This is a genomic window from Draconibacterium orientale, assembly GCF_900111425.1.
GTDB classification, from domain to species: Bacteria; Bacteroidota; Bacteroidia; order Bacteroidales; family Prolixibacteraceae; genus Draconibacterium; species Draconibacterium orientale.
Map to the genome: position 1 here is coordinate 1 of NZ_FOHT01000037.1, position 54,073 is coordinate 54,073.

Here is a 54,073-nt window from a genome sequence, read left to right on the forward strand (position 1 = left end):
ATGATAAATAAAATGAGAACAGTAAACAAATTGGCAAAAGAACTAAACATGGAAGTAGTAAATTGTCAAAATGTAAATTAATTCTGTCATTGGCAAGGAGGAACGACTGAGAAATCTGTTACTTTCTTATTTTGGATGTTACAGATTTCTCGCTGTGCTCGAAATGACAGTGTAATTGTAAAGCTTTGAATTATGAAAATAATTTGCATAGGAAGAAATTACGTGGCTCATGCCAAAGAGTTGGGAAATGACTTACCCGAAGAGCCCATTTTTTTTATGAAGCCCGACACGGCCTTGTTGCGAAATAACGATCCGTTTTACATTCCGGACTGGACCAACGAGGTGCATCACGAAATTGAGTTAGTGATTAAGATAAATCGTATTGGCAAAAATATTGAAAAACGATTTGCGCACCGCTATTACGATGAGGTGGGTTTGGGAATTGATTTTACGGCCCGCGATGTACAGGCGCAACTAAAAGCAAAAGGACTGCCCTGGGAAAAAGCAAAAGCTTTTGATAAGTCAGCGGTTTTAAGTAATACTTTTTTGCCAAAATCAATTTTCCCCGATCAGGAATCAATCAGTTTTCGACTGGATGTAAATGGTGATACCGTTCAGGAATCGCATTCGGGAATGATGATTTTTGATTTTGATGAATTAATTGCCCATATCTCAAAATATGTCACCCTGAAAATTGGTGACTTGATTTACACCGGAACGCCTGCAAATGTTGGTCCGGTGGCCATTGGCGATCGTTTGGAAGGTTACCTGGAAGACAAAAAACTGTTTGACTTTGAAGTCAAATAAGACTTTTAATGATATATTTTGCACCGGCTTTCAAGCCGGTGTTTTATTATAAACTATTGAATCTGGCTTTAGCCTTTAAATCTACATAATGGAAAATCATCACTTTGAATTGGAAATGCAGGTGCGCGACTATGAATGCGACATTCAGGGAATTGTAAACAATGCTGTTTATCAAAATTACCTGGAGCACACACGCCACAAATTTTTAAACCATGTTGGGCTCGATTTTGCACAATTGCACGACGATGGAATTGATGCAGTAGTTATAAAAGCTGAACTCGAATACAAATTTCCGCTGCGCCCCGGCGACGATTTTTTAGTGCGTTTGAAAATTGGAAAACAAGGACGATTACGCATTGTCTTTTTGCAGGAGGTAATTCGTAAAGCCGATGAAAAGCTGATGGTAAAAGGCCGCATTACTTCGGTACTAACAAAAAATGGCCGGCCGCTTTCTCCTGAAATTCTGGAACGTAAATTTGAGGAAGCTGGAATAGTTCTGGAGAAAGTTTAGAACGTCATGCTGAACTTGATTCAGCATCTCCATTTTTTAATTAGTTTGGCTCTAAACATTATAGAAGTTTCTCTTCAATACGAAATTCTTTTGTCTCAATACCATTGGTTTTTAGTGCCGATTTAAATCCTTCGTTCATCATTCGTCCCAGGCGCATGGGCATATCCAAAAGGGCAGGGTAGGTGGTTTTGTCATCGGGGTGCTTGTAAAAGTGAACACAGCTTTTTACATCCGACGAAAGATAAATGCGGCAGGCTATCGGGCGGGCATCGTAAGCCATGCAGGTTTTGTCTTTTAATAAAGGGCAGGGATGTTTGGCATTCATTAGTTCATCGCCTTTTAAGTGTCCGAGTTTGTCTTGTTTTTGTTTTGCCTTTTCTGCTATTCCGGAAATCGTTTCGGCATCAAAAGATTTCTCAATAAACGCCTGCAAATACTCCAGCTCATAATCCAACGCAAAAACCGGTTGGTGGCAACACCAGCTACAGCCCCGTTTGCAGTGGATACTTTGGTTTTGTTGGCGAGCATATACAAACAACGAATCAATGAGTCCGTCGATGGCAGCGTACATTTCTTTTAAAGACTGATGCAATGCTTCCTGCTCCATGTTGGCTTCAATCGCTTTCATGGCCAATTGGTAACCATCATGGAAAAAGGCTTTTTCGAGTTGTTCAAATTGCGGATTAGTGGTCATATCAATATTTTGGTTTAAAATATTGAATTTATGATAGAAAAGCAACAATTAATCAATTTCGGGACTTGAAAACGAAACTTCGCGCGGAATTGATTTGCACTTTTTTATTATTTCGTTTTTTCCAGTTTCAGTCGGGCAAAATAATCTTTCGAGGCGCGTTTTACATGAGGCGAAAGCAGTATGGTTGTAATTACCGTTGGGAAAGCCATTAAAGCAAAAGCAATGTCGATTAAACCAATTATCGTACGCAAATTGGCTACTGCACCCAGCAAAATTACGGCAACAAAAAGGTAGTTGTAAATGTGCTGGTATTTGGTTCCGGCAACAAAACCAAGGCATTTTACACCGTAATACGGAAAGGCAAACATGGTTGACATACTAAAGAAAATGGCACAAATGGATAGGATATATTTTCCGAAAACCGGGATGGCCGAATCGAATGCGTGGGCAGTGAGCGTAATTCCGTCGGCGCTGCTTTCAAGCCAGGTATTGGTAACAATTATGGCCAGGGCAGTCATGGTACAAACAACAATGGTATCGATTATCGGTCCAAGCATGGCCACCAAACCTTCGCGAATGGGTTCGTTGGTTTTTGCGGCTCCGTGTGCCATTGGGGCAGTTCCCAGTCCGGCCTCGTTTGAAAAAGCTGCACGACGCACACCTGTAATTATTATGGCGCCCAGCGATCCGCCTAATACTGCATTGCCGGTAAAAGCATCTTCGAAAATCGTTTTAAAGGCAGGAACAATTGCCGAAGGGTGTGAAAATATTACGTAAAGGACGGTTGCTGTGTAGACAACAACCATGGTGGGCACGAGTCTTCCGGTAACTTTACCGATACGTTTAATGCCGCCAATGACAACCAAACCAACAATTATAGCAATAACAATTCCGGTAACAAGATCGGTGGTAAAGGAGCCACTAACATTATTGGGAACCAAAACCACATCGCGTATCATTTGGGTAAGCTGATTAGCCTGAAATAGCGGTGAAACTCCGATCATTGCCATAATCGAGAAAAAGACAGCTACCGGTCGCCAGTTTTTGCCCAGTCCTTCGGTAATGTAATACATGGGGCCGCCCTGAATTTCGCCTGCATCGTCTTTTCCGCGAAACATAACGGCCAGCGAACAGGTAAAAAACTTGGTGCTTATTCCGAGCAATGCCGAAATCCACATCCAAAATATGGCACCTGGTCCGCCCATGGTAATGGCAACAGCCACGCCGCTTATATTGCCCATGCCAACGGTTCCGGCAAGAGCGGTTGAAAGTGCCTGGTAGTGCCGTAACTGGCCGGCTTCATTCGGATCGTCGTATTTGCCGGTAAGAATTTTAAGGGCATGTCCGATATATCGCAGCGGCGCCAAACGCGAATAAACCAAAAAGTAAAAGCCGCCACCAAGTAGCAAAATTAAAATAGGAGCTCCCCAAATGCTATCGGAGATTTTTATAATGAGCTGACCAATATTTTCAAACATCTTGCTAAGAAATGTAAAACTTGTCAATAATCAAACAGCAGATTGAAAGATAAAAGTTAGGTTTTGTGATAAAATGATCGAAATGGTTCTGAAGATAAAGATGTTGTAAAATAGGTAAAGGATACTTGATTTTTTCAGAAATGTAAAGTATGTTTGTCATATTGAACAGTAAAGTTTACACGAATGAGTATTGAAGAGTACATCTATGTTGGGGCTTTTGTACTTTATCTGGGGTTGTCAAGTTTTTTAGTACGTCGAAAAGCCTTCTCCAGTGATATAATGAGTATTAAACTTAGGTTTTTTCCATACCTATTTAAATGGTTTGGAATAATTTTATGTGTGATAATTCTTGCATTTGGTTTACTTAATTGGAACAAATATGAATACAGTAAAGAATTAACATTTTACTTCCTTAACATAGGATTATTTCTTATTGCTTTCTCAAAAGAAAGAATAGAGGATGAGTTCATTCATCAAATAAGATTAAAGGCCTTAATCGTTAGTTTTATTGGAACGATAGCAGTTTTTGGAAGCCTTTTTCCAATGTATTTATTTTTAATTTTTGATATCCAACCATGGATAGCACGAGTCTCGGGCCTCATAGTTATTACTGTTATTTTGACAGTTTATCTTTTTAATTTCTATTACGCGAAGTACACCTCAAATAAGAATCGTGAATAAAATCTGTAATTATGGAAGCCTACAGCATAATCGTTTTTTGTATTTATATCGGACTATTGGCCTATATAATTCCATCCTCAGCATTAAGTTTTGATTTATATGAGCGGAAATTTCGCTTGTTACCAAATTGGTTTAAAGCAGTGGCATTAATCTTTACGATTGTTGCTTTGTTGGCAATACTAATTTTTCGAAACTCAATAGAGAACAAGAATGAAATGGTAATTTCAGTTTTTAACCTGGCCTTATTCTTAGTGTTCTTTTCGAAACAAAAGACCGAAGATGAATTCTCGGAACAGGTTAGGTTTAAAGCTTTTGCTTATTCGTTTGTAAGTTTTGTTGCTATGTGTTGTGCATTGGGCGCTTCACGAATTAATGATTCCGGGAACAGAGACTGGAGTAATTTTATCATTCAGGCTTTTATGGGAGGTGGACTATTAATTGCCACACTCTACTTTTATTTTACCCTTTATAAACTACGAAAAGAGAATAATTAATTATGAATGCAATAATTGGAACGATCGTTATCATTAGTTATTTGGTGATGCTTGTGCGAATGCTTCCCGCAGGAAAAGGTAAAATGGATGTTTTTGAACGCATTCCATTATTGTTGCCCTATTGGTGGAAGTTTGTTGGGATCGGGTGGCTTCTTTTTGTTTTTGCTTATTCAATCTTCCAGGGAAATATCGATCCTTCAAAAAATACTTTTTTATTGTCAGGAATCTATTTTGGTTTGCTCCAGATCGCTTTTTCAAAGGAAAAGGATGATGATGAATTTGCAGAACAGATACGAATGAAGGCGATGTATATTTCTATAATTTCTTTCTTTATTCTCGCAGGTATTTATTCAGCATATGAAATTATTGAACCGAATTCCTTTTCCGAAAACGCATTTATCTGGTTTATGATGCTATTAAATGCAACCTATATTTTGTATCTAAGCTATTTCTATTTTACTAAATACCGAACCTTAAAAAATCAGAATTAATTATGGAAACAAAGTTGGTTCAACCACTATTATTGGTACTTGTTGTTCTGTCTATTGGACTTGTGTCCTGGCTCTCTAGGGATAAGAATGAAGAAGCTGTTTTTAAGAAGCTAAAGTTATTTCCTCGCTGGTTTAAATTTGTGGGGTTGTTCATCGTTATTTGTGGAGTTTCCGTGCCATGGATTTTTCAGGGTTTGTTAGTTGATGGTGGTAACCATCTGGGGAGTATTTATATCATTTTTGGCTTGTTTCTTATTTGTTTTTCTCGGGATAAAATTGAAGATGAAATGTCGAACATTATACGGTTAAAATCATTCTATCGAAGTTTTGGGGCAGGAGTAGTAGGATTCTTTTTTCTAACTTATATAGAAAATAGTATTTCTGACGATTTTAGTCAACTTTCAGCAGATACATTATTAGCAGTTATTTTGGGATTTTACCTGGTGAGTTATTACGTTACCAAATCAAAAATACGAAGTGCAGAATAGGCTTAAAATAGAACGTGCCATAAAAAAACTCACACAAGACGATTTAGCGAAACTGATTGGTGTTTCGCGCCAAACCATACATTAATTTACAGCTTATTTGTGATGAATAAAACTCAAAATAATTTGCGTTTACTACCCCGAAGATTTAAGAAATTGGCTTATAGTTTATTGGCTTTAAGCATACTTTTTATTACGTTTTCTGTAACTAAAGTAATTGCGATTGATGACGAAATTGCCAAAACAATTTTCCGCTTGGGAGTTTTACTTTCGTTTCTGTTGTTGGCACTTACAAGAGATAAGATTGAAGATGAACTAACTTTGGTAATCCGACTAAAAGCGCTGGCCTCGTCCTTCATTTTCGGAGTGGGATATGTAGTGGTAAGTCCTTTTGTTAGTTGGCTTTTCGATGGTGAATTTATAGTTGAAGATTTGGGAATAGAGGGATTACTTTTAACAATGTTTCTCTTTTATTTTGGAATGTTTGGTTTAATGAAAAGGAATCGATAGTGCAGAATAGGCTAAAAATAGAACGTGCCATTAAAAACCTCACGCAAGACGATTTGGCAAAACTAATTGGTGTTTCGCGCCAAACCATTAATTCCATCGAAAAGGGGAGGTATGTGCCCTCAACTGTTTTGGCCCTGAAAATCTCGAAAATATTTGAAAAGCCGGTGAATGAAATTTTTGAGCTGGAGGATTCGGATTGAAAACATTTCTCGCAGATTACGCCAATTACGCTGAATTTTTTCCTGGACATATCTGCGAAAATCAGCGTAATCTGCGAGAACCATTTTTCTTATTTCAACTGTAGTTGCACAAAAACCGGTAAATGATCAGATGGCGACCGGTTTTCGTAAGTATCGCTGATGGCCGCATATTCCAACACCTTAATTTTGTTGTTCACAAAAATGTAATCGATGCGGTTATCGCCTTCGCTGCCCGGTTTAAAACCGTTGTAAGTTCCAACCGGCCCGTAAGGTGGCTCCTGTGTAACTTCGCGGCTGTCGCTCATGTATTCTTTTATCAGGGCTATGGGTTTTGTTTCCGGAGTGAGGTTAAAATCGCCGGTTAGAATTACAGGCAATCCTGATCCCGCAGTAAACTCTTCCATTTTTTTATGAATCAGTTTTGCCGAATTTTTACGGGCTTCCACACCCACATGGTCGAAATGCGTATTAAAAACGAAGAATTTTTTCCCGGTAACTTTCGATTTAAATTTTCCCCAGGTAACAATACGGTTGCAGGCGGCGTCCCAGCCCAGTCCCGGCTCATTGCAATTTTCAGATAACCAGAAATGGCCTTTTTCTTCCAAAATCAATTTTTTCGGATTGTAGAAGATGGGCATAAATTCGCCGGCTTTATCGCCATCGTCGCGGCCAACGCCAAACCATTTGTATTCGGGCAATCCTTTCTCCAGATCAACTAACTGATTGTATAATACTTCCTGCAAACCAAAAACGTCGGGATCGTAAAAATGAAATAATCCGTTCACCATTTCAATACGGTTTGGCCAGGCATTAACGCCGTCGCTTGCCGTATTCATTCGGATATTAAACGTCATTACATTCATTTGCTGCGCAAATAGCATTGTTGGGAAGATTAAAAGTAGGCTTAAAATTAATCGTTTCATCTTAATAAAATTGTTTTATTCTGAACAGAAATTATAAGTGGTGTATTTATCGGTGTTTTGATTTCCGTCTATAATTGTTTCGCGTTGTTCATCTTTCCTGTCGATGGCAAAATCCTTACAAAATTCGATAATCTCATCGAAATAATCCTTAAGGGGCGAAGAACTTATTTCGTGACCTGCCCCACAGGTAGTGTGTAGCCAGTAGGGGGCGCCCAATTGCTGCATTTTTTCAGCAATGGTGTACGATCCGTGCAATAGCCAGTAGCCTTTGTCATCTTCGTTGCAATAATGATGTGGCGCAGTTCCGTACGGGACCAAATTATCATCGGTGCCGTGGAATAAAAGCGAGGGGATTGCCGATTCATCGTATAAGGCCGTTGTGTCGGGGATGGCTCCGGCCATGCCAATTACTCCGGCAAACGAAACGGGCCCTGAGTCTAAACCATAACAATAAGGCGGCTGATAGGCTGTGTACAAAACGGTTTCAGCACCGGCGCTACTTCCCGACAGTATAATTTGTTGTGGATTTATGGCGTATTGATGGCGGTTTTCGATAAGAAAATGGGTGGCATCCAGTAAATCTTCACTGGCAGCATAAATCGTGTTCAGTTTTTCGGTAGCGGGGCAATTACAGCCAAAACCTTCGGGCTTTCCTTTACGCGTTAAACGGTAGGAGATAGAAGCCGCTACATAGCCATAATTGGCCAGTCGGGTGCAAAATGTTTTAATTTTTTCTCCATCTCTTTGACCTTCACTAAAACCACCGCCATGCACAAAAATTATGGTGGCACGTTCCTGCTCGGAATCGTTTTGCGGAAGGTAAATATCCATATCCAGATTTTCGCCACCCTTGGTCGCATAGGTAACGGTTTCTACTCGTATTTCATCAAACAGGTTAGCTGTATATCTTTCCTGTGCAAATGAGATACCCACCAGGAAGAACAACAGCACAACGAGGCTAAACTTTTTGTACATATAAATTTTTTGTGGTGAATATAAGGATATATCAAACTTCCTGCAAAAGAAAATGGAACCCAAAATTGAGTTCCATTTCTTAAGGTTACTATATCAGTTTCCTTATTTTTTATCTTCCTGATTTCGGATACAAATTAGCAAACTATATACCATAATTCTTAATATGCAAGTATTCAGTGGTATAGCGTTTTTTATTAAGTTTGATTTGTTATTCATTTTGGGACAATGCTCCCGTATTTAGAATAATCTGGTGGTAGAAGACGTGTGTGAAAGTTCGTGTTTCAGTAGCCAGCGTTTGCGTTCCAAACCTCCTGCATAACCGGTAAGTTTACCTGAGCTTCCCACAATACGGTGACAAGGAATAATAATTGGTACGGGGTTTTTACTGTTTGCCAGCCCTACGGCACGCGTGTTTTTCTCCGATCCCGATTGTTTGGCAATATCGAGGTAGCTGGCAGTAGTTCCAAAATCAACATTTTGTACCAGTTGCCAAATCCTTTGCTGAAATTCTGTTCCTTCAGGAGCCAGTTTCAGTTTGAATTCTTTTCGTTTGCCGGCAAAATATTCTTGCAACTGACTTTCGGCTTCTTTCAAAATTGTTGGTTGATCAGTAGAATTATCCGTTTTCTCAGCATCAAAGTACACAGCAGTTAGTGCCGTTTCGGTTGACTGTAGTTTGAGCCAGCCAACGGGAGAATTCATATATCGGGTAAATTGTGCCATAAAAAATCCGGTACCAAAGATACCGGATTTTAATAAAAGTTAGGTTAGGGTTTAATACCTTTCACGTTTTGTATATTTCGTATGCAGCAGATGATGCGAAACTTCTCCCAATGGTTCTTTCAGGAAATCTTTATATAGCTTTTTAATTTCCGGGTTATCGTGCGATTTACGAATTGGCAGTCCTTCATCTTCAGCATAAATTGCTTCGGCACGTTTACGCCTTATTTCGGGGTTGGTAGGAATCGGCTGTCCGCCGCCACCCAGGCACCCGCCCGGGCAGGCCATAAATTCAATAAAATGGTAATCGGCAGTTCCGGCTTTTACTGATTCCATAACCGATTTAGCATTGATTAGCCCGTGTGCCACAGCACATTTTAGTTCAACACCATCGAGGAATGCCCATTCTTCCACCGGATTTTCAATTTTTATGCTTGCTTCGCGAATACCATCGCTACCACGTACCGGAATAATGTTCAGGTTTTCGAACGGAACTTCGCGGCCGGTAACGATTTCGTACGCGGTGCGCAAAGCCGCTTCCATAACGCCACCGGTTGCCCCAAAAATTACTCCTGCCCCGGATGATTCGCCCATTAATCGGTCGTATTTAGCAGGCTCCAGTTTGTTGAAATCCAAGCCGGCTTGTTTAATCAGGATTGCCAGCTCGCGCGTTGTTAAAACATAGTCAACATCGCGGTAGCCACTGTCGTGCATTTCCGGGCGGAAGGCTTCGTATTTTTTTGCTGTACACGGCATTATCGAAACCGAAACAATGTCTTCAGGTTTTATGTTTCGTGCGTTGGCGTAATACGTTTTTGCCAATGCCCCGAACATTTGTTGTGGCGATTTACAAGTAGAAAGGTTATTTAAGTGTTCAGGGAACATGTGTTCAATGTATTTAATCCATCCCGGCGAACATGATGTTGCCATTGGTAAAGCAACCGACTTGTCGTTATCTACCAACGCTTTTTTCAGGCGGGTAAGTAATTCGGTTCCTTCTTCCATAATGGTAAGGTCGGCGGTAAAATCGGTATCCAGAACTGAGTCGAATCCTAAACGTTTTAAAGCGGCAACCATTTTTCCGGTAACACTTTTCCCCGGTTTTAATCCCAGTTCCTCGCCCAGTCCCACACGCACTGCAGGTGCTGTTTGCACCACAACATGTTTATTCGGATTGGCAATGGCTTCCCAAACTTCTTCAATGTAGTTTCTCTCAACCAGCGCTCCGGTAGGGCAGTGGTTAACACATTGGCCGCAGTTGGTACAAACCACGTCGCGCATGGCTTTCTCGAAGAATGTGGTAATCTTCATTTTATCGCCTTTGTGGGCCACAGTAAGCGCGTTAACACCCTGCAATTCTGCGCAGGTTCGTACACAACGCTGGCAGCGGATACATTTGCTGTCGTCTTTAATTATCGACGGCGAATAAGCATCTATCGAGAAGTGCTTTAACGGAACGAGTTCGATAAAATCCTGGGTCATTATTTTATACTCCGATGCAAGCGTTTGCAGTTCGCAGTTTCCGTTGCGGTAACACTTGGTGCAATCGGCATTGTGCTCGGCCAGTAGCAATTCGATAATTTGCTTGCGCGAATTACGAACTTTTAAACTGTTGGTAAGGATTTCCATACCTTCCTCGCACGGTGTGGCACAGGCCGCCGACAAGCGGTTTTGTCCGGCTACCTCAACCACACAAACGCGGCAGTTTCCGGCAACGCACAAATCTTTATGATGACATAGTGTTGGAATGGTAATTCCCTGTTCTTCGGCAGCTTCCAGAATGGTTTTTCCTGTTGCAATCTCAACCGGAAAACCGTTTATGGTGATGTTTACTTTTTTGCTCATAATCTTTCTTTTTCCGGTTTTTTAATAGATCATTTCTTCTCTGAAGTTCTCTACAATCGACGAGAACGAATTGGCCACCGATTGGCCCAAACCACATTTGGCTGTGTATTGCATGGTTTCGGTAAGGCGCAATAATTTATCGAGGTAGGAGGCCGGTTTTTCACCGCGTTTCACCGCTTTAATGCCCAGTAGTAACTGCTGGCAACCAACGCGGCACGGCGTGCACTGGCCGCACGATTCTTCCCGGAAAAATTCGAGGTAATTATCGAGCACATTAAACATCGAGCGCGAACTATTAAAAAGCATCATCGATCCGCCGGTGGGTAACGAAATGCCCGTTAGTTTTCCTTTAAAACCAATGGCGGCATCTTTAAATTTTTTGCGGGGTACAAGAAAACCGGAAGCTCCGCCAACTTGTACGGCTTTGGTATCGCCGTCGCCAAATTCGTACACAAAATCCTGCAAGCTCATTCCCAGCTCCAATTCGTAAATACCCGGTTTGGGTGTATCGCCCGATACCGAGAACAGCTTGGTGCCGCGAGAGTACTGAACGCCCAGATCGTAGAATTTTTTTGCGCCGTATTTAAAAATGGTGAAGGTGTGCACCAACGTTTCCACATTGTTGATAACGGTAGGTTTTCCCATAAAACCGGCTTGCGTAGGAAATGGTGGTTTGTTACGCGGTTCGCCACGTTTTCCTTCCATCGATTCCATTAAGGCGGTTTCTTCGCCACAAATGTAAGCGCCGCTACCCATAAAAATTGATATTTTGAAATCGAGATTAGTTTCTTTGCAGTAGTATTCGAACTCGTCGATGACCTTGTTTAACTCGGGCAACAGAAATTTATATTCGCCCCGCAGATAGATATAACCTTTTTTCGCTCCGGTAATATACCCGCAAATAGCCATTGCCGTTAGTACTTTGTAGGGTACGCGCGATAAAATTTCGCGGTCTTTAAAAGTGCCGGGCTCGCCTTCGTCGGCATTACATATCACATATTTTTCTTTCTCTTTCGATTCTGCTGTAAGTTTCCATTTTAGTCCGGTTGGAAAGCCGGCTCCGCCGCGTCCTTTTAACTCGGAGCTGATGAGTTCGTTAATTAGTTCCTGTGGTTTTCTTTCCAGGGTTGAAGAGAGAATTTTTTCCCAGTCGTTTTCATTTCTGAAAATGAAATCTACACGTTTTAATTGATTTGAAGTTGCCATATTTGCCGGTTTAGTGATTCGCATTTACTTTCATATAACCCGATAATATCTCCCGCACTTTTTCAGGTGTGAGTTCGGTATAAATCTCATCGTTTATCAGCATAGCCGGTGCTTTGTGGCACCAGCCCAGGCAGTTGGTTTCCAGCAGGGTAAATTGTTTGTCGGGGGTGGTTTCCCCTAAACCAATTTTTAGCATGTCTTCTATGGCAAACAAAATCTGGTTTTTGCCCTTCATGGCACAGGTAATGGTTTTGCACACACGAATAATAAATTGTCCGGTAGGTTTGGTTTCAAGGAAGGAATAGAATGTAGCCGTTCCATAAACGTCGGCGGCCGGGATATCAATTTCCCGCGCAATTTCGATCATCGAACGTTCTGAAAGGAATTTTTCCTGTTCAACCACTCCTTGTAAAATGGGTAAAACACTCTCCCGGCTTCGACCATGTTTCTCTGCCAGGTTTTTAACTAAGGTTTGGATTGGATCCATGAGGCAAGTTTTAGTTTTTTTTATTGGTTTTTAGTTGTTATTGTTAAGCAGAGCGCCGGTTAAGGCAGGATCGTTGACTTGTTACTGATCATAATAAAGAAATAATTCTTTATTTGTTATAAACAAATGTACGGAGTAATCACCTAAAAAAACAGTGTATTTGTTTCATAACATTATGTTTTTCAGCAGAAAACAGGTGTTGAAATTCGATCTGTTTCAAAAAATATCGGCGAAGCTAATTTTTGTCATGTATAAATGTGTTCTACAAAGATGAGCGAACACAATGTTGTTTAAACAAGGATTGTTAATTACGGCCGAAATCAGAAATTCATTAACAAATTGTTCAAAGAAAATTAAAGGATGAAGCAACCTTTTTGTGCTCTTTTTTGTCTAATTTTATAGAGCCATATAACAATTTAACAAGTTCATTAAAATGAAAACAGTATTAATCACCCATTTCGCTGTTCTATTATTAATTATTCCGGGCATGAGTTGGGCCCAAATCGTAACCATTACAGGCTATGTTAATAATGGAACCAACGGAAAAGCCATGGAAAACGTAAGTATTTTTGAAAAGAATTCAGGAATAGGAACAATTACCAATCAGAATGGATTTTATAAGCTAATTCTCGATAAGGGCGCTATTGATTTGTCCATTTCAAACGGCGGTTTTAAACCGGTTTTGCACCATGTTGATGCTGTATCGGATACTACCCTGGTGGTAAGTCTTCAGCCGCTGTTGAGCAGTAAAAACCGACAGAAAAAGAACGATCAGGTTCATGCAGAGCTAAAACCGGAGAAAAAGAACGATCGAAAAGGCTTTAAACTATTTTAACAATTCAAAAGGCCGGCGGTTAATCTCATTTTCGTTCCACAATTTCTTTAATAATTTTTCCCTGGCATTTGTCGGGTATCGGCACTGATATTAATTCGGCCAGTGTTGGCACCAGATCAACGGCGTTGTGCGTTGTGCTTATGGTTTGTGCCTTAATTCCTTTTCCCCAAATTACTATCGGAATTCGCGACTGGTCGGTGTAATTGGCGCGTTTGAATTTATACCCGGGTTGCCAGCCTTCTTTTAAGGTGTAGATAAAATCGCCCGAACGGTTTTTGTGGTAGGTATTGTACAGCGGCTCGAACAGCCCGTTTGCCGAGCTTCCCTGTTCCAGCTGAAAAGCCGGCATCGACACCTGAACGCCGGTAAACTGGTTGATGAAGTTTGATGAAACTTCTCGTAACTCATTCAAGCTTACATTATCGTTTTTATTAATAATATCGTGATCAAGGTACAGCTGAAGATCAGAATAATGTTCAATCCATTTCTCTTCGCCATAGGTGATATTCAGATAAGAAGTTAACAGAGCAATAGCACTTTCAACATTAAAATAATCAACCGTAAGGTGAAATTCCTCTTTCAGGTACTCAACCGGGTACGAAGCTGATGTGTTGGCCGTAAGAAAAAACAGCACATTATCTTTCCCGAATTTTTGTTCGGCGGCATCAATCAATTCGCCAATGTACTGGTCGAGATAAAGGTAAGTATCTTCCATTTCGAGCGAAGCCGGCCCAAATGAGCCGTTTTCATAATCCATGCTCGAAAATACAGCCGTAACAAAATCGGTAATGTTATCGGTACCAATTTCTTCGTTTTCCAACAAACGCAGGGTAAAATCCTTAATCATCATATTGGCCGATGGTGTAGTTTTAAAGGGTCGGAAATCGCTGGTGCGGTTAATGTATTTGTTTATGGAGTGCGGGAAAGTATTAAACTCGCCAAAATAGCCACGCTCCAACAGGTAGTCGTCGCGCAGGCTTTCGGTGTATTCGGTTTCAGGGAGTAGTGTTGTCCAGGTGCGGTGGCTATAAATATCGGCGTAATTTTCGCTGTTGAACAAACGCACCCAATCGGGGAAAGTGCTTACGTAAAACGAACTTGATATCATTCGTCCCGATTCAGAGTCGAACCAGTAAGCGCCATCGGCAGCATGGCCGGCAGCAAAAATTGCCGACTCGCGGTTTAAAGCTGCACTAAATATTTTGGCTTTTCCTCCGCTTAATATTTTCAAATTATCGGTAAGTGTTGTCGAAAGCAGGTTTTGCGGCGATGCAGCACCGGCTTTGGTATCGGCACCAACCGTAAAATAATAGTCGTCTTCGGTGCTGTCAATTTCCTTTTTCTTCAGTCGGTCGTACCAATTATTCGAAACAATTCCGTGAATAGAAGGATGAACACCGGTAAACAGTGTTGCTGTTCCGCTGGCGTAGTTTTGTTCGTGCAGCGTAAGTTTCACATTCTGGCAAACGGCTCCCTGCGTGTAGATTTTCTTAAATCCGTTGGGCTGAAACTTTTCCCAATAGCGCTGAATGTAATCGGGCCGCATGTTTTCAACAACAATACCAATTACCACTTTGGGTTTATCGCTATTTAGCGCTTTATTGTTTTGTGCCTGTGCCTGGCCACCCAGAAATAAGAGAATAAAACTTATAACTACAACTACTCCTGACTTCATATTTTAAACTGATTTAAGCAGCCAAAAGTAAACAATTTGAATGCTTTCAACAAAGGAATTTTGTAAAGCGGATAAAAAAATGGTTGTCTCAAAAACTTGTTTGTCAGAAGTTTGAGTTTGTGATTAAAACTAATTCTGAAAAAAAAACACGCAAACGAGTAGGGTAGGTCGGGTCTCGTGCGGATTAGAGTTAGAAGTAATCATTAAAATATAATGTCATGAAAAATAGTATTGGATTTTTAGTTGTTGCCTTGGCAATGTTAATGTTCTCGTGTAATACAAATACTGATGAAAGTATTGATATTCCAGAGATGAGTGACGAATTGACCTTAAAATCGGCCGAAATTGCAGTGGCCGAAGTACAGGCCGAAGCTGCTGTTACCGAATGTAATTACGAAGTGGAATTTTTTGCCAATGCCGAACCGATTCTTACACGTTGGTGGCAAATGGGTAAATTTTTTGGATGGAACAGTAACCTGCGCTATTTCGAAAATCAGTGTCCGGATGTTACCATCGAGCAGAGCGATGATTCCGGTTATCCGCTTACAATTACGCTGAATTATGGCGATAGCACGGTGCTAAACAATGGCAAAGTGTTGAGCGGCGAAATTGTTATGGTAATTTCGGCACCACGAAACAGCCAGGATTATTCGCGGTTGGTAAGCTTCAATGATTTTTCGGTCGATTCGATGCTGATATCCGGTACTTCAGAAGTTGTAGTTGACAAACTGGATAGCACATTCCGTAAATTAGAGTCGGAGATGACCTTTATTTATCCCGACGGAACAATCGTAACAAGAAGTGCCGAACGTGTTTGGCAATGGCTGGCCGGCCTTGATACACCCGAAATTCAGAGTGATGATGTTGTGATTATTACCGGCGAAGTTACCGGCACAATTGTGTGGCCCGATGGAACCGAAGAAACCTACAGTAAAACAATTACCGCTCCGTTAAAACGTCTGGCAATGTGCAGGTACATGGTTGAAGGCGAGGTTGAAGTTCGTGTTGGTGGAAGTACAGTTTCCATACTGGATTATGGTTATAACGAGAGTGGCGAAGATTGCGACCATTATGCACTGCTGACGACCGATGCCGGAGACGAAGTAATCGACCTTTCAGAAAAACATTATAACGGACTGGCAAAACAGAAAATGCAGCAAAATCAGCATCAGTATTCGGGTGAAAACGGAAATCAAAATAATAACCAGAATCAAAATCAGAATGGAAACAATAACCATAACGGCAACGGATAGTGAGTAGTGGAGAGATAGTACCGGGAGGTGTTTTTTGGGTCTCCCGGTATTTCTCAATCCCGCAAATAACTGTAACTTTAACATGCTAACCAATGTTGCTGCGTTTTGACAAAAGAGGAATTCAAAAAGCTTTTTAATGAACATTTTAGCCAGGTTCGTAACTATATGTTCTATCGTTCGGGAGATACCGAACTGGCTACCGATATTGCGCAGGAAACATTTCTGAAGATTTGGGAGAAACAAAATAAAATTGACGAGGCCAGGGTGAAAGGGCTGCTTTTTAAAATTGCCAACAACCTGTTTGTGTCGCACTACCGAAAAGAAAAACGTTCTTTTGAATTTTTTAAGCATTATGAGCCGGATGGAAAATCGCGCTCACCGGAGGAAGACCTGGTTTTCGAGCAGCTGAAGCAAGATTACAGTTACGCGCTGCAAAGAATGCCCGAAAAACAACGAACCGTTTTCCTGATGAGCCGCGTTGATCAACTGACCTACAACGAAATTGCCGAAATGGTTGGAGTAAGTGTTAAGGCGGTTGAAAAGCGTATGAGGCTCGCGCTTACGTTTTTACGAACTAGTTTAAAAACAAATGAATGATAAAAATATACATAGCGATCCGTTAAACGATTTCGAAAAAGATCTTTTCGGAAAGGGAAAGATAAACTGGGAGAAATCGGAGGCTGATGTTTGGAATGAGCTGCAAGGGAAAATGGATAAAAACCCGGCAAAAGAGGTTCATATCCGAAACAATTGGGTTCAGTGGGCAGCGGCGGCGGTAGTTCTGTTAATTTTAGGATTCGGAGCAGTTATTTCGTCGTGGCAGAAAACCATAGAATGTAGGCCCGGCGAACACCTGGTAGCCGCGTTACCCGACGGATCGAGCGTTGATTTGAACGCAGCATCAAAATTGGTTTATAATCCCCTGAAATGGAAATGGGAACGTAAACTTAAATTTGTAGGGGAAGGCTTTTTTAATGTTGAAAAAGGATCAACGTTCACTGTTGAGTCCAATAACGGAACTACGCAGGTGCTCGGAACTTCGTTTAATATTTATGCCCGCGAAGAAAATTACCGCGTAACCTGCCTCACCGGTAAAGTGCAGGTAACATCGCCCGGTAACGAGAAAGTAATTCTTCTGCCCCAAAATCATGTTGAGCTGGAAGCGGGGAAACTGGTGGTTACCAAACTATTTGAATCAGAAAAGGCAATAAGCTGGAAGCAAAATTATTTCTACTTCGCCGGGCGTCCGTTAAAAGAGGTGATTGATGAAATTGAGCGCCAATATGCCGTAACGATAAAACTCGATCCGGAATTAAATAATCGTAACTTTGGAAGTAATTTTTCGAAACAACACAGCGTTGAGGATGTGTTGGATTTTGTTTGCAAACCAATGAATCTGAAGTTTGAAAAACAAGCGAATAATATTTACATAGTGACAGCCGAAAGTTAATGAACCGATTCACTGTTGTGGTTTTGGTAATGCTGTTAACCGCAATGCAGGTGGCGGCACAAAACCAGAAAGAAATAGAAATCAACACACGTAAAACCCCGTTAAATCAGGTTTTAATCGATTTAAAGGAAAAGTATGGCTTGCAGTTTGCCTACGATAGCGATTTACTCTCCGGTTTTTTAGTCAGTGCCAACCACAAATCTTTCAATAGCGATGAAGAAGCACTGCGTTTTCTTATTAAAGATTTTCCGCTCGAAATTGAACGCTCGGGCGATGTGTTGCTGATTATTCCCAAACGGAAAAACAAACCGGAGTTAACTCAAATATCGGGGCAGGTGCTGGAAGCCAACACTTTTGAGCCTTTGCCTTATTCATACATTCTTATTAACCGCCGGCCGGTACAATCCGATATTCAGGGATATTTCAATTTTATTGCTTCGGCCGATACTTCTTACAATCTTCAAATTTCGCACCTGGGCTATTTTGTTTTCGATACGGTTGTTACGCAAAGTCTCAGTCGTAATTTTTTGCTTTATCCGCAAATCGAACGCATTCAGGAGGTGCAGATTTACAGTAATCCCATCGAAAAATCAACACTTATTGGCAACACCGCCGGCCGAATGAAAATTAACCACCAAATTGCACCTATCCTTCCCGGCTATGGCGATAATTCGGTGTTTAACCTTTTGCGATTAATGCCCGGAGTAATGGCTTCAGGCGAACAATCCAACGATCTGCTTATTTGGGGCGCATACGAGAGCCACAGTAAAATTCTGTTTGATGGATTTACCGTTTTCGGATTAAAAAATTTCAACGATAACATTGCCGTTGTCAATCCTTTGGTGGTAAAAAATATTGAAGTAATGAAAGGCGGTTACGAAGCCCGCTATGGCGATCGTGTTGGAGGAATTGTTGATATTCAGGGCAAAGACGGAACCTTATTAAAACCAACGCTTACATTCAGTATCAATTCAATTACGGTAAATACAATGGTGCAGCTGCCGCTTTCAAAAAAATCGTCGTTACTGGCTGCCTACCGCCAAACCTATCATCAGTTGTACAGCCCAACACGAATAAGTATTGTTGCCCGAGAAGAAAATTCAACGTCGGGTGCGGGTGCCGGAGTAGGAACTCCCCACGGAAAAGGTCCTTCTACGAATCGTATTTCCGACGTAAAACCCGATTTTGTTTTTCGCGATGCCAACCTGAAATATACGTTTAAGGGCGATGACGGAAGCCGGTTCTCACTTAGTTTATATGGTGGCGGCGACGATTTTAGCTACGATATGGATGCCCAATTGGCAAGAGTTTTATGGACACGAGAGGAGCAGGAACAGAATAAACAGTTGGGTGGATCGGCACAGTTGAATTATCCCTGGAATAACGGAGATGCTACAAACCTGACTGTTGCCTATTCGGCATTTGGGCGTGAGTTGTACCAAAAGGCGCAAACCGAAAATAACCAAAACGGAAACATTACGACGTTAAATGATTTGGACGCGGAAAATACGGTGGACGAACTAAGTTTTAATGCCGAACATACCTTGAATTTTCGCCGGGGACATCGTTTACTGATTGGTACCGGCGCAATTAATAACAAGGTTGAATTAGCGCGTTTTTCCGATGGCAAACAACAGATTAACATTAATAACCAATCGCCGCGCATTTATTCGTATTTGCAGGATGAATATCCGTTTGGTGAGTTGCTGGAATTAAAAACCGGGGTGCGGGCTATTTATAACACCAAGCCTGGTAAATGGTATGTAGAGCCACGTGTTTCGGCATCGTTTTCTGTTTTTGATGATCTGAAAATAAATGCTTCGTGGGGGCTGTATAATCAGTTTATATCGAAAACAACGGTGCTCGACAGTACCAATAATTACACCGAGTTTTGGACAAACTCCGATGAGGAGCAAGTTCCGGTTTTAAGTGCCGAACATTTTGTGGCCGGATTATCCTATCAGCGAAACGGATTTACAGCCAGTGCTGAAGCTTTTTATAAAACTACCGATGGATTGAGCCGTTACGTAAATGGAAATTTGCTTGTTAGTGAGGGTTTTTACGAAGGAAAGGCACGAAGCAAAGGCCTCGATATTTTTCTGAAAAAAGAATACAAACGTAACATGGCCTGGATTTCGTACACCTTAAGTAATGCGGAAGAGCAGTTCCCGTATTTCCGGATAAATACCTGGCAGCCGGCACCACATCAGCAAAAACACGAGCTAAAATTTGCGGGGGTTTACAATTATAAATCGTTTTATCTGTCGGCAAATTATGTTTATGGTTCCGGTTTCGAGCGCTATGATCTGGAAGTTGATAACGACCTGAATTTCGATAAAGCCTACAGCAGGCTGGATGCGGCTTTGGTTTATAAATTCAGGCCGGGAAAAGTAAAAGCCGAAGCCGGAATTTCAGTCCTGAATATATTTAATACCGGGAACATTAAATACTCGAATATAAGAATTAGCACCATCGACGAGCTTAGTCTTATTGGTGTTTATTCCGATGCGATTTCGTTTACACCGGCCGTGTTTCTGAATATTGAGTTGTAAATGCAGCTAAAGTCTAGTCAGTATAATCGATAATCGAAACAGTTACATCGTAAACATGGTCAGCCAGTCTTTCCAGCCCCGAGAAAATATCTTTGTATAAGGTACCTATTTGGTACGAGTATTTTTCATTTTCTATTTTGGCAACGTGGTCTTTCCGTAGTTTATCTCTGAACCGGTTAATTTGTTTTTCAATAGCCTCGGCCTCTGTTATATCAACTTCGGTATTGTCTTTATTCAGGTTTTCGATCATAATGTTCATCGACTTATCGACCATTTTAATCATTTCCGACACTTTTTCTTTCATTTTCGGAGTCAGCGTTTCCTTCTTATCGCTGATTCGTAGCAAAGCCCGGCCAATGTTAAGGCATGAATCGCCAATACTTTCAATTTCGTCAACAATACGAAGCATCGAGCTGATACTTTTCGACGATTGTTTGCTCAATACACCTTCCGAAACTTTGGTGAGATAACTGGCAATGGAAACTTCCATTTGGTCGCTTTTATCTTCTCCAATTTCCATTTTATTGAACTGTTTTACCAGTTTTCGCTCGTTTTCCTCTTCGAGCATGTTATTAACTCTGGAAAATAGTTTTTTTGTTTGCTGGGCATAAACTATAATTTCCTTTTTGGCCTGAAGTAACGATAATTCGCTGGTGTTCAGCATTCCGAATTTGATGTACCTGAGTTTGAACTCTTCTTCATCTTCTTTCTCCGGTACTAATTTCTGTACCATATTTACCAGGAAGCGAACAAACCATATCTGAAACAGTACATTCAAAATATTAAACGAAGTATGGAAAAACGACAAGGCAATTGGAACGGCCCCGGCGTTGTTAAATGCCGAACTTCCGGTTATTGATTGTGTAATGGTATCTATTCCGCGCAGGAAAAACGGGAATATGGAAAGCACCCATATTACACCTACTACATTGAACAGAAAGTGTATTCGTGCAGCGCGTTTTGCCGATGAGTTGGCCACCGTAGCGGCTATATTAGCGGTTATTGTTGTGCCAATATTTTCGCCAAGCACCATGGCCGCCGCGTGGTCGAATTGTATCCAGCCATTATTACACATTACCAGCGTTAGCGCCATTGTTGCACTCGACGATTGAATAACAACGGTAAGCAGGGTGCCTATAAGTAAAAAGATCAGGCTCGACCCCAATCCCATTCCGGTAAAGTTTTTCAGAAATTCCAGAATTTCAGGGTTATCGCCGATATTAGGTACACTCGCTTTTAAACTTTCCAAACCAATAAAAAGTAAGGCAAAACCAACCAGCACTTCGCCCCACGATTTGTTTCGGGTCTTTTTGGAAAACACCAAGGGGAAACCGATACCAATGATTGGGAAGGCCAGGATGCTCATTTTTACTTTGAAGCCAAGAATGGAGATGATCCAGGCGGTAACGGTTGTGCCAATGTTTGCTCCCATAATTACACCGGCCGATTCGGTAAGTGTAAGAAGCCCTGCATTCACAAAACTAACAATCATTACCGTAGTTGCACTCGACGATTGAATAATGGCGGTGATTGATAGCCCGGTTATTACGCCCATGAACCGATTGGAAGTCATGGCGGCCAAAAAGTTGCGAAGTTTGCCGCCTGCCACTTTTTGCAGCGCTTCGCTCATCAGTTTCATCCCATAAAGGAAAAGTCCCAGTGCCCCGATTAAGGTCAGAAAATCAAGTAAAGAATAGTCCATTCTTGGTGAATTTAAAACGGCGAAAGTAGGGATAATCGAAAAAATATGGGAGAAATTTCTGACTTGATTTACTTGTTGCGATTGTTACACCTGTTATGTGGCTTAAAAACAGGCATTTAAAATTTTGTAAATTATTCAGTTGGTTCTACATAAATTAAGGAGATAAGAAATTGCTGCAATTTCGGGAGCAGGGAAATTGCAGGCACACTATTAAAATGCTATTTGATTGCGCTGAAAGCGCTGATTCCAGGAAATTCAATTTGTGCGAAAATTTGTACAATCTGCCTGAAACGTTTTTATCCGATTTTTACCGATGTCATTGCTAATGATCCTCCAACCGGTTCATCATTAAAAATACTTATATCATCTTTTTTGTCTTGTAATGCCAGTGCATAAAGCAAAGGCAAATAGTGCTCGGGTGTTGGTATTGATAACTGGAAAGCCTTGCCCAGTTTTGAATAATTGATTAATTCCTGGTGATTGCCACTCAGTATCAATTCTTTCATTTTTTCGTTGGCTTCGTTGGCCCAGTCGAAACCAAAATTCTCGTTCAGTTTGCCCCAATGTACCATCCGTAAATTGTGCACATTATTGCCACTGCCCACAATCAAAATCCCTTTATCACGCAGTTTTTTCAGCTCTTGTGCAAGTGTATAATGTTGCTGTGGCGTTTTTCTGTAACCCAAACTCAGCTGAATTACCGGAACATCGGCATCGGGGTACATGTGCCTGATTACCGACCAGGCACCATGATCGAGGCCCCATTTATCGTCGAGATGAACCGGGGTTTGTTGTACCATGTTTTTTACTTCCTGCGCCAACAGTGGCATTCCCGGTGCAGGGTATTGTACATTATAAAGTTCCTGAGGGAAACCGCCAAAATCGTGAATGGTACCTGGTTGTTCCATTGCGGTAACGCGTGTTCCCTGCGTTTCCCAGTGTGCCGACACAACAATGATTGCTTTTGGCTTTTCAATTTCGGAAGAAACCTTTCTGAAACTCCGCACAAATTCGTTTTCGGTGATGGCATTCATCGGGCTTCCGTGGCCAAGAAACAACACCGGCATTTTTGGAGTATTCTCCAACGATTCTGTTATTTTATTTAATGCATTAAGTTTCATTCCTGCAACTGTTAGCGGCACTGCTGCCATTACTGTTTTTAAAAATTGTTTTCGTTTCATGTAAAAACGGATTTTCTTTTTTAACCAACCGTTTTCCGGCTTTTCCATTTTATCTATACAACCAATTTAGTGGCATATTGTTGTAAAGGCATGAACACGTATATTGCCATTTTGCGCGGGATAAATGTTAGCGGAAAAAATAAAATAAAGATGGATGCACTGAAATCCTCTTTTACGAATTTGGGATTTGAAAAAGTACAAACCTATATTCAAAGCGGGAATGTTGTTTTTCGTTACCAGCTAACAAGTTCCGGTAATTTGGAAGAATTGATCAACAGTCAAATACAGAAAGACTTTGGATTTGATGTGCCGGTGTTGGTTTTAGATGAAGTAGAATTGGCGAACATCATTAAAAGCAATCCATTTGCTGGCGATGAAAACAAAGAGGCCAAATTTCTGCATGTTACTTTTTTAAAAGAGACTCCGGCAAAAGAGAATAACGAAAAAATCAATTCCTCTGTAAAAGCCGGAGAGGAATTTGTGGTTTTCGGGGGTGCGGTTTATTTATACTGTCCGCACGGCTATGGAAAAACCAAACTCAACAATAACTTTTTCGAAAGCCAGTTGAAAGTGAGTGCAACCACACGCAATTGGAAAACCACGTTAACGTTGTTGGAAATGGCAAAAGAAACAGAAGTTTAATCTTTATCACATTCGCACCGAATGTCATTCTTCGATTTGCGCCCACTAAATTTTTTTTTGTGCATCGCCGAGTTTTGCCAGTTCTCGAAAATACGCAAGGAAAAAGCTTCGCTGCTTTCAATAAAACATTGTTCGCCAAGCGCATGAACTTGCTTCCTTAAAAGCCATCGGCGGTTGTATAAATAACGCATCAGCTTTTTGCGTGAATCCTTATCCGAAATTTGAATGTTTTTGCTTTTTATGGCCTCGTGAAACAAATTTAAGTCGTGCAGTTTGCCGAGCGAACTTCCCAGAAAACTCAAATCGCTGATATAGGTTCGAATGGAATTTTGCCAGGCTTTATTGAGTAACATTAAATGATATGTCAGGTATTTTACCTGTTTGCGCCAGTAGTGGTAAATCTCGTCGTCATTCAAAAATTCGGTGGTTTCAAATGCTCCCCGTGCACGTTTGTAAACATGTTGCAGGCTTTTAAGAATAAAAAATTCGGGATCGCCTGTAAAGCTCAAATTATGTATCATTTGCTGCAGGCCCAGTATCATCTGCTTAATATCTTCGGCATGCCCCGATTGTTTAAAAAGGTCGAACGCTGTTTTCCTGTTTCTGCGGTGTTGAGAAATAATTTTATCGAGCGCTTTTGTAACCGCAGGATTTCGTAGTTTTAGTTTTATTTCCCGGAGGAGCTCAATTTGCGAAGTATCGTCGCGCAAAGGGGCAACTTCCATCGCCAGGTCGCGGTAATAAGCGTTCATTTCATTGTAGCTGTTTTCTCCAATTTCGTGGCGAAGTAAACGCAACAAGCCCCGTATTTTTTTTAGATTGGTTCGAACCTCGTGAATGTAGTAGTGCGGTCGTTTAGTGATGGTTATAAATTTTGCAGAATCGGAATGTAGTTTGTCGAGCACACGAAAAATGCCCTCCTCAAAATATTCACGTTCTTTTATCTCCAGACTAAATTCTACGCTCATTATTTTCGCTTTGTAACATTTACACTACCACACCATACTGCTTACAGATAAACGATTTCAGCCTAAAAAAGTTAACCAGGGTGAACTATGCCGTTTTTCGGTAACGCCAAATAGCCAGGCTTAAGAATGTAATGCCCAGAATCGATAAGGAAACAAGTTCCTGTAAAAGATCGGCAACACCGGAACCTTTTAAAATTACCATCCTCATTACGCGCATAAAATAGTAGATCGGATTGAGACGGTTGATGGATTGTGCCCAATCGGGCATACTTTCAACGGGTGTGAAAATTCCTCCCATCAGTACAAAAATCATCATAAAGAAAAAACTGACGAACATGACCTGTTGCTGCGTGTCGGCCACTGTAGAAATAAACAGTCCGAGGCCAAGCACCCCGATGAGGTAAATGCCGGCCATAAAAAACAGGGTGAACAAACTTCCAACAATGGGGAGGTCGAAAACCTGCCAGGCGATGGTTAGCCCAAATGCCAGATCGAACAGGCCAATTATCCAGAAAGGAACAAGTTTGCCAATAATAAACTGGTATTTTTTTAGAGGCGTAACATTCAGTTGCTCGATGGTGCCGATTTCTTTTTCGCGCACCAGGTTCATCCCCGACATAAACATCCCGATGATGGTGACCAGAATCGCCAGAATTCCGGGCGCCATAAACCATTTGTAATCCAGCTCGGGATTGTACCAGTAATTCTCGGTTATTTCAACTTTTACCGGTGGCGTAAATTCCGGGATTCCTTTCCATTCGGCAATAATGTTTTTGTTAAAATCGGCGATGATATTGGCCGAATATGCATAAATCAGTTGCGCCGAGTTGCTCTCAATTGCATTTATTAAAAGTTGTACTTTCGATTCGTCGTTTCGAATAAGGTTGCGTTCAAAATCAACCGGGAAAACAAGAATGGCATTTGCTTCGTCATTTAGCAGCTTTTCTTCTGCCAGCTTCTCCGATTGCTCTAAATGATGTACATGAAAAAACGGAATTCCATCAAATTGGGCGATCAGGTGGCGCGAATTTTCCGACATATCGTGATCAACCACAACTAAATCGATACGTTTCATGTCGTAGGTTGCCGCAAATACTAAAATCAGCATTTGCATGATCGGCACAACAAAGATCATTGGAAGAATGGTCTTATTCCGAAATATTTGCCGGAATTCTTTTTGCAGGATGTAGAGTATTGTCTTCATAATGAGCTACTAGCCTCTAGCTACCAGCTATTAGCTTTGTTTTAAGTTCTTTTGAAGTCCGGCGATCATTCGTTGTTCTTCATCCAGACTATTTATAATTTCTGAAAAATCTTTATCTGAAATAAAATTCAATCTTTTTGCAATTGTTAGTTGTGTTTCTAACTCAAAAGATGAACCCAGTGCGATATCCAAAAATCGATTAAAATCCTTATCGGAGCCTCTCCCGGATCCTTCTGCAATATTTGAAGGAACAGAGATCGCAGAACGTTTGATCTGGCTCGTCAAACCATACATTTCCTCTTTTGGAAATGTGTTGGTGTTTTTGTAGATATCAACAACAAGTTCAATACCTTTCTGCCATACTTTTAACTTCTTAAAGTTCTTCATCTTAATTTGTTTTTATAGGTTAATATTTACGTGATCTAATACTCATTTTTCTTTACTAGTGGCTAGAAGCTAATGGCTAGTAGCTATTCAAGTCTAATCTTAAACTTCCTCACGCTAACAGCGATAAAAAACAGTGTCATGGCAATTAAAACTGCTGTCTCTTTCCAGATAAAAAAGATGCCGGTTCCTTTCAACATAATGGTTCTTACAATCGTGATAAAATAACGCGCGGGCATAATGTGACTGAAATATTGCAGCACCACAGGCATATTTTCGATGGGGAAAATAAAACCTGATAATAGGATGGTTGGCAGCATTAACCCGATCATTGAAATAAACATGGCTGTCATTTGGTTTTTTGCTGCCGTTGAGATCAGAATTCCCAGGCAAAGGGCCATCAGAATAAAAAGAATGGTTTCCAGCATCAATAAAATGAAGCTGCCATTTACCGGGACGCTAAATACAAAATGCCCGATAAGCACGATAATAAAGGCATTGGCAATCGACAGTAAAAGATAGGGGAGTACCTTGCCAACAATAATCTGAACAGGGCGAAGTGGCGAAACAAGCAAAATTTCCATGGTTCCCAACTCCTTCTCGCGGGTAATTGATATGGAGGTCATCATGGCCGAAATGAGCATTAAAATCAGTGCCATTACTCCTGGAACAAACATATAGGCACTTTTCATTTCTTCGTTAAAATACATGCGCACTTCCGGTGTAATTTGCATAGGCAGCTGCATTTCGGGGTACAATTTTCGGATGTAGTCGTTTACAATGGCAGTAGTGTATGAAATGGCCAGCTTAGCAATGTTCGGATCGGAAGCATCGGCAATCAACTGCATTTTGGCGGTTCCTTCTTTCCCGAGTGTTTGCCCAAAGTTGTTTTCAAAAACAATCACCTCGCGCACTTTCCCTTTTCTGAAAATGGCGTCGATACCATCAAGGTTATTCAGATTTTCATCTAATATAAAATAACCCGATGACAACAATTTATTGGTGATTTCCTTTGTGGTTTCATCCTTCGACTGGTCGTATATGGCAATGTGTACATCTTTTATTTCGCTTTTAATCACCGTTCCAAAAACCAGCAATTGCACCACCGGAATTCCAAAAAGTATCAGCATCGTTCGCGGATCGCGAAAAATGTGGAAGAATTCCTTTTTTATGAATGATTTTAGTTGTTTCATGTTAGTAGCCTCTAGCTACGAGCCACAAGCGTTTAGCTTATTTTGCTGTAGTGAATATTAATTTAGTTCGTTGTCGCATTATTTTTTTCATTTAATTCTCTTTAGTTTGCTTTTAACTACGAGACATTGGTTCTTTTCGAATCAAGCTAGGAGCTATTAACTAAAGGCTAGCAGCTTATCTTGCTATCTTCAAAAACACTTCGTCCATGTTGGTTGCTGTGTATTTTTCTTTCAGTTTTGCCGGCGTGTCGAGTGCTTCAATTTTCCCGGCATTCATTATCGAAACGCGGTCGCAATATTCGGCTTCATCCATGTAATGAGTAGTTACAAAAACAGTAATGCCGTTGTTAGCTGCTTCGTAGATGAGGTCCCAGAATTTACGTCGTGTAACCGGATCAACACCTCCGGTTGGCTCATCGAGGAAAACAATTTTCGGATCGTGAAAAATAGCCACCGAAAATGCCAGCTTTTGTTTCCATCCCAGTGGCAGATCGCCTATGAGTTTGTTCTTTACATTTTCCAGTTCCAATTTTTGTAACAGTTCCGATTCTTTTGTTTTGCGCTGTTTTCTTCCAATTCCATAAATTCCGGCATATAACTTAATGTTCTCCAAAATGGTAAGGTCTTCATACAACGAAAACTTCTGGCTCATATAACCGATGTTCTTTTTTATTTTTTCGGTTTCACGATAAATATCAAAACCGGCCACTTCTACCTCTCCCGATGTTGGTGACGAGAGGCCACAAAGAATACGGATTGCCGTTGTTTTTCCGGCTCCGTTGGCTCCCAGAAAACCAAAAATCTCACCCTTTTTCACTTCAAACGTCAGGTTGTCATTTGCCGTAAAGTGGCCGAACTTCTTCGTTAGGTTTCTTGCTGAAATGATTGTTTCTTTTTCCATGGTAGATCGTTTGCTGTTTCAGTATTCAGTCGCAGTATCCAGTCTCAGTTTGCAGTCATAGAACTGGAGCACTTCCAAATTTCTCAGGATGGTTCATCATATAGTTCAACAGTTTACCAATCTCTACACATTCGTTATTTAATCTCTCATGAATGTCATTGTTCAGGTATTTACAGGCGAATGCAAAATCAAGCCAGGTTGCAGTTTCACTGTTTTCACCATCGGAGTCGGTAAGCTTGCTTAAAAAGTGTTTTGGATATCGTCTTTTACGATACGCTTCCGCAACGTTAGTGCAGGTTGAACGCGAAGATCTTCGTACCTGATCTGTAAGCGAATATTTTTCTTCTTTAGGGAATGTTTTGGAAACTTCAAAAATATCCATTGCCAATCTGAAAGCTTTTTGATATACGATTAACTCTTTGAAATCCATGTTTTTTATTTTTGTTTTACTGTTTACTGCGACTGTTAACTGCGACTTCTCATTGTTCCATTAAACTCATAAATACATCTTCAATACCAGCCGGAATTTCTTCAGTGAGGATCTCTTCATGCCCCAGATTTTGCAGATAATGATCGAGTTCGTGGGGTTTTACTTCGTCATTCATTCCGGTAAAATGGGCAAACTGGCCGAACGCATATACTGCTTCCGCTCTATCGTAAGCCCGTAAATCGTTGATCAGTTTATACATATTTTTGGCACCTACCTGAATAATTTTTCGGGGGAATTTTTCGGTTACTCGTTTTGGCGAATTCACATCAAGTATCTGCCCGTTTTGCACCAGTGCCACTCTGTCGCAAAGATCGGCTTCGTCCATATAAGGTGTCGACACTACAATGGTAATTCCCTTTTGCTGAAGGGTTTTTAGCATCTCCCAAAACTCTTTTCGCGAAACAGCATCCACTCCGGTTGTTGGTTCGTCGAGTACCAATATTTTGGGTTTATGGATTAAGGCACACGAGAGCGCCAGTTTTTGTTTCATTCCGCCCGACAGTTTTCCGGCACGACGGTTTTTAAACGGTTCAATCTGATAATAAATATCACGAATCAAGTCGTAATTTTCCTGAACGGTGGTGCCAAAAACCGTTGCAAAGAAGTTCAGGTTTTCCTCCACACTAAGATCCTGGTACAACGAAAAACGTCCTGGCATGTAACCAACTATTTTGCGGATCTTCTTGTAATTTTCTACCACATCAAGGCCATCTAGTTTTACTTCACCTGAATCCGGTAAAAGCAAAGTCATCAGAATTCGGATCAGCGTTGTCTTTCCGGCTCCGTCAGGACCAATCAATCCAAAAAGTTCTCCTTCATTCACATGCAGGTTGATGCCCGAAAGTGCTTTGGTTTCTTTGTATGATTTTGTTATGTTATTTATTTCGATCATTCTTTATTCGTAGGCGCTAAGTGGTTGGAACCGCTAAGCGCATTTGACTGAATACTGCGACTGTTCACTGCCAGCGAACCTCCCCGGGCATTCCTATTTTTAAAGTTCCATTATTCTTAACGGTTACTTTTACAGCATAAACCAGTTTCACGCGTTCCTCTTTGGTTTGAATGATTTTTGGCGTAAACTCTGCTTCCGATGAAATCCAGGTAATTGTTCCGGTGAAATGTTGATTTTCGGTAGCATTCTGATCTACAATAACATCGATTTGCTGGCCGAGTTTCACATGTGGAAGTTGTGCCCCGCTTACATAAACTTTAAGTTCCAGTTCGCTGATATCGGCAATTTTAAAAAGTGCTTTTCCGGAGGTGGTTAATTCTCCTTGCTCGGCGTACGTTTCCAGAATGGTTCCTGAAACCGGCGATTTGATATAGCAACGGTTTAACTGATCGGCTATTGAAGCTTTTTGTGCTTCCAAAACTTCCTGTTCTTTGCTGATGAGCGTGAATTGCGTTTTTGTATTGGCAATTTGTTTATCGATTACACTGATCTGTCCCTGAATATCGTCGAGTTGTTTTTGTGTGGCAGCTCCGTCTTTCAGCATTTTCTGAATACGTTTCTCGTTGATCTTTAGGTTGGTCTTTTGCTCCTCGAAAACGGCAATCTGCGATTGAATGGACTGGCGTTTGGTTAACACTGCAGTTTGTTGCGCATCCAACTGCAACAGCTGTAAGTGCAGTTGAACAGTATCGATAAGGGCAGCAGAATAACCGGCTTCAATCTTGTCACCTTTGTCAACATTTAGTTCAAGAATCTTTCCCGGAGTTTCGGCTGAAACGATTACTGTTTCCGCCTCGAAATTGCCATAAGCATCTGCCGTATCGTTATCGGCTTGGCAGGCCAGTAAAAGGATTGGCAGAGAAATAATGTAAAGTATCTTTTTCATGATATCAATGTTTTTGCTGGTACCTTTTTAGTTCTGTGTTAATGTGCCCGCCAAAGTTTTTCCTTTTATGAGGACATATTTCTCGCGGGCTTCGTTCAACTGAATTTTGTGCAGTTCCTGCTTTAGTTTTGCTACGGTTTCTGCTTGTAATTCCTGAACATAGTCGGAAGTTGTAATGGTTTCATTTTCCAATTTTGAGGCAGCTGCTTTGGTAATCCCGGAACGCAGTTCTACCAGGTTTTCGTCGTTGGCAATTAATTGTTCAAGTTTCCCGATTTGTTCTTTTTGCTGAATGAGCAACAGGTTAAGGTTTTGTATAAAAGTGGCTTCCTGGCTTTGAAGCATTTCTTGTTGTAATTTCAGCACCTGTTGTTTTCGCGAAGTTTGTTTCCAATCGAAGGCATTCCACGACACGCTCACACCAAAAAGGTAGTAGCCTTTAAATTCGTCGAGTAACATGTTTAATCCCGGTTTTCCATAACCCATCTGTCCAAATCCGAAAAGTTTCGGGTTTCTTGTTTTCGAAAGCAGATCGCTTTGAACGGCCAGCTGCTCCCGCTGTACGGCCAGCAATTGTAATTCCGGGCGGAGCAATTCCGAATTGAATGAAAAGTTGCTCTGATAGCTAAATGCTTCCTTTTCTGTAAACTGCTTTCCGGTAAGCAATTCGAGCATTTGGCGCGAGGTGTTTTTTGCCGCATCCAGTTCTACAATATTTTGCTCGAGGTTGATGCGTTCAGCTTTTAATACCATGGCTGCCGAAGGTTCGGTTACTCCGTTCCGAATGGCTGATTCTACGCGGATCAACTGTTCGTCGATGGTTTTTACCTGTGCCAGAATTACTTCTTTTTGCTGACCGACAACCAAAGTTGTAAAAAAGGCCTGTGCAACTTGCTCGTTTAGCTTATAAAGTTCAACTTCAAGTTGACTGAGGTTGCTGTTCAAAATAGCTGTTTCAAGTGTTTTGTTGGCTTTGGTAAGTCCACCATCCCAAATGGTTTGTTGCAACTCGGCGTACGTGTTGTAACGGTTTTTCGATACGGTTGGAATAGATATTCCGGGCATTGATACCGGAACTTCGGTAACAGCTGATTGATAAGTCGCTTGCCCGTTTAACGTTACCTGAGGCAGGTAATTGGTTTCGTGGTTTTGTATGGAAAGCGAATTGATCTCTTTCCATAATTCCGACTGTTTCAGGTTGGGGTAGTTTTGCCGGGCCCACACATAACAACTGTCTAATTGAACGCTGTTTTGGGCAAGCGCCAACTGAACCGGAAATAGCAATAGAATCAGAATCTTTCTCATTTTATCAGGATTGAGTTAAGGACAAACTCCTTAACAGTTACTTTTCTTCTTTCAATAAACTCCATGTAACTTTTGGGGTCATCATCAAAAAACAACAAGGCCAGAAGTGGTTGTGAGGCAATAGGGAAAATGTTTAAACTGAGGATATTAATTAATAAGTCGCGCGGATCCATGGTTCGGATAGTTCCTTTCTCCATTTCAATTTTGAACATTTCAACAACTTTTTGCGGTTGTAGTCCACTGCTTTTAATCAATTCAGCCAGAAACTCCGGGTCCTGGTTTATTTCTTTAAGTACAAAGGTTGGCAGGAAGGGGTTTTTCATCAAAACATCAATGTAGTTCTCGATGAACGATTCCAGCTTTTCTTTAATCGGCTGATCCGATTCAACCATCCGCATAACATTCGGAATGATTTTGCAAAAAATACTCTCGAATGTTGCGTTAAACAACTGTCGTTTCGAACGGAAATAATAATGCAGCAACGCTTTGTTTATTCCGGCCTCGTCTGCAATTTCCTGCATCCGGGCTCCATCCATTCCTTTCCGAACAAAAACATTCTGTGCAGCACTTAAGATCTTTTCCTCGGTATTATCTTTTTTTATGTCTGTCATATCCTTAATTAACTATGTAGTTTAACCATTTGGTCAAAAGTAGGTGCTTAAATTTAATTATCCAAAGAAATAACCAAATAGTTTAACCAGGTGGTTAATTTTTGTTCTTTTTAATATTGTTTTACCTTTACCTGATAACTAAATCAATTAAAAGTTAAGTAATGGCAACAACTTACAAACGCTTTGGAATGGCCCTTTTGGCGGGCTTAATGCTGTTAGCGGCGTGCAACACAAAACCAAAAACACAACAACCGGTTGAAAAATCCGGCGAGGAGTGGATTCAACTGTTTAACGGAAAAGATTTAAACGACTGGCAGGTAAAATTTAAAGGCGAGGTGCTGGGCGTAAATTATAATAACACTTTCAGGGTAGAGGATGGTTTGCTTCGGGTGTCGTATGAGAATTGGGAAGAGTGGAATGGTAAATTCGGCCACTTGTTTTACAAGGATGAATTTTCGCACTACCGTTTGCGGGTTGAGTACCGGTTTATCGGCGAACAGGCAAAAAACGGCCCCGGCTGGGCATTCCGAAATAATGGATTGATGATTCACGGGCAAAGTGCCGAGTCGATGGAATTGGATCAGGATTTTCCAACATCGATTGAAGTGCAGTTGCTGGGAGGCGTTACCGGGCAAGGCGAACGCCCCACCATGAACCTTTGTACTCCCGGAACCAATGTGATAATGAACGGCGAGTTATGGGAGCAGCACTGCACCGATTCAAAATCGAAAACACAATATGACGACGAGTGGGTAAATGTTGAGGTAGAAGTGCACGGCGGAGAAGTGATTCGTCATTTTGTAAACGGAGAAGAAGTGCTGAGCTACGAAAAACCACAACTCGATCCGAATGATCAGTATTTCGAAAAATTATTGCCGGCCGATGGTAACGAAATTATCACCGGCGGAACGATATCCATTCAGGCTGAAAGTCATGGTACCGATTTCAGGAAAATAGAATTACTGATTTTGGATGAGTAATTTTACTTTGACAGAATCATTTAACTGTGCACAAAATCAATCTGTATTACCCTAATCCCTAAAGGGAACCAGATTGATTTTTTGGATTCACCCTCTAGGGGCGGGGGAAAAATCCAAAATATCATGTTGGGAAGTAATCTGTTAAAGAAGAGCTATTTCTGCTCCTTTTGGGCGGCCAGTTTTTGTTCCCTGCGGTTCGCATAATTCAGGCTAAGCAGCGATACGGCAATAATTACCATTCCTATAATTGAGGCTGGATCTGCTTTTTCGTTGCTTAGTAAAATCCAGCTGAGTGCTGCACCTGAAACGGGAATCAGGAATTTCCACACATTCAGCAGCGAAACTTTTACACCCGGACGTTTCAGCAACGAATACCAAATGGTAATGGCGGCTGCCGATAAAAAGCTTAGCCAGGCCAAGGCATACCAGTATTTTGGTGGAAATGGGCCCAGGTGAATTCCTTCAACCGGAATGGAAACAACGGATAACATTAAACCACCAATAATCAGCGAAGTAGAACTTAAAACTACCGGCGAAATTGTGCCTGAATGTTTGGCAACAAGTACATTCGAGTACCCCGAAACAATATTGTTGACCAGCAAAATGGCAATTCCAATATATTCCAGATAGCCAGTCATCGCAACTTTCGAGCGGCCGAGTGTAATAATTGAAATGCCAACCACGCCAATTAAAATGCTGAATGTTTTTAGCGGCGTCATTTTATCGTTGTTAAACGAAAAGTGCGCAACAATCGCTATAAAAAGTGGTTGCGATCCCACGATCATAGCCGACAGCGAACTGGGAAGTAAATTTATGCCGCTGTAAAACAGCGCGTATTGTGCAAAAATTTGAACAACAGAAAGCAGAAGGATAAATTTCACGTTATGTTTTAATTCTGAAAAATAACGTTTGGGTTTTCCGAAATACAAAAACATAAGCAGGCCGGAGATCGTAAAACGGATACCGGCAAACTGGAATGGACTATGGTATTCCAGGCCGATCTTTACTCCAACAAATGCTGTTGACCATAAAAAACAGGCAACTATAGCTAAAAAAGTTGTTGTGCGGAAAAGATTTCTCATGCGATAAATTGAAATGCAAAGGTGACCATTTTCTGATAAAACCGGATGTGATTGTCTGTATTATTTACTATAACTTCATAGTCCTTTTAAAAATGGAACATAACGTATAAAAATTCAGTTCTTCTTTATGAAAGCTTTATAAAATAGAGTTATTCATTATGCTGAAAGCTGCTATTCTTGCGGAAAAAGGATTAACTTGGCACATCATTTACCAGAATTATTTTTTCAATGGAAAAACGAATTATCAACAACTACGAAGAGTTTGAAGCCCTTTTGGGGCAGGTTATAGGAGTTTCGGATTATGTTCAGATAGCTCAGGATCAGATCGATAAGTTTGCAGATGCCACGCTTGATTACCAGTGGATACACACCGATCCGGAGCGTGCAGCGAAAGAATCGCCGTTTAAAACAACTATCGCACACGGTTATTTGTCGTTGTCGATGCTAACTTACCTGTGGTATAATGTTGTTGATGTAAGAAATGTAAAAATGATCGTGAATTACGGTATCGAAAGTTTGCGTTTCCAGCAACCGGTTAAAGTGAACGACAAAATCAGGGCAACGGTGTCATTAAATGATATTAAAAATCTGCGTGGAATTGCCAAAGTTCAGGTGAAAATTGTGGTTGATATTGAAGGCGAGCGAAAACCGGCTTACGATTGTTTGGTAAATTTCCTTTACCATTTCGAATAAAAAATAAACTACTTATAAAATTTTTTCATCCCTCGCTCCTTCGAAGGGGATAGGGGGATGAAAGTAATGTTCCGGGAAAACCCAACTTTAACTTATTTTTTCTAACAACCCCTCGCACGCATCTTCCAGCAGGTCGAGCACCAGCTCAAAACCATCGGCACCTCCGTAATACGGATCGGGAACTTCGTTGTATTGGCCGTCGCTGCAAAAATCGGTCATTTTGTGTAGTTTTTGCAGGTCGTTGCCATTGCGGGCCATCCTCTTTAAGTTCTGCATATTGCTGTCGTCCATCCCGATGATGTAATCGAAATAATCGAAATCGGAATGCGGATCAAACTTCCTGGAAAGACTGGTTAGTTTATAATCGCGGCGTATGGCGTGCGATTGCATCCGCTTGTCGGCAGGTTCGCCGGCATGCCAGCCCGATGTTCCGGCGGAATCCACCTCAAACTGTTGGCTTAATCCTGCCTTTTTTACCACGCCGTTAAATACTGCCTCGGCACTTGGCGAACGGCAAATATTTCCGAGACATACGAAAAGTACTTTTGTTTTATCCATAAATCGAATCCGTTACATTTTGTTTTTCATCCCCCAACTCCTTCGTCGTTTTCCCCCTTCGAAGGGGGATTAAGGGGGATGATGTTTCCAGTTTCAGATTACAAGTTGCAATCTTACTGACAACTGTGACTGATTACTGAAAACTATTCTTCCGAGTTCCAAATCTTGTAAGCTTTTTTAGCCTGGTTGAGCAGCATTTCATAACCGTTTTTAACCGTGGCTCCTTTGGCTTGTCCTTTGGCCATAAACTGGGTTACTTCAGGATTGTAAACCAAATCAAAAAGAAGGTGTTTGTCGGTAATAAATTCATAAGGAATATTCGGGAAGGTCTCCACTTTTGGATAGGTTCCAAGCGGCGTGGCGTTGATAATCAGCAAACGCTCTGCGATAACTTGCTCATCGATGTCTTCGTAACGGATTTCGTTTTCCTGCAGCTCTTCAATCGACGCAGAAATGTAGTCAATACCCAATTTGCTGAGCACATATTTTAATGCTTTCGACGCACCACCAGTCCCAAGAATCAGTGCCTTTTTATGATGCTCTTTTAAGAGTGGTTTCAACGATGACTCAAACCCAAAAGTGTCGGTGTTAAATCCTTTTAAATGAACACTGTTTTCGGTTCGTGTAACACGAATGGTATTAACAGCGCCAATTTCTTTTGCCGAATCATTCAGTTCATCCAGATACGGAATTACCTGCTCTTTGTAAGGAATGGTAACGTTAAACCCAATCACTTCCGGATTATCTTTTACCACATCAGGGAATTTAGTTATCGAATCGATTTCGAAATTATCATAAGTTGAATCTATCTTTTCCGTTTCAAAACGTTCGGTAAAATAACGTTTTGAGAATGAGTGGGTGAGTGGGTAGCCTAATAATCCGTATTTTTTCATGTTATGAGTATTGAGTATTAAGTATTGAGTATCTAGTATCCAGTATCCAGTATCCAGAATCCAGAATCAAGTTTATTTCTTCAATTTCTTTCCAATTCCTTCCACAACAAAAATGAGTGCAAATCCGGCAATTGCCAGAACAATTGCACCCAGCAACCAGGCTTCATGACCTGTTATTTGCTCGTAAGTTCCGGGTAAAATATTACGTTCGGCGATGGGTTTTAATTCGCCGTGACGGTCGATAATTGTTTGCGTAACTTCTTTCCAGGGCCATACTTTGTTTAGCGATCCTACCATAAAACCGGCCAGAACGGCAATGGTTGTGTTGTGGTATTTTTTCAGTAGCCACGATAATACATTCGAGAAAGCAATAATTCCAACGGCCGCGCCAACAAGGAAAGTTAGGATTACCGCAATGTTCATATCGCCAACTGCCGAAAGGATAAATTTGTACATTCCCAGAAGCACTAAAATAAAACTACCTGAAATACCCGGCAGAATCATGGCACAAATGGCAATGGCTCCCGACAGAAAAATAAACCAGTAGCTGGTGTTAGCTTCGGCAGGCGTAATAACAGTAATCATGTAAGCAACGATAATTCCTGCTATTCCGCCAATTATGGTATCTGCTTTCCATCGTTTAATTGAGCGCGCTACATAAATGGCCGATGCAACGATCAATCCGAAAAAGAACGACCAAACTAAAATAGGATAGTGGTGAAGCAAATATTCCAGCCCTTTTGCCAGCGAGAATACACTGATGCCAACTCCGATAAAAACACTGATCAGGAAAGTTCCGTTAATCGCTTTCCAGAACTCGGCCAGTTTAAAACTCAATAATAGTTTTATGGCGGTTAAATTGATTGACTTTATCGAGTTAATCAATTCTTCGTAAATGCCGGTAATAAAGGCAATTGTTCCTCCGGAAACGCCCGGTACTACATCGGCAGCACCCATTCCCATTCCTTTTAATACCAGTGTAAAATAATCTTTTGCTGATCTGTTCATTTATGCTCTGAATTTGTAACGGTGTAAATTTTGATTTCGGGACGCCAAAATACAAAAACAAATTGTTATACCAATTATGAAAAGAATTAGGCTTTTCTGTAATTCTTTTCAAATTGGGTAAGTGCCGATATATAAAAACTAAGCTATTGGGAGTTTGCGATCCAGTAGCTAAAAGTTTTTAATTGTCGGTATAAAACAGGGTTTCGAAGAAGAAGTTGACTCCCTGATACTGATTTTGATCGGGGATTTAATAAATTGGATAGAGACCAATCGGGAGTTTGCTATTTATCTCCCCGCCGGAAATCGTCAACTACCTTTTTAAGCTCTTTACTTTTTAAGGCTCTTGGGTAAATATCAAACAGGTAATTGATGTTTTCGAAATCCTGCAACATGGCCGAACGCAACCATTCGTAGGCTTCTTTGCGTTTTCGGGCACCAAGCAACATCGCCACTAAACGGTATTTAAGCATCGAATCGTCGTTATTGTCGATGGCTTTTTTCAGAATTCGGATGGCACCGTTTGTATCCCCGTGATTCATTAAAGTCTCTGCCCAGGTCAGCCATATTTCTGTATTTTCAGCATCAACACGCGCACCTTTTTTAAATGCTTTTATCGCATCATCCAGGTATTCGGCATCGCTGCTAACTTTTCCCAACGTCAGCCAGTACTCCGAATTTTGTTTGTCGATTTTTATGGCTTTTTTGATGTAGTCGATACTTCTGTCGTACTTTTTCGCAATCCACATAATTAGTCCCACACCAAAATGGGCCGTGTCATTCTCCGGGTTTATCGAAATTGCTTTCTGGTAATTGTGCTCCGATAGTAACTGATCGTCCAGGTTCAGGTAACACTCGCCAATGTAGCAGTACGCATCATCGTTATCCGGGTCGAATTCCAAAAATTCCCGGTATTTATCGATGGCCTCTTTAAAACGACCCGAATTGGCCAGGGCATTTCCGATATTGAACAGCGCCATATGGAAATTTTCGTTAATGGCCAGCGTATATTCATAAGCATCAATGGCTTTATCGTGCATTTCGGCTTTGTTGTATACAATACCCAGGTTAAACCAGGCGGTGTAGTTGTACACATCGTTATCGATAAAACGATTGTAGTATTTTATACTGTGTTTGTAATCGCCAATCTGGTCGGTAAAAAACGCCAGGTCGTACAATGCCAGTTCGTGTTTCGGATTCAGTTTCAGGGCTTTTTTGAAATACGAGATCGCCTCGCTTATTTCGCCAATTTGAACAAACGCCGATCCTACGTGGTATAAAATGTCGTCGGTTTCGCCGTTTCCGGCTTTGATTGCTTTTTTGAACGATGCTTTTGCGCCAGCTTCGTTGCCCATAATCAACGATGCCGAACCTCTTAGCAGGTGCACATCGGGATTGGTGTTTTCAACTTTTTCAGCAAAATCGAGGTATTTCTGCGCCTGGTCGTATTTGCCCTTGCTCAGCAGAATTTGTGCATATTTTAAGTGAAGAGGAACCGCATTTGGATGGATTTGTATGCCCTGTTTAGCCGCAATTTCAGACGATTGCAAATCGCCTTCTTCCATTAGTTGCTCTACAATTCCTTCAAATTCCGACACATCGAAATACTTTGCGCGGCCTGAAACCAAAGAGCTCTTAAAACGTTTAAGTGCTTCGCTAATATCTTCTTCCCTGAAATTATCTCTTTCCTCGTTCATCGTAAAATAAGTTCGCGAAATTAATAATTCGGCCCGAATCTCAAAAATAATCTTATACCGATTATTAAAAACATTGTGCCATTGGTTCGCACACTCCCAATGACTTTGTTTTTATATATCGGCATTTAACCAATTTGAAAATAATTCAAAATAGCTTAATCATTTTCATAATTGATCTTACAAGTGTTGATCGCGCAACAGGTCGTTCACCGTTTTTACCGGGTTGAATGTTTCAATCGGTACCTCCACAAAAAGGGTGTTCCAGTTGCTCATTGCTCCATTCCACAAGCCCGGCAATTCCTGTGCTTTCAGCTCTTTTCCGTCTTTCGATTTTTGGGATATAAAGCCCGTTGCCGGATCGGTAAATTGGGTGAGATCGTATTTTTCTCCTTTGTAATTTTTTACTGCACAAACCAGATCAACCGGGTTAAAGTGTGTGGCGTGCTGAACAATATCCTGTTGTTGAATACTGTCCGGATCGATCTGCGAACTTTCAACTACCTGCAACGATACCGTTCCGTCGGCATTCATTGCCCAGAATGGACCGCCACCGGGCTCGCCTTCATTTTTCACCATGCCGCACACACGCAATGGCCGGTTGTATTTCTCTTTCAGGTATTGATAAAGTTCTTCGCGCTCGGTGTAATAATGATTTTTGGCCGGTTTGGTATTCAAGGTGTTTTCCAAAAAGTTAGCGGCTTCGGCCAAAAAGTTGCTGCTAAGCGCGGTGTAATGTTTTTCGTTTAATTCGTGCTGATAATAAAACAGCTTTTCCTGGTGCTTTAACAATACACCTGCCAATCCTTTCTTAAAGTCGATGGTTGGCTGTTTCAAACGATCGGGCACCACATTGTCGATGTTTTTGATGAAAATGATATCGGCATCCAGGTCATTCAGGTTTTCGATTAAAGCACCGTGCCCTCCCGGACGAAACAACAAACTGCCATCAGCATTTCGGAATGGTTCATTTTCCAAATCAACGGCAATGGTGTCGGTTGATGGTTTTTGCTGACTGAATGTTACATCAAACTCAACTCCCAGCAGTTCTTCGTATTTGTCTTTTATTTCTGCAAGTAAAGCTTCAAATCCGGGTTGATGTTCGGGCGAAACAGTAAAGTGCAAACTGGCTTTTCTGTCTTTGTCGGCGGCGTATTTAGCTCCTTCTACCAGGTGCTCTTCAAAAGGCGTTCGCGCACCATCTTCATACGAATGAAATTTAAGCAGCCCTTTAGGTTTAGCTCCGTAATTCAGCCCTTTTTCGGTTAACAGATAGTCGAGTTTATTGGTGGCCGAAAGTTGCTCTCCATCATCAGCAACGGCTTTTTTTAGTTCTTCAGCAAAAGCAAATCTATCGAGTTCAGTAATATATTGTGCCGCGTCTCTGTTGGCGGCAATTACATCTTCGTGAGGTTGACTCTGAAAGTCCTCTAATGCCTGAAACAAGGCTTTAAACATGCGACTTGCAGCACCCGAGGCCGGCACAAATTTTAAGGCTTTTGTGCCTGCCGCAATTTTCGCATCGTAACGTTCGCCACGTTTTTTCAAATCTTCGGGGCTTAAGCGAATGATGCCATTTCCTACCGACGCTGCATCCTGAATGGGTAGGTAGGGGAAGCCTTTTTTAAAATTTTCGATTTGGATTTGCACGGTCTCTAATTTGCTGCCGCGCTCTTGAATTTGCTGCTTATCTTTCTCCGAGAACATATCTGCCTGATTTTTCCTTAAAAATAGAGAATTGAAGCTGTATTTGAAAAGCAAAACCGTTGATATTCGCGGAAAGTTTTCAAGAGTTGTTGATAAGTTTTATGCAGAAAATTCGGATTCACAATTTTACGTACTTTTGCAATTTCAAATAAACGGGATGCAAAACGGAACTTACAGCTGGGGCCACGAGAGGCGATACAATGATTTTCCAACATATTTCAGAGCGCTTTTTTCAGAGCGGGTGCAAAAGGTATCGATAGATGCCGGCTTTACTTGCCCCAACCGCGACGGGACAAAAGGTACCGGCGGATGTGCTTACTGCAACAATAAAACCTTTAAACCCACTTATTGCAACCTGGAAAACAGCGTGACCAGCCAGGTGGAAAAGGGCATTGCTTTTTTTGCCAGAAAATACAAGTCGATGCGGTTTTTGGCCTACTTTCAGGCCTACACCAATACGTACGCTCCGATTGATGATTTAAAACGTTTGTACGAAGAAGCGCTGGAACATCCAAAAGTGGTTGGGCTGGTTATCTCAACGCGCCCCGATTGTATCTATCCTGAATTGCTGGATTACCTTGCCGAACTCAGCAAAAAGGTGTATGTAATGGTGGAGTTGGGCGTTGAGTCGCACCTTGATAGAACGTTGGATAGCATTAACCGCGGGCACTCGTTTGCTGAAGCTGAATGGGCAATTGAGGAAACAGCCAAACGTGGCATCAACAATTGTGCGCATATGATTCTCGGTTTGCCGGGCGAAACACGCGATGAACTGCTCGATCAGGCAAAAACGATATCGAAACTGCCGGTGAAAAACTTAAAGTTACACCAGTTACAAATTCACAAAAAAACACTGCTTGAAAAACAGTTTCAACAGCATCCTGAGAATTTCGATCTCTATACTGCCGACGAATACATCGATCTGGTTATCGATTACCTGGAGCTTTTAAATCCGGCAATTATTGTTGAACGTTTTATCAGTCAGGCGCCACCCGAAATGCTGATCGCCCCCAAATGGGGATTAAAGAATTTTGAGTTTGTTGCCAAAGTGGAGAAACGCTTGAAAGAGCGTGATACCTGGCAGGGGAGGTTATTTGAAAAATAAAGCCCCGAAAAAATTAATTCCGGGGCAGTAATATTCTGATTTTAGAATGACCTGTCGGTAAGCAAAAGTTAAGCCGGCTTTTTTTCTGAAAGTCCCCATCATTCTTATGTGTATTGCCGTTTGAGTTTCGTCCAGAAGAACCATCTGGCTTCGATCTGCTTTCTTCGCCGGACGATTCGCTTTGGTCATTTCATCCCGGCGCTACGCACCGGGTTACCTGCCTGTCGGCAGACAGGTTCACATTAGACGCTTCCAGCGTCATGAAAAATTTGCAATTCCGACATAGCTGGCCAATAAAGTCGTCTTAACTTTGTCATCCAGTTCAATATCCCGAAGGGATAAAATGTGACTAACCTCGGGTGAAGCTCGGGGGTGATGAGAAAGTAAATCAAAGGCGCAAATAATCAGTTATTCAACGCACAACTGCTGTATGCGCCTCGTAATCTGATTTTTTTATGAAATGCTGTCGTTAGGCCTCACTTTCATCACTGTTGGTGATTCCCGGGAATCATGAATGTTTTTTTAGCTATCAACCGAACCAAATACTTTTTTAAGTAAACTGGTTACACGCGCTGCCGGATCTTCCCGGATCAGTTTTTCTTCTCCGGCAATCTTCAAAAATACACCGTCGAGTGCTTTGGCTGTCAGGTAGTCTTCCAATTGTGTGTCAACCTTTTTCAAGCCCGCAGTTTGTCCCAGAAAAGAACCGGCAACCTGGTTCCATTTACCCACCAGGGTGTCCCAGCTTTCTTTTGTTGATACGCCACCTACTAATTCTTTCTCCACCGAAGATTTTATTTTGGGACGATAAAGGGCAAAAAGCTGATCGTAAGTTGTTTTGTGTAAATAGGATGTTGCGGCGTTGTCGTTGCCTTTTAAAATTCCAACGGCATCGTTAAATGTCATGCTTTTTATGCTGTTCACAAAAATAGGTGCTGCTTCTTTTGCAGCGTCTTCAGCAGCACGATTGATATGCAACAACACATCATCTAGTAATTTTTGCCCACCAGGTACTTTGCCAACATTATCAACAATCATATCTGCTTCGGGTGGAAGTAAAATTTTTACCAGCTCGTCTTTGTAGTATCCATCTTGCGCACCAAGAATATCTACAGAATTGTTGGTTCCGGTTATCAGTGCTTCTTTTAACCCGGCCACAATTTCATTTTGGGTCAAAGGCGCCTCGCCAGCAAGGGTTTGCTGGGCAATTTGCATTACTTCGGCACAGCCCGATAGCACAATTGCTACTGCAAGTGTTAACATTCTGATTGTCTTCATTTAGTGTCGTTATTTTGTTTTTTACTGAAAAGCTGTTTAACCAAATCTTCGCGGCCTTTTGCTTTTAGGTCGCGGATAATTTTATTTCGAAATTCCTTTTTATACCAGAAAAAGAACTGGCGTTGTTGTTCTTTGGCGTTTTTATTTCGGGCGGTGTAAATCTGCTCCATCGTGTACGGATGGTAGCCCGAATAATAAACTACAGTAGCCAGCGTCATCGGTGTAGGTGTAAAATCCTGCACCTGCTCGAGCTTGAAATTCATGTCTTTAGTCTGGATCGCCAGGTTGGCCATATCTTCCGATTTACTGCCGGGGTGGCTCGAAATAAAATACGGAATCAGCTGCTGATTCAGCTTTTCTTCCTTGTTTATTTTTATGAATTCCTGGTTCAGTTCCTCAAACAATTTAAACGATGGTTTGCGCATGAACTTCAGCACCTCGTCCGACGAGTGCTCCGGAGCCACTTTCAGTCGTCCCGAAACATGGTGTTTGATAACTTCGCGCAGGTATTTCCGGTTGTTTGCGTTTACCTCCTTGTCGTTGGTGTTCTCCAAAATCATATCGTAGCGAATGCCACTACCAATAAACGCTTTTTTCACTTTCGGATTGTGCCGTACCTTTTCGTACAAATCGAGCATTGGCTTGTGGTTAATGTCGAGGTTTTTACAAACCGATGGGAAAATACACGAAGGGCGTTTACACTTCCGGCAAATCTCCTCGTGAATACCTTTCATTTTGTACATGTTGGCCGACGGGCCACCCAAATCGGAAATGTACCCTTTAAAATCGGGCATTTCGGTTACTTTCTCTACCTCTCGCAGAACTGATTTTTCGGAGCGACTGGCAATAAATTTTCCCTGGTGTGCCGAAATGGTACAAAAGGTACAACCGCCAAAACATCCGCGGTGGATATTAATGGAGTGGCGTATCATTTCGTATGCCGGAATAACACCTTTGTTATTGTAGCGCGGATGTGGCAAACGTGTGTAGGGCAAATCATAAATGCGGTCGATTTCCTTTTCCTTAAAAGTTGGCCACGGCGGATTTACCACCACTTTTTTATCGCCAATTCGCTGCACCAGCTTTTTGGCCTCCATCTTGTTCGATTCCTCCTCGATGTGCATAAAATTGCGGGCGTACTCTTTCTTTTCCTGCAAACAGGTATCGTGCGAGGCCAGTTCCAACTCGTCCCAGTTTTTTTTTGTGGCGTAAGCTTCATCTGCACCAATCATAAAAACAGTTTGCGGAATGGTAGTCAGCGTATCAATTGGGATGCCACGTTTTACCAGCCGCGCAAAATCAACAATCGATTTTTCGCCCATTCCATAAAATAAAAGATCAGCTTGTGTATCAGCCAAAATCGAAGGCATTAAACGATCCGACCAATAGTCGTAATGTGTTAAGCGGCGCAACGAGGCCTCGATTCCTCCGAGTACCAGCGGCACATCGGGATACAGTTCTTTTAGTATTTTCGAGTAAGTAATGGTGGCGTAGTCGGGGCGTTTCCCAATTTGCCCGCCCGGCGTGTATGCGTCATCAGATCGTTTACGTTTTCCGGCAGTGTAATGATTCACCATCGAGTCCATGTTTCCTGCGGTTACAGCAAAAAACAGGTTCGGTTTTCCCAACTTTTTAAAGTCGCGTAAATCATCAGTCCAGTTGGGTTGCGGAACAATGGCTACGCGCAATCCTTCAGCTTCCAAAACCCGGCCAATAACGGCGGCTCCAAACGAGGGATGGTCGATATAAGCGTCGCCGGTAAATAAAATTACATCCAGTTCTTCCCATCCCAACTGTTTTACTTCCTTCTTCGATGTGGGGAGCCAGTCTGTAATATGTAGTTTGTTTTCTGTCATTAAATTAAATTATACCCTTTATAACAAAGAAAGTTCAAATATGATTAAAAAATATTTTACGGTGGTAAAATTGCTGTTTTTCGCAGGAAAAGGGCAACCTAAAAATAATTGTACAGTATTAGTAAGGTAACGATGTTATACCAAAAATCGTTTTATTTTTGTAAGGAGCTGAGTTCATCTTTTAACTAACTCAGTTTAATGGCGTATTTGAACTTAATAGCAATAAATGGAACTACCAGAGCCAACAGATTTGTTCAAAGACCAACACCCAACACCCGCCAACGGCGATTATTTTGCCAAGTTTCTGATGTTTATTCTGCGTTTTAAAAAGCTGGATAAAATTTACGAGCAGATCGTTGATAAGCGGGGAGTGGATTTTATCGATGAGCTGATTAAAATGCTGGAGTTCGACATTGAGTTTGACGAAGAGCAGCTAAAAAAAATACCAAAGGAAGGACCGCTGATTATTGTAGCCAACCACCCGCTTGGAGGTTTCGACGGTTTGTTGCTGATAAAATACCTGTCGCTGGTACGTAACGATGTTAAGGTGCTGGCCAATTACCTGTTGAAAAAGATTGATGCTGTTTCGGAGTATTTTATGGACGACAACCCGTTTGATGATTCGGAACAAGGAAATTATTACGGATTAAAAGAAGCCGTTACGCACTTGAATGATGGGGGAGTGCTCTGTCTTTTTCCGGCCATTGATGCACTCACAAAAGATCCTTTTGGCGGCGTAACCGACAAAGTCTGGCAGTTTCCGGTGGTTAATTTTATAAAAATGGCGCGGGTACCTGTTGTCCCCGTACTTTTTCAGGGAACCAACAGCCGTTTGTTGCACCTGGTGGCGAAAATCAATCCGGCGTTGAAAAGTGCACGATTGCCGTCGGAGATTTTGCGGAAAAAGCATAAGAAAATAAAGCTGCGAATTGGCAGCCCCATTAAAGTTGACGAACAGGATACGTACAAAGATGTATATCAGCTGGGGCGGTTTCTGCGTGCTAAAACCTACAGTATGGAATCGGACATTGAGGTGCGGCGCTTTTTTAATTATGCGCTGAAAGCCAATGTTAAACCCGAGACCATTATCGATCCGGTTTCGCTGGCAAAAATTCAGAAAGAAATTCAGCTGATAAAATCGAAACATACCCTGTTTACGCTTAAAAATTATACGGCCTATTGTGCCCCGTCATCGTTGATTCCGAATATTCTGAATGAAATCGGCCGTTTACGCGAGATTACTTTCCGCGAAGTAGGCGAGGGCACCAACCGAAGCATCGATATCGACGAATATGATTTGTACTACAACCAGATGTTTATCTGGGACGAAGATGAATACCGGATTGTTGGGGCATATCGACTCGGAAAAGGCAAAGATATTATGGAGCAGTTGGGGCGGCGGGGATTTTACCTGCATTCGCTGTTTCGCATCTCCGAAAATTTTAAACCCATTCTGAACGAAAGTATTGAACTGGGGCGTTCGTTTGTAATTAAAGAATACCAGCGCAAACCCATGCCATTGTTTTTGCTGTGGAAAGGTATTTTGTATTTCCTGCTGAAAAATCCGGAATATCGTTACCTGATAGGACCGGTGAGTATCAGCAATAATTATTCGAAGGTGTCGAAAGACCTGATTATTAAGTTTATTATGAAGAACCATTTAAACTGGCGAATGGCTCAGCATATTAAACCGCGCAACAGCTACAAATTTAAAAGCGATAATGCAGATTTGAATTTACTGATGGAAAATGTGGAGCACGATATTAACCGGCTCGACAAAACCATTGGCGATTTGGATGAGCAGAACTCCGGGCTTCCGGTGTTGCTGAAAAAATACATTAAGCTGAATGCTGAAATTATTGGATTTAATGTTGATCCGAAATTTAATAACTGCCTCGATGGACTGATTGTGCTCGATGTTTACAATGTACCGAAAAACACCATCGAGTCGCTGTCAAAAGAAGCGAACGACGGCTCTATTCTCGACCGCTTTTATGGCAGCCGCGAGGTGGAGTAGTTGGCAAGGCGAAAGGTAAAAGTAAAAAGGCAAAAGTGACTGTCATTTCGACGAGTGTGCGAGGAGAAATCTGTTACAATTTTCAGTCTCAGTTTTCAGTCTCAGTTACAGTCCCAGATAACAATTTAATAGATTAACAATTCAGCAGTTTTCTTCTTTGAGTAAATAAGTTGGCAGTGTGCAAATCTTCAATTCCTCGGTCCTGCAAGCCCTCAAGGCTTAAACTTCCTGCAAAATTTTCTGTACGCGCCCAACTTCTCCGTTTTCGAGCATTACTTTTATTCCGTGGGGATGGACGGGCGATTTCGTCAATATTCTTTTAACGATACCACAGGTTAACTCACCAGACTGCTGGTGTTCTTTTTTTACAACGGCTACGTTTAAGCCGATTTTAATATTGTTTCGTTTCTGATTATTCATGTGCTGATTTTTAAAATTAATGCTTTGCACCAGCCAGGTATGTTTTATCGGCAGTTTCTTCTAAACAACTTTATTTCGCATAAAGTTTTTCGCGCAATGCATGAATTTTATCGTCTTCAATATACTCGTCGTACGGCATTAGTTTGTCGATAATACCGTTAGGCGTTAATTCGATAATGCGGTTACAAACCGACGAAATAAACTCGTGGTCGTGCGACGACATAAACACGTTTCCGGGGTATTTTATCAGGTTATTGTTAAAGGCCTGAATCGATTCCAGGTCGAGGTGGTTGGTTGGCGTATCCAAAATCAGGGCGTTGGCATCCAACAACTGCATTTTGGCAATCATACAGCGCATTTTTTCGCCTCCAGAAAGTACATTTACCTTTTTGTAAATCTCTTCGCCGGCAAATAACATACGGCCCAAATAGCCACGAATGTAAATTTCGGTAGTATCATTGGTAAACTGGCACAACCAGTCGAACAGGGTCATGTCGCTGTCGAAAAACTCCGAGTTGTCCAATGGCAGGTATGCCGATGTAATGGTTTGGCCCCACTGGTAAGTTCCCGAGTCGGCTTCGCGTTTTCCGTTAATGATCTCGAAAAAAGCGGTCATTGCACGGTGGTCGCGCGACAGGAACACAATTTTTTCTCCTTTTTGTGTCGAGAATTCCACGTCTTTAAAAAGTGTGGTTCCTTCGATGCTGGCGCTCAGGCCTTCCACATCCAGAATGCGATCGCCTGCTTCGCGCTCGGGGTTAAAAATAATTCCCGGGTATTTACGTGTCGATGGCTGAATATCTTCTACATTCAGTTTCTCCAGCATTTTTTTACGGCTGGTCGTTTGTTTCGATTTAGCCACGTTAGCGCTAAAACGCGAAATAAACTCCTGCAGTTCTTTCTTTTTTTCCTCGGCTTTTTTGTTTTGAGCCTGCTGCTGACGAAGCGCCAACTGGCTACTCTGGTACCAGAAACTGTAGTTTCCGGCAAACATTTTTATATCGCCGTAATCGATATCGATGGTGTGGGTAGAAATAGCATCCAGGAAGTGACGGTCGTGCGATACCACCAACACGGTATTTTCGTAGTTGGCCAGGTAATTCTCCAGCCAAACAACGGTTTCCAGGTCGAGGTCGTTGGTAGGCTCATCAAGCAGCAGGTTGTCGGGGTTTCCGAATAAAGCCTGTGCCAGCAAAACACGCACCTTTTGGTTACCGCTCATGTCTTTCATTAGCGTGTAGTGGTATTCTTCTTTTATGCCGAGGTTGCTCAACAATGTAGCTGCATCGCTTTCGGCATTCCAGCCGCCCATGTCGCCAAACTTTTCTTCCAGTTCACCGGCTAAAATTCCGTCGGCTTCCGAAAAATCAGGTTTCATATAAAGGGCATCTTTTTCTTTCATCAGGTCCCAAAGTTCGGCGTGACCTTTCATTACAGTATCCAGAACCGAAAATTCATCAAAAGCAAAGTGGTCCTGACTTAACACCGAAAGGCGCTCGCCCGGTTCCAGCGAGATGTGTCCTGCAGTAGGATCGATCTGCCCCGAGATTGCTTTTAAAAATGTTGATTTTCCTGCTCCGTTTGCGCCGATAACGCCATAGCAGTTTCCGGCCGTAAACTTCATGTTAACGTCCTGAAATAGTATGCGTTTGCCAAACTGTATTCTTAAATTCGATACTGTAATCATTGCCTAAATTTGTTTTCAATTTTTGCCTTTTTTTCAAAGGGAGTGCAAACCTAGACAAATATTTGATTAGGTGTGTTACGATAACAATAAGTAATGGTGGAGTTAGTCTTAAATTAATATGGGATGGGCGAAAGGCGAAAGTAAAAAGGAAAAAGAATAAAGGCAAAAGTTGAGCGAAGCGAATTGAAAATCGGCCAAAGCCAAATCCCAACCGTAGCGTAGGGAGAAAAAGTCAAAAGTAATGTCATCTCGACGAGGAACGAGGAGAGATCTGTTACATTAAATCGGATTGCAGAATGATGATTAACGATTTTTGATTTCAGAATGAGTAAGAAGTTAGCCAAGCCCCAAAGGGGCGAAATCAAACAGCCCGGTGCGTAAGCGCCGGGAAGTTTAAAGCGTTAACCACCAAGTTGCACTAAGAAGGCACAAAGTTTCACAAAGAAGCATTGAACATTATTGCCAGTCGCAGTTTTCGGATAACAATTTTCTTATGCTATGCTACCTGGTGATACTCTCACTCCGAGTGAGGGGATCACTACTTTAAGAATTAGTGCACGCAGATTTCGCAGATTAGCGCAGAAGAGGTGAAATAAAATACAACCATGATTTCGGGGAAGAACCATTAGCGATGAAAGTGAAGTAACTATGCAACATAGTACCGTTATCAGAACTGGCTCCCCTCGTGAGGGGAGCTCCCGGCAGGGTGAGGGGTAATGTATTTACAAATTAAAACACTGTCCTTTTGTTTAGCTACATTCCGATAAGATCGTGATAAGTTTTATACAGAGCTAAACGAATAAAGACAGTTCAGGTAACTTTCAGAAAAAAAGCAGTGCTCCTCAACACCGCTTTTTAAAACAAAATCTAGTAATTAAAACCTACTTGCCATCTCCGGGCGTATTGTCTTTTTTTCGACGTCGTTTAACCGACTGGTTGTTTGCTGCGGTTATTTCGGCAAGGGTGCGGGCATAGTTGCCATATACGGGTTCGTTAAGCTGTTCCATAACGTTGAGGTACGGAACCAACAAACCGTTAACGTGGTCGAGAACTGTTTTTTTCAATTGGGTGGCATTGCCGAGGGTACCTTCCTGTCCCTGAGCTTCCTCGAAACTTAAACGGTTGGTTTCAAAATTATCCTGGGCCTCTTGCAGGGCTGCAATATATTCGGCGCACTGCGGAACTTGTGCAATCGTATCAAGCAATTGTGGTTTTTTGTAATCGGCCAGCATCGAATTCAACAACGAACTTTCGGTGGTAAAACCTTCGTTTTTCATTTCCATGCCGTATTGTTCAAAAATTTCGAGCAGGCGAAGGGCTGCAGCTTTGATTACAGCATCGGGATGGTGCGAGAAACTCACCAGAAGAAAATAAAATGCTGTTATTTTTTCGTCGCGTATATCATCGTAATATACTTGCTCGCTTTTGGCTTTTAGCCGGTTAATTGCCGACGAAAGTAAGGCCAGCGCATCAATAATCAGGGCAAAAATCTTCACCATGTTTTCATCGGTGTTCAGGGTACTTTGCTGATAGGCGTTAACAATTTGAGTTGCCGAACCATCAACCTCCGTAGTGCGGCTGCTGTAATGGAGTTTTTCGATCATCATAATTTAATTTTTAGTGTTAATAAAGGATTTTCGGGCTGTGCTATGGTTAAATGTTTTTAATAATTTTGTTCAATTTACAACAATTGTGTGGAATTTTATTAAACAAAAGATCATGTTATGTAGCATAAATAAATGTTTAAAGCTTACTTTTTACTTTTTGATGACGCAAACATTTGTTTATGCCCCTGTTTTTAGCTTGAACACCCCATAAACATTTGTTTAAGCGCCCAACTTTTATTTTTTAATGCCTCAAACAGTTGTTTAACACCCCAAAAAGTAAAAAAACAAGGCTTAAACAGTTGTTTGCGGGGTGAAAAAATGGTTTGGAAAGGCTTAAACAGTTGTTGGTGCCTCCAAAAAGTATTTTTTAGGGGCTTAAACAAATGTTTATGCCTAATGAATTGTTTTTTAGTGATAGTGCACGAAACATAAAAAATATGTTTAGTTTTAATGCACCAAAAACAGAAACCATTGTATACGCAAAAAAACCTTACAGTATAACCCAATACCGTTTATATTATCAGGTTTTTCCTGATAGATAAACTAGTTGTGCTTAATTATGCCACAGATCCGAAAAATGATAGAATAATGGAGATACCAAAATTTCATGAAACATTTTTACCAATTTTAAAGGTATTAGAAAATGGAGAAACACTCCAAGCAAGAGAAATGTATAAAAAAGTAATAGAGCAATTTTATACTGGACTTTCAAAAGAGCAATTAGAGCAAACAACTAAAAGTGGAGATATTCTGATAATAAATAGAATTGCTTGGGGTAAATCATATCTTAAAAAGGGAGGCTATATTGAATTTCCAAAGAGAGGCTTTGTGAAAATTACTGAGAAAGGGAAAAAGCATAGTTCGACAGACTTGACGCTGAAACAGGTTGAAAATTCTGAAAATTATCTTGAATTTTATAATGAAGAAAATCCTAAAAAGGCATCAACACCTTCAATAATTGAGAACGCTTCACCGCAAGATTTGATTGACGAAGGTTTTAATCAAATTGACATTCAGGTAAAAGATGACTTACTGGAAAAACTAAAGGAAATCGACCCGTTTTATTTTGAGAAAGTGATTCTTATTTTACTCAAGAAAATGGGGTATGGTGATTTTATTGAGACCTCAAAAACTGGTGACGGTGGAATTGACGGAATAATTAACGAGGATAAACTTGGATTGGACAAAATTTATATTCAAGCTAAACGATATGGTGAAAATAAAGTACGGGAAAAGGATATTCGTAATTTTATAGGGGCAATGAGTGGAGACACACAAAAGGGTGTTTTTGTTACGACATCATCGTTTGATTCAGGTGCTATTAAGAAGGCTCATGATGCTCATCACACAATTATTTTGATTGATGGAGCAAAATTGGTCAATCTTATGCACCAGTATAATGTAGGGATTCAAATAAAATCAATTTATGAAGTGAAGGAATTAGATAATGATTTCTTTGAGGACAATAATTAATTGAAATTATGGCGAATCGATGGGGAATACCAAAAGAAATTGAAGAGATTGTAAGGGAAAGAGATACTTCTTGCGTTTATTGTGGTATTGAGTTTAAAACTGGTGAAGATTCTCGAAAAAGGAAACCATCATGGGAGCATATAATCAATGACATAAGAATCAATGGCATTGATAATATAGCTCTTTGTTGTATGTCATGTAATGCGAGTAAAGGTTCAAAATTGCTTGAGGATTGGCTTAAAAGTGATTACTGCAAGAAAAATAATATTACGGTTGATTCTGTCGATGAAGTAGTAAAAATGGCGATAAAAAAACCTCCTAGATTGAAAAATAACTAAGCACAAGAATGTATAAAAATAATAGCCGAAACAGCAGTAAATTAAACGGTTGTAGCTCGCTTCAACTTTCTTGTAACTTGACAGGAAAGTGCCACGCAAACGGCTACTATTCTTATACCAACCGTTATACCCGCTCACGCCTCCCGAAAACTTCGGGGTACGGCAACCGTGAAATTCGACTAAACGACCTGAAACAAATACTTATAACTACCACCAGTTAAAATAATCCCAATGGCAGAATTAACAGTAAAACAGAAAAAGTGGTTAAAATCGATACATGTTATTGCAGCAGGAGTTTGGATAACAACAGGAGCGGTAATGTTTTTTATCCATTTTCTGGGCAACGATTTATCAAGCGGTGGCCAGCTGCACTTGTTAAATCGAATTATCCATTTCATCGATATGAAGTTGCTGGTACCCGCTGCCATAACCTGCCTGTTAACCGGCTGGGTGTATTCGCAATTTACCAAATGGGGCTATTTTAAGCATGGCTGGTTAATTTTTAAATGGATTATTACCGTTCTTATTATCGTGCTGGGAACCCTGTTTTCCGGTCCGTGGATTGAAGAAACTGTAAAAATATCGGGCGAACTTGGCCTGAAAGCCCTTCAGGATGCCGATTACATTTGGTACGACAGCAATCACTTAATAATGGGTGTGTGTATGACCTCTACACTAATAGTAGCTGTTTTTATATCGGTGTTTAAACCAAAATCGAAAAAGCCGAAGAAATAAATTGTTCAATCACTGCAGAAAAAACCACCATGTCAAAAAACAAAACCTTCATTATTTTATTGATTGTATCCCCATTCGCGCCGATTTGCAATCGGTGTGCAATTTGGAAGAATTGAAAAGAACAAACTCTTAGCTGCTGGCTGAGATACGGATTACAAATCATGAGTGTTCGGAAGATTTTATCGCGAAACTCAAGTAGTTTCAACAATTTTCCGTTATCGGTCTTGATAAGTTGCTGGTATTTGTGAATGTAA

General features: G+C 41.2%; 53 protein-coding genes. 21 read left to right on the forward strand and 32 right to left on the reverse strand.

Annotated elements, in window-relative coordinates; translation table 11 throughout:
• Nucleotides 1-192 precede the first annotated feature (192 nt).
• Nucleotides 193-807 carry a fumarylacetoacetate hydrolase family protein gene (locus BMW53_RS17255; protein ID WP_038555431.1) on the forward strand — a complete coding sequence of 205 codons (615 nt, stop codon included), beginning with the start codon at nt 193-195 and terminating at the stop codon, nt 805-807.
• A gap of 88 nt (nt 808-895) precedes the next feature.
• Nucleotides 896-1,318 carry an acyl-CoA thioesterase gene (locus tag BMW53_RS17260; RefSeq protein ID WP_038555427.1) on the forward strand — a complete coding sequence of 141 codons (423 nt, stop codon included), beginning with the start codon at nt 896-898 and terminating at the stop codon, nt 1,316-1,318.
• Between the two features lie 58 nt (nt 1,319-1,376).
• On the opposite strand, the gene BMW53_RS17265 is transcribed toward BMW53_RS17260, so the two are convergent.
• Nucleotides 1,377-2,012: a YkgJ family cysteine cluster protein gene (locus BMW53_RS17265; RefSeq protein WP_038563720.1), complete on the reverse strand. Its 636-nt coding sequence runs from the start codon at nt 2,010-2,012 to the stop codon at nt 1,377-1,379.
• Between the two features lie 107 nt (nt 2,013-2,119).
• Entirely contained in the window at nt 2,120-3,490 is a 1,371-nt protein-coding gene (locus tag BMW53_RS17270) for an alanine/glycine:cation symporter family protein (protein WP_038555423.1), read from the reverse strand.
• 692 nt (nt 3,491-4,182) lie between these two features.
• Between BMW53_RS17270 and BMW53_RS17280 the strand changes: the two genes are divergently transcribed.
• Genes BMW53_RS17280 through BMW53_RS17300 form a run of 6 tightly spaced genes read left to right on the forward strand, consistent with a single transcriptional unit; the run spans nt 4,183 to nt 6,351 of the window.
• On the forward strand, nt 4,183-4,665 hold the full coding sequence (locus BMW53_RS17280) for a hypothetical protein (RefSeq protein WP_038555417.1): 483 nt from the start codon (nt 4,183-4,185) through the stop codon (nt 4,663-4,665).
• A 2-nt stretch (nt 4,666-4,667) separates the two neighbouring features.
• Entirely contained in the window at nt 4,668-5,156 is a 489-nt protein-coding gene (locus BMW53_RS17285) for a hypothetical protein (RefSeq protein ID WP_038555412.1), read from the forward strand.
• 2 nt (nt 5,157-5,158) lie between these two features.
• A complete protein-coding gene (locus BMW53_RS17290) occupies nt 5,159-5,644 on the forward strand; it encodes a hypothetical protein (protein ID WP_038555408.1) in 486 nt (161 codons plus the stop codon).
• Nucleotides 5,634-5,729 (forward strand): helix-turn-helix transcriptional regulator, encoded by a 96-nt coding sequence (locus BMW53_RS21540; RefSeq protein WP_217642977.1) that lies wholly within the window; start codon nt 5,634-5,636, stop codon nt 5,727-5,729. The genes BMW53_RS17290 and BMW53_RS21540 overlap by 11 nt, the downstream gene beginning before the upstream one ends.
• Before the next feature lie 17 nt (nt 5,730-5,746).
• Nucleotides 5,747-6,151: a hypothetical protein gene (locus tag BMW53_RS17295; protein WP_038555404.1), complete on the forward strand. Its 405-nt coding sequence runs from the start codon at nt 5,747-5,749 to the stop codon at nt 6,149-6,151.
• On the forward strand, nt 6,151-6,351 hold the full coding sequence (locus BMW53_RS17300) for a helix-turn-helix transcriptional regulator (RefSeq protein ID WP_038555399.1): 201 nt from the start codon (nt 6,151-6,153) through the stop codon (nt 6,349-6,351). Before BMW53_RS17295 ends, BMW53_RS17300 begins: the two co-directional genes overlap by 1 nt.
• Before the next feature lie 89 nt (nt 6,352-6,440).
• On the opposite strand, the gene BMW53_RS17305 is transcribed toward BMW53_RS17300, so the two are convergent.
• From BMW53_RS17305 to nuoE, 6 genes are all read right to left on the reverse strand, one after another.
• A complete protein-coding gene (locus tag BMW53_RS17305; RefSeq protein ID WP_038555394.1) occupies nt 6,441-7,274 on the reverse strand; it encodes an endonuclease/exonuclease/phosphatase family protein in 834 nt (277 codons plus the stop codon).
• A gap of 15 nt (nt 7,275-7,289) precedes the next feature.
• Nucleotides 7,290-8,249 carry an alpha/beta hydrolase gene (locus BMW53_RS17310; protein WP_051567564.1) on the reverse strand — a complete coding sequence of 320 codons (960 nt, stop codon included), beginning with the start codon at nt 8,247-8,249 and terminating at the stop codon, nt 7,290-7,292.
• A 237-nt stretch (nt 8,250-8,486) separates the two neighbouring features.
• The gene (locus tag BMW53_RS17315) at nt 8,487-8,951 is read right to left on the reverse strand and encodes a methylated-DNA--[protein]-cysteine S-methyltransferase (protein ID WP_217642979.1); all 465 of its coding nucleotides are present in this window, start codon (nt 8,949-8,951) and stop codon (nt 8,487-8,489) included.
• Between the two features lie 72 nt (nt 8,952-9,023).
• Nucleotides 9,024-10,814 carry an NADH-dependent [FeFe] hydrogenase, group A6 gene (locus BMW53_RS17320; protein WP_038555385.1) on the reverse strand — a complete coding sequence of 597 codons (1,791 nt, stop codon included), beginning with the start codon at nt 10,812-10,814 and terminating at the stop codon, nt 9,024-9,026.
• Nucleotides 10,815-10,835: 21 nt separating this feature from the next.
• Nucleotides 10,836-12,020, reverse strand: a complete 1,185-nt coding sequence (locus BMW53_RS17325) for a complex I 51 kDa subunit family protein (protein WP_038563716.1) — start codon at nt 12,018-12,020, stop codon at nt 10,836-10,838.
• A gap of 10 nt (nt 12,021-12,030) precedes the next feature.
• Nucleotides 12,031-12,507: an NADH-quinone oxidoreductase subunit NuoE gene (gene nuoE, locus BMW53_RS17330; RefSeq protein WP_038555382.1), complete on the reverse strand. Its 477-nt coding sequence runs from the start codon at nt 12,505-12,507 to the stop codon at nt 12,031-12,033.
• Nucleotides 12,508-12,940: 433 nt separating this feature from the next.
• Here nuoE and BMW53_RS17335 point away from each other — a divergent pair, with 433 nt between their 5' ends.
• Nucleotides 12,941-13,342 (forward strand): carboxypeptidase-like regulatory domain-containing protein, encoded by a 402-nt coding sequence (locus BMW53_RS17335; RefSeq protein WP_038555379.1) that lies wholly within the window; start codon nt 12,941-12,943, stop codon nt 13,340-13,342.
• A 25-nt stretch (nt 13,343-13,367) separates the two neighbouring features.
• On the opposite strand, the gene BMW53_RS17340 is transcribed toward BMW53_RS17335, so the two are convergent.
• A complete protein-coding gene (locus BMW53_RS17340; RefSeq protein ID WP_038555376.1) occupies nt 13,368-15,017 on the reverse strand; it encodes an alkaline phosphatase family protein in 1,650 nt (549 codons plus the stop codon).
• Between the two features lie 218 nt (nt 15,018-15,235).
• On the opposite strand from BMW53_RS17340, the gene BMW53_RS17345 reads away from it, so the two are divergent.
• The 4 genes from BMW53_RS17345 (at nt 15,236) to BMW53_RS17360 (ending at nt 20,272) form a co-directional block, all read left to right on the forward strand.
• Nucleotides 15,236-16,270, forward strand: a complete 1,035-nt coding sequence (locus BMW53_RS17345; RefSeq protein ID WP_051567563.1) for a hypothetical protein — start codon at nt 15,236-15,238, stop codon at nt 16,268-16,270.
• Between the two features lie 105 nt (nt 16,271-16,375).
• Nucleotides 16,376-16,867, forward strand: coding sequence for an RNA polymerase sigma factor (locus BMW53_RS17350; protein ID WP_038555373.1), 492 nt, complete (start codon nt 16,376-16,378; stop codon nt 16,865-16,867).
• Nucleotides 16,860-17,720 (forward strand): FecR family protein, encoded by an 861-nt coding sequence (locus BMW53_RS17355; RefSeq protein ID WP_051567562.1) that lies wholly within the window; start codon nt 16,860-16,862, stop codon nt 17,718-17,720. The genes BMW53_RS17350 and BMW53_RS17355 overlap by 8 nt, the downstream gene beginning before the upstream one ends.
• Nucleotides 17,720-20,272, forward strand: a complete 2,553-nt coding sequence (locus BMW53_RS17360; RefSeq protein WP_038555370.1) for a TonB-dependent receptor — start codon at nt 17,720-17,722, stop codon at nt 20,270-20,272. Before BMW53_RS17355 ends, BMW53_RS17360 begins: the two co-directional genes overlap by 1 nt.
• 13 nt (nt 20,273-20,285) lie before the next feature.
• Here BMW53_RS17360 and BMW53_RS17365 read toward each other — a convergent pair whose 3' ends face one another.
• Nucleotides 20,286-21,974, reverse strand: a complete 1,689-nt coding sequence (locus tag BMW53_RS17365) for a Na/Pi cotransporter family protein (protein ID WP_038555367.1) — start codon at nt 21,972-21,974, stop codon at nt 20,286-20,288.
• Nucleotides 21,975-22,270: 296 nt separating this feature from the next.
• Entirely contained in the window at nt 22,271-23,155 is an 885-nt protein-coding gene (gene ygiD / locus BMW53_RS17370; RefSeq protein WP_174416366.1) for a 4,5-DOPA-extradiol-dioxygenase, read from the reverse strand.
• Nucleotides 23,156-23,245: 90 nt separating this feature from the next.
• Here ygiD and BMW53_RS17375 point away from each other — a divergent pair, with 90 nt between their 5' ends.
• Nucleotides 23,246-23,797: a DUF1697 domain-containing protein gene (locus BMW53_RS17375; protein WP_038555364.1), complete on the forward strand. Its 552-nt coding sequence runs from the start codon at nt 23,246-23,248 to the stop codon at nt 23,795-23,797.
• Here the strand turns inward: BMW53_RS17375 and BMW53_RS17380 are convergent.
• The 10 genes from BMW53_RS17380 to BMW53_RS17425 all read right to left on the reverse strand — a co-directional run bounded on the left by BMW53_RS17380 (nt 23,794) and on the right by BMW53_RS17425 (nt 32,691).
• Nucleotides 23,794-24,765 carry a CHAD domain-containing protein gene (locus tag BMW53_RS17380; RefSeq protein WP_038555353.1) on the reverse strand — a complete coding sequence of 324 codons (972 nt, stop codon included), beginning with the start codon at nt 24,763-24,765 and terminating at the stop codon, nt 23,794-23,796. The two genes, BMW53_RS17375 and BMW53_RS17380, sit on opposite strands and share 4 nt — an antisense overlap.
• Before the next feature lie 85 nt (nt 24,766-24,850).
• Nucleotides 24,851-25,969 (reverse strand): ABC transporter permease, encoded by a 1,119-nt coding sequence (locus BMW53_RS17385; RefSeq protein ID WP_038555349.1) that lies wholly within the window; start codon nt 25,967-25,969, stop codon nt 24,851-24,853.
• A gap of 30 nt (nt 25,970-25,999) precedes the next feature.
• Complete coding sequence (locus BMW53_RS17390; protein WP_038555346.1) at nt 26,000-26,356, reverse strand: four helix bundle protein; 357 nt, start codon at nt 26,354-26,356, stop codon at nt 26,000-26,002.
• An 83-nt stretch (nt 26,357-26,439) separates the two neighbouring features.
• Nucleotides 26,440-27,546 (reverse strand): ABC transporter permease, encoded by a 1,107-nt coding sequence (locus BMW53_RS17395; RefSeq protein ID WP_038555343.1) that lies wholly within the window; start codon nt 27,544-27,546, stop codon nt 26,440-26,442.
• A gap of 175 nt (nt 27,547-27,721) precedes the next feature.
• Nucleotides 27,722-28,447, reverse strand: coding sequence for an ABC transporter ATP-binding protein (locus BMW53_RS17400; protein ID WP_074781050.1), 726 nt, complete (start codon nt 28,445-28,447; stop codon nt 27,722-27,724).
• Nucleotides 28,448-28,502: 55 nt separating this feature from the next.
• Nucleotides 28,503-28,877: a four helix bundle protein gene (locus BMW53_RS17405; RefSeq protein WP_038555340.1), complete on the reverse strand. Its 375-nt coding sequence runs from the start codon at nt 28,875-28,877 to the stop codon at nt 28,503-28,505.
• Nucleotides 28,878-28,926: 49 nt separating this feature from the next.
• Nucleotides 28,927-29,829, reverse strand: coding sequence for an ABC transporter ATP-binding protein (locus tag BMW53_RS17410; RefSeq protein ID WP_038555337.1), 903 nt, complete (start codon nt 29,827-29,829; stop codon nt 28,927-28,929).
• Nucleotides 29,830-29,893: 64 nt separating this feature from the next.
• Complete coding sequence (locus BMW53_RS17415) at nt 29,894-30,775, reverse strand: HlyD family secretion protein (protein ID WP_038555334.1); 882 nt, start codon at nt 30,773-30,775, stop codon at nt 29,894-29,896.
• Nucleotides 30,776-30,802: 27 nt separating this feature from the next.
• A complete protein-coding gene (locus BMW53_RS17420; RefSeq protein WP_038555331.1) occupies nt 30,803-32,080 on the reverse strand; it encodes a TolC family protein in 1,278 nt (425 codons plus the stop codon).
• Nucleotides 32,077-32,691 (reverse strand): TetR/AcrR family transcriptional regulator, encoded by a 615-nt coding sequence (locus tag BMW53_RS17425; RefSeq protein ID WP_038555328.1) that lies wholly within the window; start codon nt 32,689-32,691, stop codon nt 32,077-32,079. The genes BMW53_RS17420 and BMW53_RS17425 overlap by 4 nt, the downstream gene beginning before the upstream one ends.
• 161 nt (nt 32,692-32,852) lie before the next feature.
• On the opposite strand from BMW53_RS17425, the gene BMW53_RS17430 reads away from it, so the two are divergent.
• Nucleotides 32,853-33,671: a 3-keto-disaccharide hydrolase gene (locus BMW53_RS17430; RefSeq protein WP_217642980.1), complete on the forward strand. Its 819-nt coding sequence runs from the start codon at nt 32,853-32,855 to the stop codon at nt 33,669-33,671.
• Between the two features lie 152 nt (nt 33,672-33,823).
• Here the strand turns inward: BMW53_RS17430 and BMW53_RS17435 are convergent, their stop codons facing one another.
• The gene (locus BMW53_RS17435; protein WP_051567561.1) at nt 33,824-34,753 is read right to left on the reverse strand and encodes a DMT family transporter; all 930 of its coding nucleotides are present in this window, start codon (nt 34,751-34,753) and stop codon (nt 33,824-33,826) included.
• Nucleotides 34,754-34,981: 228 nt separating this feature from the next.
• Between BMW53_RS17435 and BMW53_RS17440 the strand changes: the two genes are divergently transcribed.
• Nucleotides 34,982-35,446 carry a MaoC family dehydratase gene (locus BMW53_RS17440; protein WP_038555322.1) on the forward strand — a complete coding sequence of 155 codons (465 nt, stop codon included), beginning with the start codon at nt 34,982-34,984 and terminating at the stop codon, nt 35,444-35,446.
• An 87-nt stretch (nt 35,447-35,533) separates the two neighbouring features.
• Here BMW53_RS17440 and BMW53_RS17445 read toward each other — a convergent pair whose 3' ends face one another.
• From BMW53_RS17445 to BMW53_RS17465, 5 genes are all read right to left on the reverse strand, one after another.
• Complete coding sequence (locus BMW53_RS17445) at nt 35,534-36,004, reverse strand: low molecular weight protein-tyrosine-phosphatase (RefSeq protein ID WP_074781052.1); 471 nt, start codon at nt 36,002-36,004, stop codon at nt 35,534-35,536.
• Between the two features lie 143 nt (nt 36,005-36,147).
• Nucleotides 36,148-36,897: a shikimate dehydrogenase family protein gene (locus tag BMW53_RS17450; RefSeq protein WP_038555316.1), complete on the reverse strand. Its 750-nt coding sequence runs from the start codon at nt 36,895-36,897 to the stop codon at nt 36,148-36,150.
• 72 nt (nt 36,898-36,969) lie between these two features.
• A complete protein-coding gene (locus BMW53_RS17455) occupies nt 36,970-37,905 on the reverse strand; it encodes a polyprenyl-phosphate transporter (protein ID WP_038555314.1) in 936 nt (311 codons plus the stop codon).
• A 281-nt stretch (nt 37,906-38,186) separates the two neighbouring features.
• Nucleotides 38,187-39,650, reverse strand: a complete 1,464-nt coding sequence (locus tag BMW53_RS17460) for a tetratricopeptide repeat protein (protein ID WP_394331169.1) — start codon at nt 39,648-39,650, stop codon at nt 38,187-38,189.
• 126 nt (nt 39,651-39,776) lie between these two features.
• Nucleotides 39,777-41,303: a DUF4301 family protein gene (locus tag BMW53_RS17465; RefSeq protein WP_038555308.1), complete on the reverse strand. Its 1,527-nt coding sequence runs from the start codon at nt 41,301-41,303 to the stop codon at nt 39,777-39,779.
• A gap of 31 nt (nt 41,304-41,334) precedes the next feature.
• Between BMW53_RS17465 and mnmL the strand changes: the two genes are divergently transcribed.
• Entirely contained in the window at nt 41,335-42,408 is a 1,074-nt protein-coding gene (mnmL, locus tag BMW53_RS17470; RefSeq protein ID WP_245749065.1) for a tRNA modification radical SAM protein MnmL/YtqA, read from the forward strand.
• A gap of 522 nt (nt 42,409-42,930) precedes the next feature.
• On the opposite strand, the gene BMW53_RS17480 is transcribed toward mnmL, so the two are convergent.
• Together BMW53_RS17480 and BMW53_RS17485 are read right to left on the reverse strand one after the other, a co-directional pair.
• Nucleotides 42,931-43,686, reverse strand: coding sequence for a DUF4197 domain-containing protein (locus BMW53_RS17480; protein WP_038555302.1), 756 nt, complete (start codon nt 43,684-43,686; stop codon nt 42,931-42,933).
• Nucleotides 43,683-45,542, reverse strand: coding sequence for a YgiQ family radical SAM protein (locus BMW53_RS17485; RefSeq protein WP_074781054.1), 1,860 nt, complete (start codon nt 45,540-45,542; stop codon nt 43,683-43,685). The genes BMW53_RS17480 and BMW53_RS17485 overlap by 4 nt, the downstream gene beginning before the upstream one ends.
• 226 nt (nt 45,543-45,768) lie before the next feature.
• Here BMW53_RS17485 and BMW53_RS17490 point away from each other — a divergent pair, with 226 nt between their 5' ends.
• Nucleotides 45,769-47,559 carry a lysophospholipid acyltransferase family protein gene (locus BMW53_RS17490; RefSeq protein ID WP_038555299.1) on the forward strand — a complete coding sequence of 597 codons (1,791 nt, stop codon included), beginning with the start codon at nt 45,769-45,771 and terminating at the stop codon, nt 47,557-47,559.
• 219 nt (nt 47,560-47,778) lie between these two features.
• On the opposite strand, the gene BMW53_RS17495 is transcribed toward BMW53_RS17490, so the two are convergent.
• The 3 genes from BMW53_RS17495 to BMW53_RS17505 form a co-directional block, all read right to left on the reverse strand.
• Nucleotides 47,779-47,979, reverse strand: coding sequence for a YwbE family protein (locus BMW53_RS17495; RefSeq protein WP_038555296.1), 201 nt, complete (start codon nt 47,977-47,979; stop codon nt 47,779-47,781).
• Between the two features lie 70 nt (nt 47,980-48,049).
• Nucleotides 48,050-49,666: an ABC-F family ATP-binding cassette domain-containing protein gene (locus BMW53_RS17500; RefSeq protein WP_038555294.1), complete on the reverse strand. Its 1,617-nt coding sequence runs from the start codon at nt 49,664-49,666 to the stop codon at nt 48,050-48,052.
• Between the two features lie 881 nt (nt 49,667-50,547).
• Nucleotides 50,548-51,273, reverse strand: coding sequence for a DUF6261 family protein (locus tag BMW53_RS17505; RefSeq protein ID WP_038555291.1), 726 nt, complete (start codon nt 51,271-51,273; stop codon nt 50,548-50,550).
• 588 nt (nt 51,274-51,861) lie between these two features.
• On the opposite strand from BMW53_RS17505, the gene BMW53_RS17510 reads away from it, so the two are divergent.
• From BMW53_RS17510 to BMW53_RS17520, 3 genes are all read left to right on the forward strand, one after another.
• Nucleotides 51,862-52,746: a restriction endonuclease gene (locus BMW53_RS17510; protein ID WP_038563695.1), complete on the forward strand. Its 885-nt coding sequence runs from the start codon at nt 51,862-51,864 to the stop codon at nt 52,744-52,746.
• Between the two features lie 8 nt (nt 52,747-52,754).
• Nucleotides 52,755-53,084 (forward strand): hypothetical protein, encoded by a 330-nt coding sequence (locus BMW53_RS17515; RefSeq protein ID WP_038555288.1) that lies wholly within the window; start codon nt 52,755-52,757, stop codon nt 53,082-53,084.
• Between the two features lie 231 nt (nt 53,085-53,315).
• Nucleotides 53,316-53,819, forward strand: coding sequence for a DUF2269 family protein (locus BMW53_RS17520; RefSeq protein ID WP_038555285.1), 504 nt, complete (start codon nt 53,316-53,318; stop codon nt 53,817-53,819).
• Nucleotides 53,820-54,073 lie beyond the last annotated feature (254 nt).

Coding starts and splice junctions, on each gene's coding strand:
- BMW53_RS17360 (WP_038555370.1), top strand. CDS start 17,720: ATGAACCGATTCACTGTTGTGGTTTTGGTAATGCTGTTAACCGCAATG.
- BMW53_RS17315 (WP_217642979.1), bottom strand. CDS start 8,951: ATGAATTCTCCCGTTGGCTGGCTCAAACTACAGTCAACCGAAACGGCA.
- BMW53_RS17355 (WP_051567562.1), top strand. CDS start 16,860: ATGAATGATAAAAATATACATAGCGATCCGTTAAACGATTTCGAAAAA.
- nuoE (WP_038555382.1), bottom strand. CDS start 12,507: ATGGATCCAATCCAAACCTTAGTTAAAAACCTGGCAGAGAAACATGGT.
- BMW53_RS17485 (WP_074781054.1), bottom strand. CDS start 45,542: ATGACAGAAAACAAACTACATATTACAGACTGGCTCCCCACATCGAAG.
- BMW53_RS17410 (WP_038555337.1), bottom strand. CDS start 29,829: ATGATCGAAATAAATAACATAACAAAATCATACAAAGAAACCAAAGCA.
- BMW53_RS17310 (WP_051567564.1), bottom strand. CDS start 8,249: ATGTACAAAAAGTTTAGCCTCGTTGTGCTGTTGTTCTTCCTGGTGGGT.
- BMW53_RS17465 (WP_038555308.1), bottom strand. CDS start 41,303: ATGTTCTCGGAGAAAGATAAGCAGCAAATTCAAGAGCGCGGCAGCAAA.
- BMW53_RS17435 (WP_051567561.1), bottom strand. CDS start 34,753: ATGAGAAATCTTTTCCGCACAACAACTTTTTTAGCTATAGTTGCCTGT.
- BMW53_RS17340 (WP_038555376.1), bottom strand. CDS start 15,017: ATGAAGTCAGGAGTAGTTGTAGTTATAAGTTTTATTCTCTTATTTCTG.
- BMW53_RS17255 (WP_038555431.1), top strand. CDS start 193: ATGAAAATAATTTGCATAGGAAGAAATTACGTGGCTCATGCCAAAGAG.
- BMW53_RS17405 (WP_038555340.1), bottom strand. CDS start 28,877: ATGGATTTCAAAGAGTTAATCGTATATCAAAAAGCTTTCAGATTGGCA.
- BMW53_RS17395 (WP_038555343.1), bottom strand. CDS start 27,546: ATGAAACAACTAAAATCATTCATAAAAAAGGAATTCTTCCACATTTTT.
- BMW53_RS17385 (WP_038555349.1), bottom strand. CDS start 25,969: ATGAAGACAATACTCTACATCCTGCAAAAAGAATTCCGGCAAATATTT.
- BMW53_RS17505 (WP_038555291.1), bottom strand. CDS start 51,273: ATGATGATCGAAAAACTCCATTACAGCAGCCGCACTACGGAGGTTGAT.
- BMW53_RS17290 (WP_038555408.1), top strand. CDS start 5,159: ATGGAAACAAAGTTGGTTCAACCACTATTATTGGTACTTGTTGTTCTG.
- BMW53_RS17260 (WP_038555427.1), top strand. CDS start 896: ATGGAAAATCATCACTTTGAATTGGAAATGCAGGTGCGCGACTATGAA.
- BMW53_RS17455 (WP_038555314.1), bottom strand. CDS start 37,905: ATGAACAGATCAGCAAAAGATTATTTTACACTGGTATTAAAAGGAATG.
- BMW53_RS17375 (WP_038555364.1), top strand. CDS start 23,246: ATGAACACGTATATTGCCATTTTGCGCGGGATAAATGTTAGCGGAAAA.
- BMW53_RS17520 (WP_038555285.1), top strand. CDS start 53,316: ATGGCAGAATTAACAGTAAAACAGAAAAAGTGGTTAAAATCGATACAT.
- BMW53_RS17480 (WP_038555302.1), bottom strand. CDS start 43,686: ATGAAGACAATCAGAATGTTAACACTTGCAGTAGCAATTGTGCTATCG.
- BMW53_RS17440 (WP_038555322.1), top strand. CDS start 34,982: ATGGAAAAACGAATTATCAACAACTACGAAGAGTTTGAAGCCCTTTTG.
- BMW53_RS17490 (WP_038555299.1), top strand. CDS start 45,769: ATGGAACTACCAGAGCCAACAGATTTGTTCAAAGACCAACACCCAACA.
- BMW53_RS17515 (WP_038555288.1), top strand. CDS start 52,755: ATGGCGAATCGATGGGGAATACCAAAAGAAATTGAAGAGATTGTAAGG.
- BMW53_RS17425 (WP_038555328.1), bottom strand. CDS start 32,691: ATGACAGACATAAAAAAAGATAATACCGAGGAAAAGATCTTAAGTGCT.
- BMW53_RS17380 (WP_038555353.1), bottom strand. CDS start 24,765: ATGAGCGTAGAATTTAGTCTGGAGATAAAAGAACGTGAATATTTTGAG.
- BMW53_RS17320 (WP_038555385.1), bottom strand. CDS start 10,814: ATGAGCAAAAAAGTAAACATCACCATAAACGGTTTTCCGGTTGAGATT.
- BMW53_RS17495 (WP_038555296.1), bottom strand. CDS start 47,979: ATGAATAATCAGAAACGAAACAATATTAAAATCGGCTTAAACGTAGCC.
- BMW53_RS17445 (WP_074781052.1), bottom strand. CDS start 36,004: ATGGATAAAACAAAAGTACTTTTCGTATGTCTCGGAAATATTTGCCGT.
- BMW53_RS17345 (WP_051567563.1), top strand. CDS start 15,236: ATGAAAAATAGTATTGGATTTTTAGTTGTTGCCTTGGCAATGTTAATG.
- BMW53_RS17400 (WP_074781050.1), bottom strand. CDS start 28,447: ATGGAAAAAGAAACAATCATTTCAGCAAGAAACCTAACGAAGAAGTTC.
- BMW53_RS17500 (WP_038555294.1), bottom strand. CDS start 49,666: ATGATTACAGTATCGAATTTAAGAATACAGTTTGGCAAACGCATACTA.
- BMW53_RS17430 (WP_217642980.1), top strand. CDS start 32,853: ATGGCAACAACTTACAAACGCTTTGGAATGGCCCTTTTGGCGGGCTTA.
- BMW53_RS17450 (WP_038555316.1), bottom strand. CDS start 36,897: ATGAAAAAATACGGATTATTAGGCTACCCACTCACCCACTCATTCTCA.
- BMW53_RS17325 (WP_038563716.1), bottom strand. CDS start 12,020: ATGGCAACTTCAAATCAATTAAAACGTGTAGATTTCATTTTCAGAAAT.
- BMW53_RS17390 (WP_038555346.1), bottom strand. CDS start 26,356: ATGAAGAACTTTAAGAAGTTAAAAGTATGGCAGAAAGGTATTGAACTT.
- BMW53_RS17265 (WP_038563720.1), bottom strand. CDS start 2,012: ATGACCACTAATCCGCAATTTGAACAACTCGAAAAAGCCTTTTTCCAT.
- BMW53_RS17280 (WP_038555417.1), top strand. CDS start 4,183: ATGGAAGCCTACAGCATAATCGTTTTTTGTATTTATATCGGACTATTG.
- BMW53_RS17285 (WP_038555412.1), top strand. CDS start 4,668: ATGAATGCAATAATTGGAACGATCGTTATCATTAGTTATTTGGTGATG.
- BMW53_RS17365 (WP_038555367.1), bottom strand. CDS start 21,974: ATGGACTATTCTTTACTTGATTTTCTGACCTTAATCGGGGCACTGGGA.
- ygiD (WP_174416366.1), bottom strand. CDS start 23,155: ATGAAACGAAAACAATTTTTAAAAACAGTAATGGCAGCAGTGCCGCTA.
- BMW53_RS17335 (WP_038555379.1), top strand. CDS start 12,941: ATGAAAACAGTATTAATCACCCATTTCGCTGTTCTATTATTAATTATT.
- BMW53_RS17420 (WP_038555331.1), bottom strand. CDS start 32,080: ATGAGAAAGATTCTGATTCTATTGCTATTTCCGGTTCAGTTGGCGCTT.
- BMW53_RS17510 (WP_038563695.1), top strand. CDS start 51,862: ATGGAGATACCAAAATTTCATGAAACATTTTTACCAATTTTAAAGGTA.
- BMW53_RS17270 (WP_038555423.1), bottom strand. CDS start 3,490: ATGTTTGAAAATATTGGTCAGCTCATTATAAAAATCTCCGATAGCATT.
- BMW53_RS17295 (WP_038555404.1), top strand. CDS start 5,747: ATGAATAAAACTCAAAATAATTTGCGTTTACTACCCCGAAGATTTAAG.
- BMW53_RS17415 (WP_038555334.1), bottom strand. CDS start 30,775: ATGAAAAAGATACTTTACATTATTTCTCTGCCAATCCTTTTACTGGCC.
- BMW53_RS17305 (WP_038555394.1), bottom strand. CDS start 7,274: ATGAAACGATTAATTTTAAGCCTACTTTTAATCTTCCCAACAATGCTA.